The sequence below is a fragment of the Methanosarcina sp. DH2 genome, from assembly GCF_020804225.1.
GTDB lineage: Archaea > Halobacteriota > Methanosarcinia > Methanosarcinales > Methanosarcinaceae > Methanosarcina.
In genome coordinates this window covers 709146-766816 of sequence record NZ_WJBI01000001.1, presented here as the reverse complement: position 1 = coordinate 766816, position 57671 = coordinate 709146, and the positions used below count along the sequence as shown (strand labels likewise).

The 57671-nt window shown below is 40.4% G+C and carries 39 protein-coding genes, 1 tRNA gene and 1 pseudogene (1 of these 41 only partly in view); 17 read left to right on the top strand and 24 right to left on the bottom strand.

All coding sequences use genetic code 11. The annotated features are described in order from the left end of the window. The 4 genes from FXV91_RS03315 to FXV91_RS03300 form a co-directional block, all read right to left on the bottom strand. Positions 1–2277, bottom strand: partial view of a tetratricopeptide repeat protein gene (locus tag FXV91_RS03315; RefSeq protein WP_229388604.1) — the 5' portion only. It extends 966 nt beyond the left edge of the window; the window shows 2277 of its 3243 coding nt (coding positions 1–2277); it begins with the start codon at positions 2275–2277; its stop codon lies off the left edge, out of view. A 507-nt stretch (positions 2278–2784) separates the two neighbouring features. Next, positions 2785–2857, bottom strand: a tRNA-Gln gene (locus FXV91_RS03310). Positions 2858–3065: 208 nt separating this feature from the next. Then, complete coding sequence (locus FXV91_RS03305; RefSeq protein WP_229388289.1) at positions 3066–3467, bottom strand: hypothetical protein; 402 nt, start codon at positions 3465–3467, stop codon at positions 3066–3068. 37 nt (positions 3468–3504) lie between these two features. Then, on the bottom strand, positions 3505–3837 hold the full coding sequence (locus tag FXV91_RS03300; RefSeq protein ID WP_229388287.1) for a DUF2551 domain-containing protein: 333 nt from the start codon (positions 3835–3837) through the stop codon (positions 3505–3507). A 993-nt stretch (positions 3838–4830) separates the two neighbouring features. On the opposite strand from FXV91_RS03300, the gene FXV91_RS03295 reads away from it, so the two are divergent. Further along, the gene (locus FXV91_RS03295; protein WP_229388285.1) at positions 4831–5091 is read left to right on the top strand and encodes a hypothetical protein; all 261 of its coding nucleotides are present in this window, start codon (positions 4831–4833) and stop codon (positions 5089–5091) included. A 125-nt stretch (positions 5092–5216) separates the two neighbouring features. Beyond that, complete coding sequence (locus tag FXV91_RS03290; RefSeq protein ID WP_229388283.1) at positions 5217–6665, top strand: saccharopine dehydrogenase C-terminal domain-containing protein; 1449 nt, start codon at positions 5217–5219, stop codon at positions 6663–6665. An 849-nt stretch (positions 6666–7514) separates the two neighbouring features. Here FXV91_RS03290 and FXV91_RS03285 read toward each other — a convergent pair. Continuing rightward, positions 7515–8561, bottom strand: a complete 1047-nt coding sequence (locus tag FXV91_RS03285; protein ID WP_229388281.1) for a YncE family protein — start codon at positions 8559–8561, stop codon at positions 7515–7517. 415 nt (positions 8562–8976) lie between these two features. Between FXV91_RS03285 and FXV91_RS03280 the strand changes: the two genes are divergently transcribed. From FXV91_RS03280 to pap, 4 genes are all read left to right on the top strand, one after another. Next, complete coding sequence (locus tag FXV91_RS03280) at positions 8977–9291, top strand: CRISPR-associated endonuclease Cas1 (protein WP_229388602.1); 315 nt, start codon at positions 8977–8979, stop codon at positions 9289–9291. Positions 9292–9538: 247 nt separating this feature from the next. Continuing rightward, complete coding sequence (locus FXV91_RS03275) at positions 9539–12019, top strand: tetratricopeptide repeat protein (protein ID WP_229388279.1); 2481 nt, start codon at positions 9539–9541, stop codon at positions 12017–12019. Between the two features lie 507 nt (positions 12020–12526). Next, on the top strand, positions 12527–12991 hold the full coding sequence (locus tag FXV91_RS03270) for a hypothetical protein (RefSeq protein ID WP_229388277.1): 465 nt from the start codon (positions 12527–12529) through the stop codon (positions 12989–12991). Between the two features lie 2983 nt (positions 12992–15974). Beyond that, positions 15975–17486, top strand: coding sequence for a polyphosphate:AMP phosphotransferase (pap, locus tag FXV91_RS03265; protein ID WP_229388275.1), 1512 nt, complete (start codon positions 15975–15977; stop codon positions 17484–17486). 338 nt (positions 17487–17824) lie between these two features. Here pap and FXV91_RS03260 read toward each other — a convergent pair whose 3' ends face one another. The 4 genes from FXV91_RS03260 to FXV91_RS03245 form a co-directional block, all read right to left on the bottom strand. Continuing rightward, positions 17825–18331, bottom strand: a complete 507-nt coding sequence (locus FXV91_RS03260) for a response regulator (protein WP_229388273.1) — start codon at positions 18329–18331, stop codon at positions 17825–17827. Positions 18332–19312: 981 nt separating this feature from the next. Next, positions 19313–19741: a response regulator gene (locus FXV91_RS03255; RefSeq protein WP_229388271.1), complete on the bottom strand. Its 429-nt coding sequence runs from the start codon at positions 19739–19741 to the stop codon at positions 19313–19315. Between the two features lie 3 nt (positions 19742–19744). Beyond that, positions 19745–22366 (bottom strand): histidine kinase dimerization/phosphoacceptor domain -containing protein, encoded by a 2622-nt coding sequence (locus tag FXV91_RS03250; protein WP_229388269.1) that lies wholly within the window; start codon positions 22364–22366, stop codon positions 19745–19747. Between the two features lie 164 nt (positions 22367–22530). Beyond that, on the bottom strand, positions 22531–23316 hold the full coding sequence (locus FXV91_RS03245; protein WP_229388267.1) for a winged helix-turn-helix domain-containing protein: 786 nt from the start codon (positions 23314–23316) through the stop codon (positions 22531–22533). Between the two features lie 2467 nt (positions 23317–25783). On the opposite strand from FXV91_RS03245, the gene FXV91_RS03240 reads away from it, so the two are divergent. Beyond that, a complete protein-coding gene (locus FXV91_RS03240; RefSeq protein WP_229388265.1) occupies positions 25784–26776 on the top strand; it encodes a hypothetical protein in 993 nt (330 codons plus the stop codon). 211 nt (positions 26777–26987) lie between these two features. On the opposite strand, the gene FXV91_RS03235 is transcribed toward FXV91_RS03240, so the two are convergent. The 5 genes and pseudogenes from FXV91_RS03235 to FXV91_RS03215 form a co-directional block, all read right to left on the bottom strand. Beyond that, entirely contained in the window at positions 26988–29495 is a 2508-nt protein-coding gene (locus tag FXV91_RS03235) for a histidine kinase dimerization/phosphoacceptor domain -containing protein (protein WP_229388263.1), read from the bottom strand. 533 nt (positions 29496–30028) lie between these two features. Further along, positions 30029–31474 carry an APC family permease gene (locus FXV91_RS03230; protein ID WP_229388261.1) on the bottom strand — a complete coding sequence of 482 codons (1446 nt, stop codon included), beginning with the start codon at positions 31472–31474 and terminating at the stop codon, positions 30029–30031. 289 nt (positions 31475–31763) lie between these two features. Then, positions 31764–33167 (bottom strand): annotated as a pseudogene (mtbB, locus tag FXV91_RS03225) ([dimethylamine--corrinoid protein] Co-methyltransferase). 69 nt (positions 33168–33236) lie between these two features. Then, positions 33237–33881, bottom strand: coding sequence for a dimethylamine corrinoid protein MtbC (mtbC, locus tag FXV91_RS03220; RefSeq protein WP_229388259.1), 645 nt, complete (start codon positions 33879–33881; stop codon positions 33237–33239). A gap of 572 nt (positions 33882–34453) precedes the next feature. Beyond that, entirely contained in the window at positions 34454–34897 is a 444-nt protein-coding gene (locus FXV91_RS03215) for a DUF2769 domain-containing protein (protein WP_229388258.1), read from the bottom strand. Between the two features lie 125 nt (positions 34898–35022). Here FXV91_RS03215 and FXV91_RS03210 point away from each other — a divergent pair, with 125 nt between their 5' ends. After that, positions 35023–35904, top strand: a complete 882-nt coding sequence (locus tag FXV91_RS03210) for a PAS domain-containing protein (RefSeq protein ID WP_229388256.1) — start codon at positions 35023–35025, stop codon at positions 35902–35904. Positions 35905–36733: 829 nt separating this feature from the next. Further along, entirely contained in the window at positions 36734–37531 is a 798-nt protein-coding gene (locus FXV91_RS03205; protein WP_229388254.1) for a winged helix-turn-helix domain-containing protein, read from the top strand. 68 nt (positions 37532–37599) lie between these two features. Here the strand turns inward: FXV91_RS03205 and FXV91_RS03200 are convergent, their stop codons facing one another. After that, positions 37600–38511 carry a hypothetical protein gene (locus FXV91_RS03200; protein ID WP_229388251.1) on the bottom strand — a complete coding sequence of 304 codons (912 nt, stop codon included), beginning with the start codon at positions 38509–38511 and terminating at the stop codon, positions 37600–37602. A gap of 334 nt (positions 38512–38845) precedes the next feature. Between FXV91_RS03200 and FXV91_RS03195 the strand changes: the two genes are divergently transcribed. Then, positions 38846–39004, top strand: coding sequence for a hypothetical protein (locus FXV91_RS03195; RefSeq protein ID WP_229388249.1), 159 nt, complete (start codon positions 38846–38848; stop codon positions 39002–39004). A 240-nt stretch (positions 39005–39244) separates the two neighbouring features. Here FXV91_RS03195 and FXV91_RS03190 read toward each other — a convergent pair whose 3' ends face one another. The 3 genes from FXV91_RS03190 to FXV91_RS03180 form a co-directional block, all read right to left on the bottom strand. Then, positions 39245–40285, bottom strand: coding sequence for an AI-2E family transporter (locus FXV91_RS03190; RefSeq protein WP_229388247.1), 1041 nt, complete (start codon positions 40283–40285; stop codon positions 39245–39247). A gap of 144 nt (positions 40286–40429) precedes the next feature. Then, the gene (dinB, locus tag FXV91_RS03185) at positions 40430–41539 is read right to left on the bottom strand and encodes a DNA polymerase IV (RefSeq protein WP_229388245.1); all 1110 of its coding nucleotides are present in this window, start codon (positions 41537–41539) and stop codon (positions 40430–40432) included. Between the two features lie 131 nt (positions 41540–41670). Continuing rightward, entirely contained in the window at positions 41671–42306 is a 636-nt protein-coding gene (locus FXV91_RS03180; protein ID WP_229388243.1) for a hypothetical protein, read from the bottom strand. 790 nt (positions 42307–43096) lie between these two features. Here FXV91_RS03180 and FXV91_RS03175 point away from each other — a divergent pair. From FXV91_RS03175 to FXV91_RS03165, 3 genes are all read left to right on the top strand, one after another. Then, a complete protein-coding gene (locus tag FXV91_RS03175) occupies positions 43097–43597 on the top strand; it encodes a hypothetical protein (RefSeq protein WP_345945468.1) in 501 nt (166 codons plus the stop codon). Between the two features lie 86 nt (positions 43598–43683). Next, complete coding sequence (locus tag FXV91_RS03170; RefSeq protein ID WP_229388239.1) at positions 43684–44829, top strand: sorbosone dehydrogenase family protein; 1146 nt, start codon at positions 43684–43686, stop codon at positions 44827–44829. Positions 44830–44999: 170 nt separating this feature from the next. Beyond that, positions 45000–45284: a demethoxyubiquinone hydroxylase family protein gene (locus FXV91_RS03165; protein ID WP_229388238.1), complete on the top strand. Its 285-nt coding sequence runs from the start codon at positions 45000–45002 to the stop codon at positions 45282–45284. A gap of 396 nt (positions 45285–45680) precedes the next feature. Here the strand turns inward: FXV91_RS03165 and FXV91_RS03160 are convergent, their stop codons facing one another. Both FXV91_RS03160 and FXV91_RS03155 read right to left on the bottom strand, forming a co-directional pair. Next, complete coding sequence (locus FXV91_RS03160; protein WP_229388236.1) at positions 45681–46790, bottom strand: inositol-3-phosphate synthase; 1110 nt, start codon at positions 46788–46790, stop codon at positions 45681–45683. Between the two features lie 330 nt (positions 46791–47120). After that, positions 47121–47393 (bottom strand): DUF1294 domain-containing protein, encoded by a 273-nt coding sequence (locus FXV91_RS03155; RefSeq protein ID WP_229388234.1) that lies wholly within the window; start codon positions 47391–47393, stop codon positions 47121–47123. A 624-nt stretch (positions 47394–48017) separates the two neighbouring features. On the opposite strand from FXV91_RS03155, the gene FXV91_RS03150 reads away from it, so the two are divergent. From FXV91_RS03150 to FXV91_RS03140, 3 genes are all read left to right on the top strand, one after another. Next, entirely contained in the window at positions 48018–51077 is a 3060-nt protein-coding gene (locus FXV91_RS03150) for a PocR ligand-binding domain-containing protein (protein ID WP_229388599.1), read from the top strand. Positions 51078–52087: 1010 nt separating this feature from the next. After that, positions 52088–52480 carry a hypothetical protein gene (locus FXV91_RS03145; protein WP_229388232.1) on the top strand — a complete coding sequence of 131 codons (393 nt, stop codon included), beginning with the start codon at positions 52088–52090 and terminating at the stop codon, positions 52478–52480. Between the two features lie 144 nt (positions 52481–52624). Continuing rightward, a complete protein-coding gene (locus FXV91_RS03140) occupies positions 52625–52813 on the top strand; it encodes a hypothetical protein (protein WP_229388231.1) in 189 nt (62 codons plus the stop codon). A 99-nt stretch (positions 52814–52912) separates the two neighbouring features. On the opposite strand, the gene FXV91_RS03135 is transcribed toward FXV91_RS03140, so the two are convergent. From FXV91_RS03135 to FXV91_RS03120, 4 genes are all read right to left on the bottom strand, one after another. After that, on the bottom strand, positions 52913–53395 hold the full coding sequence (locus FXV91_RS03135; RefSeq protein ID WP_229388229.1) for a serine protease: 483 nt from the start codon (positions 53393–53395) through the stop codon (positions 52913–52915). A 107-nt stretch (positions 53396–53502) separates the two neighbouring features. Next, the gene (locus FXV91_RS03130) at positions 53503–54114 is read right to left on the bottom strand and encodes an isoprenylcysteine carboxylmethyltransferase family protein (protein WP_229388227.1); all 612 of its coding nucleotides are present in this window, start codon (positions 54112–54114) and stop codon (positions 53503–53505) included. A 208-nt stretch (positions 54115–54322) separates the two neighbouring features. Further along, complete coding sequence (locus FXV91_RS03125; protein ID WP_322221849.1) at positions 54323–54631, bottom strand: DUF3795 domain-containing protein; 309 nt, start codon at positions 54629–54631, stop codon at positions 54323–54325. 295 nt (positions 54632–54926) lie between these two features. Next, positions 54927–55433, bottom strand: coding sequence for a PKD domain-containing protein (locus tag FXV91_RS03120; RefSeq protein ID WP_229388225.1), 507 nt, complete (start codon positions 55431–55433; stop codon positions 54927–54929). A 615-nt stretch (positions 55434–56048) separates the two neighbouring features. Between FXV91_RS03120 and FXV91_RS03115 the strand changes: the two genes are divergently transcribed. Continuing rightward, positions 56049–57350 (top strand): phenylacetate--CoA ligase, encoded by a 1302-nt coding sequence (locus FXV91_RS03115; protein WP_229388223.1) that lies wholly within the window; start codon positions 56049–56051, stop codon positions 57348–57350. The last annotated feature ends 321 nt before the right edge of the window (positions 57351–57671 follow it).

Below are 57671 nucleotides of genomic sequence, written 5' to 3'. Positions count from 1 at the left end.
ACTGTCCGGCTCAATTTCAAGTACTTTATTTGCAATCTCTAATGTCTCTTTATACCTTCCTAATTGATAGAGCACAAAACTCTTTTTACACAGGGCTTTTACATATTCCGGGTTGAAATTACATAGCTCGCTAAAAGAAGATAACTGTCTTTTTGACGAAAGAGTGTTTATAAAGTCCGGAGTAAGGCGGATTACTTCATCAAGCGCATAAAATGCTTCTTCATATCTTTTATGTTTGATAAGAAATTCCGCTTTTAAACGCCAGCCATCTGGGTTGCCAGGTTCTGTTTCAATCAACTCATTAAGGGACTTTTCCTCTTCAAGAATTTTATTTTGTTTGTTTTTCCAGGTTTCAAGAAGGGATCTTGAGTCAGGATGTTCCGAATCAATTGAGAGAACATACTCTATCTGTTCTATTGCTTTCCCGAAATCTCCCGAATCCGCATATCGCAGAGCCAGCTTTTGCATCTCATTCACTGCATGATATGCAGAGATCTGGACAGCTATATCCCCCTGCGGTCCTCTTGTAGGCTGAAACACAACCTGAATTTGAGCTCCCCAGTATACATTCTTTAAATCAACGTTAGATATTGAACTGTCGATTATTGAACTGACATGAAAAAAATATGTTTTTCCATCCTGACCTGTTATAAACCCGTAACCCTGTGGTGCAATATACTTGAAAATCTGGCCCTGCCTGCGAGAAATTTTACTGCAGAAATCTTTCTCTAACTGCCTGGTTTCATCGTCGTGATCATCTTCGGAACGGAGATCCACCTCATCCGGGGCAGGTTTTAGCTTTTCAGGGATAAGAGAAGAGTTAGAGGGGCTTATAAAGGGAGGAGAGGAGTTAATAGATGAGGAGTTAGTGGAAGGGGAGTTAATAGATGAGGAGTTAGTGGAAGGGGAGTTATTAGATGAGGAGTTAGTGGAAGGGGAGTTAATAGATGAGGAGTTAGTGGAAGGGGAGTTAATAGATGAGGAGTTAGTGGAGGGGGAGTTAATAAAAAGAGAGCCGATAGATAAGGACTCGATAGAAGAATTGACAGATTTTTCTATCCTGGAGCCTTTATATTCCTTCAACACGCCCATGAGTTTTCCATAGCCTATAAGCTTTTCATATTCTACACATATTTGTCCGGAATAGTCTTTAAAAGCAGAATCAAACAGGGATATCACGTTTTCCAGGCGAGTACTTTCGTGCTCACTGTTTTTTTCTTGCAGGGCTGTTATAAGAGATTCAGCTGCTCTGTATTTTTTGTCCCTTTGCAGAATATAAATAGAGGATTTTAACAAAAGAGGGAGAACATCATCATTATACTTTTCATTCCCTTTCCCGGCAGTTTCCTCAACTCTGACATTTTTGCTCAGTAGTGAAAGAAGTACGTCCTTGAATATTGAGTACCTTCTCCCGTCTTCAGTCAGGACGCAGAATATGTACCAGGTATCAGGATCTTCTATCGGCAGTATCAGGTTAAAATATACTGACAGGTTGATATGGGCTTTTTCACAGTTATTTATTTTAAGGGCAGCATATGCCGCATTATGGATATATTCAGGCAGGGGTTCTCTATAGAATGCTTCTTCAAAATAGCCCAGAGCCTGTTCAAAAGCCTCAAGATGTGCCAGACAGCAGCCTGCATTATAATGGAAAACACCAATATCCGGGTATTTTTCAGCAAATTTCGATAATTCCGAAATCAGGGAAGATAGGGGAGAGTAATTTTTGTTTTTTATGCAGTTCTGGTACTGGCTGTTTATTTTGTCCCACTTCTTTTTGTCTTCTTGCAGATGGGTTGAATCAAGGCTGTTTAAGGGAAATGATAAATCCGGCCCATTAAGTGTCAGCTTTGCAGAGGCTACATTTACTTTAAAATCTCCGAGAACTTCTTCGATCTGACTCTCAATCAGATTATGATCTTCGTCTTCGTTTTCTGACGTTTCTTTTCCAGTTTCAGGATTTTGAGGCTGCCCTATTTTCTCGTTTGCAGATCCGGGATAAGCAGATTCCAGTGCAGGTTCTACACTCAGTTCTACAGGTTTAGAGCTCGGGTCCATATTACTTAAAGGTCCTTCCAAGCCCTGGTCTGAAATTGAGTCTAATAAGATTTCCCATGCCCCTATCATTTTATAATATACGCCGGCAGTCCCTCTTTTTGTCTTAATTATGGTGAAATCCTCACCAATACCTTCTATTTCTCCCTCAAACACACTTCCATTGATCAAAGTTAGATTGACTCTATTCCCGATTGATGCCTTTCTGGAAAATAAGCCCATCACTTTAAAACCCCTTTAAATCACTCTTTCTCTCTAATTATTTTATTTGACTTATATGTTATATACTTTGTTAATTTGTGGTCAAACACGTTTTTAAAAAGAGACCTAAAAAATGGTTTTAAAAAAGTTCAGAAATCTATCCAGTTGAAATTCGAAGGTTCAGAACCTGGCCGTTATCACCTTAAAGGTATTTCAGATCAAGCTGTAGACCTGTAAATCTCAGCAATCTGCCCTCATAAAAAATCTGAAACTCACTGAACGGGTCATTGTACAGCCGCATTTTTTGATAATACGAGGGGTGATATCGTGGAATGGTGTCGTTTTTGCTCCTGCAGTATGCAGGTCTATAAAAGCAGGTCTCAAATTATCAAATTACAGAAAAGGTTAAATATTAAATATCAAAAACAAAAATAATATTAAAGATCAAAAACAAGAATATTAAAGATCAAAAACAAGAATAAAACTTTCGCCTTTCAGTCAAAAGACTATAACTTTCAAAATATAGAGTAGCCCGGCACGGATTCGAACCGAGGTTGCAGGATCCAGAGTCCCGCATGATTGACCGCTACACTACCGGGCTTCGATGATTTTTCGCTGTGGGGCGTGATTCTTGCGCCCTGAAGCGTATCTTCTAAAGGAAGATTATATATATATAACTTTCGGCTGAGCGCTTTGAATTCTTTAAAGGTTCAGGAAGAAGCTCAATCTATAATGTATTATAATTTTAAATAGTCTAATTTGAGAAAAAAAAGTTATTCTGGCCAAAAGTTTCTATTATTGGTATCAAGTCAAAGGCTTTCTTCAGGCTGATTGAGGACAGCTGTCCACCACCAGCGGGCCATATCTATAAGGTCTTTCGTAAACTGGCCGGAAAGTCTGTATTCTCTGTTTTTAATAGAGATAAGCCCGGCCCCGAGAAGCTTATTGCGCATAGAATAAAAAGAGGCACGGCCTATCTGGAGCTCTTCCAGAATGGTCTTCCATTCATCGGTTCGGATCGCATTGCCTGCTGCCTGCCGCTCTTCAACCATTGACAGAAATTTTTGGCCTCTAACGGCAGTGGCATCTTCCTGGAAAATACGCCGCATAAGATTATAGTATGGGTCTCTTGAGTGACTTATACGGGTATTGGCATCCGATCGTACAACGATAGTAGTTGCTGTTCTGGGTGCGTTTTTCACAAGTGACATTGTCTATCAGGTAATTGGGCTTGAAGTTGTAAGCTTTTCAGACTGAGGAGTCAGTAGATGTTTTTGTGGGTGAAGAAACTATCTTCATAAGCAGGTCTATATACTCTTCCCTTAAAAGATAAACCATCGGGGTTTTGTAGGACTCCTTATGTGCCCTCAGAATTCCAAGTTTCGAATGAATATACCCTACCATGGATGCTACTGTATTCCTTGATACATTATATCTACTTGAAAGCATTTCATGCAGCTCATCAATAGTTGCTTTTTTTACCTTGATGAAGATACACAGTATTGCCCTTCGATATCCATTGGAATCAACTTCAAGAAATTTCTCTAGTCTGGATTTAATTTTAGCTCGGATGGATACCATAAATTACCACCTCTACTGATGTAGTAAACTATGTCAGTTATAGCTCTATATATAGGTTTGTAAATTTATTCGTCCTGATGGGAATGGATATTAAAGCTCCTGCTTTTCAGGCAATTTTACTTTGCTTCAAATTCAGCTTCGTGTATTGATATATCCTTTCTCCAATATATCGCTTTTTATTATCCATTTCCATTCTCTATACCTCTGTCATTATCCCGTATTTGTCCTGAACAGGTAATGATTTTTATATTTTTGTCTTTAACTATTTTTTTCTGATAATCCTTTGTACTCCTTGGGGGGCTGAAAAAACCTTAAAATTTCCTGCGAGAAATTGAACACTTAGATAATATATTTACTTGACAACATTATTATTTTCTTACTAACGGATATATTAAGTTTGTGTTCAATACTCAAAAACACGTTGAGTTTATTTGATTGGTATAACGAGACTCCGAATTTTCTGTTAGTTTATAATATTTTACGTATTATTTCAGGACCCTGTAAAATCCAGAGAAACCTTCGGATGCTATTGTTTTAAAAATTGATTCACTCTTAATGAATCAAATCATTTGATTCATTAAAGTAAATTGATTACATACACAAAACAGGTTTAAAAGTCTATCGTTGAAGAATATGTGACAATGTGTTAGTAGTCAAGGAAATTGAATAAGTAAAATAAGAAAATGGAATAAGTAAAATAGGGAAATGGAATAAGTAAAAGTAAGAAAAACCTGAACGGTCCTGAACTCGCAACTTCTTCATCAAAAAAGGAATTAATATTAATCGGGTATAGGTACTCTTTGTTTTGTATACCTGAACTGTTAGATTTCCACAGTATTTTATATTTTTAGTTCAATTCGTAACATTAGACTAATTTTAACACAAATTTTCTGAAGAGTAATACTAGAAACAATAACAAGAATCTAAAGGGACGTAATCAAAATAAGTTACTTAAAGTCTCAAGATTAGAAAACATCTTCTTCGGTTATTTTGGTGAAAGTGGTGGAATCAATATTTTTTTACTGTTGTAAAGAAAGAAAAAGTATTGAAAATGCCGGAAAAAGAAGGAAAAAGAAGGGAAAAGAAGGAAAAAGAAGGGACAAAAACAGGATGAGCACAAATGAAATGCCTGAACTGGAAGTAAGGAAATTAATGTTTACTGGAAGAATTGCCAGAATAAATGATAAAACAGTATTTAATTTTTTAAAGATTTGCAAAAATGATCTTAGAAAAATGAGAATTCTTAAAAAATAAATCTCTTTTTCCTTTTATTTTTCCTGATATCTTTTTATTATATACTTCCTATTATTATGTCTGGGGAATGTGCTTATCTTAAATGGATATGGTATTAAAACACTGTCGACAATGGAAGAAAACCTATGAAAAAAAAATTTTCCAATAAAATCCTCATTATCGGTTATGGCTCAGTTTCACAATGCACCCTACCCCTTTTAATGGACAAACTCGATGTTCCGCTAGAAAACATTACCTTAATTGATTTTGAAGACAAATCAAAAGCTCTGAAAAAATATACTGATCAAGGGTTAAGATATGTCTGTGAAAAAATTACCCCGGAAAATTTAGATCAAGTTTTGTCACAATATCTGGAAAATGAGGGCTTGCTCATTGATCTGGCGTGGAATATCGCTGCTAATGATATCATTAAGTGGTGCCATGATCACAAAGTATTGTACCTTAATACTTCGGTTGAAGTATGGGATCCTACGAAGGGATTTCTGACTCAAAGTCTATTAGAAAAATCGCTTTATTTACGGCAAATGGAATTGGTTGAACTTTCCCGTGATTGGAAAGATGCACCAACTGCTGTTATTGACCATGGCGCAAATCCTGGCTTGATATCTCACTTCGTAAAGCAAGCCCTGCTGGATATTGCCACGCGCACCTGTGCTGATAAGAAAGTCTCTCCTGAGGATGAAAAGGAAATTTGCCTCCTTGCGAAAAACAAGGATTTTGCCCGCCTGGCTAAGAAACTGGGAATTAAAGTGATCCATTGTAGCGAGCGAGATACTCAAATTTCTAACCGACCAAAGGAGGTTAATGAATTTGTAGGGACATGGAGCATTGAAGGATTGAGGGAAGAAGGAATAGCTCCGGTTGAAATAGGTTGGGGAACGCATGAGAGCAAATTGCCGCCCCTGGCGCATATGCCTCCTTGTGAACCGAAAAATATGATTTTCTTGCCCCAGATGGGCATTAATACATGGGTCAGATCGTGGATACCAGATGAAGAAATTGTAGGTATGGCGATCCGTCATGGCGAAGCATATGGCCTTTCACAACTGTTAACTATTTGGGAAGATGGCAAGGCGATCTATCGGCCTACCGTACATTATGCTTATATGCCCTGTAATGATACACTTTCCTCTCTTTGCGAATTGCGAGGCCGGAATTATGATCTTCAACCCAGACTCAGGATTATGACAGATGAAGTCACATCTGGAAAGGATATAATGGGAGCACTCTTGATGGGCCATTCTTATAATTCCTGGTGGACCGGGAGCTCATTGAGCATTGAGGAAGCCAGATCCCTCGCTCCCGGTCAAAATGCTACCACCCTTCAGGTAGCTGCAGGCATTGTTGCTGCTGTACTCTGGATGCTTGAAAATCCGCGAGAAGGTATTAAAACACCTGAGGACCTGCCTCATGATTTTATCCTGGATATTGCCAGACCGTATCTTGGAAAATTTATTTCCACACCATCGGACTGGACACCGCTTAAAAATCGCAAAATATTTTTCAAAGAAAATCCAGCCGTGGAACATAATTCCGATCCGTGGCAATTCGAAAATTTTCTTTTCGTAGATTAATCCTGAGAGGCTGTCTTAAAATTCAAACCATTTCTATATCTGGATAATGGGCAGCGTTAACTTTAAATTCAGACTGTAAATCTACTACATAGGACTCACTCAATTGAGACATAAAATCAAACACATTAAACATCATGGTTTGAATTTGCACTTTAGAGATTTACGGTTTAATGCTACTGTCTTTCAGTTCAAGCGTGTAAGCCCTATCCAGATTATAGAAATAAATTTAATTTTAAAACGCTCTCTATCGGAACCCTGTATTTATATGAAGCAAAATGCCAAAAGTGATAAGCATTTTAGCCTATTACCTTAACAGTCGTGTTTTAGAAAGGGTTAAAGCTTGGGAGAATTTGTTTTGAAGGGTCAGGTTAAGGTTTAAGAAAAGAACTCGAAGAGAACTTCTAAGGTTACTGGTTATTAAGGTTGCTGGTTATTAAGGTTACTAGTTATTATAGTAAACTTAATTCCCGAACTGATTTTTACTTACTCAAAAACTAGCTTATAGTAGAGAGAAAGAGCTTGACTTATATATTTTCCTGGCTCTGTAGAAATCATCTGTGATAAAGAGTCTTTATTAATTTGAACTTAACTGCTTGATCCGTTTTAATGAACAATTTTTCAACCCCTAAAAGCTTATTCAGGCAGGTTTTCTATAAAGCCGAAAATCGAATTGGAAAGCTTACGTACAGGAGAGTCAAAGAAATATCATTTGAATGTTTTGGAATATCTCTTCATTATTACGGCTATTAGAACGGATACAATTAATCCACTGATAATCTCACGAATATACGGGATAATAAGATTATTGATAAAATACCATGTAAGGCTAATATATTTATAGAGTAATCTCTAGGTGGAACTATTCTGTGGGGGCTCTGGAAGAGGACCTATGAACTGACCTAAGCCAGCAGGACCATATCCTTTTACATCTATGTTATTATTTATTACTTCGTTTGTTTTGGTATCAATTACACAGATATTGTTACTGCCTGAGTTCGTCACATATACCTTTTTTCCATCAGGTGTGACTGCAACTCCACAAGGATAGTTTCCTACATTCTCAACGGTATCTGTAACAGTATTTGTTATGGCATTTATCACAGAGATGCTGCCGCCAGGATTCTCGTGGTTTGCTACAAATGCTTTCGTTCCATCAGGCGTAAAGGCGACTCCGCGAGGATACTTTCCTACTACTATTGGTGAGCCTATAATAGTATCTGTTATCGTGTCAATTACATAAACAGTACTGGTGCTTAGACCTGTCACATATACCTGTGTTCCATCAGGTGTGACTGCAACTCCGTAAGGATCAGTTACTACGTCTATCTTCTTTATAGGAGCGTTTGTTGCTGTGTTAATTACAGAAACAGTTGCCTCGCCGGAGTTTGCCACATATACCTTTGACCCATCAGGTGTGATTGCAACTTCAATCGGATGGGCCCCTACAGATACATTGTTAACACTGTAATTTGAGGCATCAATTACGGAGACACTTTTGCTGTAGTAGTTTGCTACATATACCTTTTTTCCATCAGGTGTAATTGCAACCCCTAAAGGATACATTTGTACAGACACACTTGTAATATTACTATAGTTTGATGTATCAATTATAGAGATATTGTTACTTTCCTCGTTCGTTACATATACTTTTTTTCCATCAGGACTGACTGCAACTCCAGCAGGGTTAGCTCCTACAGATATATTTGCTATAAAGGTGTCAGTTGTTATATTAATTACAGAGACATCGTTACTTTTTTCATTCGGCACATATGCATACGCAGCAGATAAATTACTTTGTACATTGGGTGTTGACTCCGTAAATGAAAAAATAATTAAAAGTAAGAGAAAAGCTGTTGAAGCTAAAACGATTGGATATGCTTTGCCCCGCTTTTTCATTTGTGTCCCTATTAAACGCTATATTTTAAATTTAAAATGTTGTTATAAAATTAAACAGATTTATTTTTTTATCAGAATTTTTGAACATTTTAAAATTTATAATAATATCTACTATGTTAAATCAATAATATAATTGCCTATTATATAAAAACAAAAGAAAAAATTATTAGAAATTAGGCTACTAAATGACAGCTAATCTGAATTATACCTTGAAGGTGGTTTAGCATGGAAATACGGAATACGTTTTCCAAACTAATTCCTGAAAGGTATGAGTTCTGTTCAAGGATAGAGCAGTATAGAATGCCTATGGGTTCAGGAGATATGGTGCCATGCTGAATTATGGCTTGAGGCTGAGTGTTTGAGATTGATTAACACAGTAGGGTTTTAGATTCCTGAAGAGGTTTTTTTGCATGAAATGAGAAACGAAAAAAGAAGTTTAGCATATGACCTACAGGAGATTTTTAGAGGGGAGATAGATGTAATAGTCTATAGATTACTTTCAAAAGGTTATAGGGTTCCTAAAAGCGACTTTTTGAGAATGAGTAACTATGCTCTCAGATTAAGAGTAGGTGGAACCGATAAGCTAAGTAAGGCTTATGAAACCCGAATGAGTGAAAGAATAGAGTATGAAGGGAAACTTATCCCAAGAAGGAAAGTAATAGAAAGGAAAGGGTTTGAATTAGCGGAGTATGTAGAAGGAAGAAGAGAAGATATTGATTTCTTGTATTAAGGCGAGTGTAAAAATATGTATGTTTTTACTTGTAAATTGTAAATTTAGTAAATTTACAGTAAATTGTGTAAACTGTTAGTGGGCGAGCGTGTAAACATTTACAATAAAAAGTAAAACAGTATTGGGTAAATTTTACAGGTAAAATAGTAAAACCATGCAGGAATTTCTAGTAAATTTTAAAGTGTAAATAAAACTTAATACAAAATAAAAAAGTATATTAAGAACGGACTAAATAAAATCGTTATAAATGAAGCCTGATCCTGAAAATTTATCCACTCAGTTAAATAATATAATTCTTATTGCTGGAAGTATTCTCTCAGAAAAAGTCGATGAACAATATAAGCTTGACTTGTTGGCTGACCCCAAGAATGCAGCTCTTCACGCAAGCTATGGATACTTCCTTGAGGTTATGGGTCAGTTAGAAGAAGCAGGTGAAGAGCTTAAGAGTTCTTTAGATCTCGATCCCCGACGTGTAGCTACTCGCATAAATTACGGACGCCTTCTTTATAGATTAGGGCATCCAGAGGAAGCCGAAAAAGAATTTAAGATCGCTTTAGAAATTGACCCAAAAAATGCGGCTACTCACACAAATTATGGATTTTTACTTCAAAAAACGAATCGTCTAGAGGAGGCAGAAAGAGAGTACAAACTTGCTTTGTTAGCCAATTCTACTGACCTTACTGCTTATGTGAATTATGGAACTCTTCTCGATAAAATGAACCGACTAGAGGATGCTGAAGAGCAGTATAAGAAAGCCCTAGAAATTGATCCTCAAAATCCAGTGATCCACTCAAATTATGGAGTTATCCTTTACAAACTAGATAGAGTAAATGAGGCTGAAAAGCAACACAAGCTTGCTTTGATGTCTAACCCAAAATGTGCAGCTATTCATTACAATTATGGTATTCTCCTCGATGGTTTGGGTCGGTTGGAAGAGGCAGAAAAAGAATTTAAGATCGCTTTAGAAATTGACCCCGAAAATTCAAACTATAATTATCGTGGTTTACATTTTAAAGTTGATAATCATAGTAAATTCCAAAATGCGATTCATTATGATTATGGATTTATGCTAGATAAGATGAATCGTCCAAAGGAAGCTGAAAACGAATTTAAAACTGCTTTAGAAATTGATCCTCGAAGTTCAGATCTCCATTATTATTATGGACAATTCCTTTATGAAAATGACCGAAAAGAAGAGGCAGAGAGGGAGTACAAGCTTGCTTTGGTATTTGATTCCAAAAATTTAGCAGCCCACTCGAGTTATGCAATTCTTCTTGATAAAATGGGTATGCTCGAAGAAGCTGAAGAGCACTACAAGATTGCTTTAGAGATTGATCCTCAAAACTCAATAAACCACAACAATTATGGATATTTACTAGATAGAACGGGTCGAATAGACCAAGCAGAAGAACATTACAAAATTGCCTTAAATATTGATCCTCAAAATTTAACTACTCATGCAAATTATGTCAATCTTCTTAATACGAGGAATCGGTTTGAAGAGGCTGAAAAACACTACAAAATACTTTTAGCCAATGATTCGAAAAATAGAGAGCTAAATTACAATTACGCCCATATCCTTTATGATATGGATCGACTAAAAGAAGCCGCGAAACATTGTAAAAACTTCTTAAAATATGACCCTAATTATGCAGACATTCGTTTTTTATATAGTCTTACGATCTTGCATTTACCTAGGATTTCAGATAGAAAAGTTAAAAAAGAAATGGAAAAAGCCGCTCGCTTATTTGCAGAAAGTGGAAATAATTTTTATGAGCATATAACTCGAGCAATAATTTATGATGCACTGGCAAATAAATACTATCAGTTGGCACAAAAATATAATATTGAGGAAACTAATTCAAAATGTTGGAAATATACCGATATCTCAGGCGACGAATATATTGAAGCCGGCAAACAGTCAGGAGAGGGGTCAGAGGGGGAGTTACTAACTTTAGGATATATAAAGAAAGGAAAAGCTAGAGTTAGAAAAATTGTTCTTTATACAATTTATCCTAATAATAGTTCTGATAGTGAAAATTTTAAGAAAATTATAAATGGTATACAGGAGGCAGCAGAGTTCTACAAAAAGGCCGCTGAAGCATCCACAGAAGAAAACAAAATCTGTAATGCTTGTTTCGTTTCAATGTCGGTTTTTGCAGATATGCTTGATTGTATGAGAGCAATAATTGAAAAGAGAACTTTTACAGATCTAGATAATAAAGTGCCTATATGGAAAAACAAATTAAGTTACTCTCACGAAGTCTACATTGGAAATAATAAAGGAGAATTATTTGTTGATTCTTTATATAAGGCTATAGATTGTATGCAAAATCTTAAAAAATATAAAGAAGACGCTATGTTTTTAGACGAGAAGGCTGTTGAGGAATGTATTATGGAGCTAATAGAGGTTACTAATAATATTGAGGGTCCTCTTCAAAAAATATTATACAGTTCCGCTGAACAGATGGACATACATAGAGAACAAATAAAAACATGGGATGGAACTATTACTCCATGTTTTACACTTCCAGAGTCTGAGCCATCAGCTCTAAAAAAGTTTCTGATAAAAACAGTGAATATGCTCAAACTAATCATCAAATACATTAATACTTTGATATTAGTTATTCTTACAGCTGTTATTGGAGTAATCGTGACTGTATATAGTGAAAATATTATTAATTTGTTTAACGCATTTATCAGTCTTCTTTCCAACTATTTCAATTAAACTTACAATTTCTACATCTTACTGATTTTTTAATGCTCTTTTTTATGTGACTAGTTTAGAAAAGATATTCGTATTAAAAAAATACTATTTGAGGATTTTACCAAACGATCTAACAAAAAGATAGGATTTAAATTGATTAAAAAGCTAGTTACCTTGAAAATCTTGTGTAACTTTTTTGATTACTGCCTTTGAAGAAATAGCAATTAAAAATATCGGAGAAAAAATTTAGATTCGATTCAAAATTTAGAAAGGATTGAAAATTTAAAGTGACTTATTTTTATTACAACTGTTAGATAAAATTATATTTTTAGTGTTACGAATTTAGAGAAAAGGATGCTTTTTATTTTACTGGTCGAATAAATGTCACCAAAATGAAGAGTATCTATATCCGATTATTATTAATAGGGTTATTACCTTAAACAGAAATCAAAGAGGAAATTAAATACCAGTCCGGAAAAAGAAAAATTCACTTTCAGGGACTTCAGGCCTCATTCAGGAGCGGATAATATGGAATATAGGTACGACCTTAATGAAAAAACTCTTTATATCGAAGAAAACCGAATACCTGCGTATAGCCTGGAAAAAAACGAGATTGGGAACTGCACTGTTTGCGACTCCATGATAATGAGCCTCAGCTACCATTCTGCAGGGGAGAATATAGCAGTCATAACAAAATGTATTACATGCGGTGCCTTCTACGCAAACATTTATGATTCCGACTGGAACTGGGTAGATGAGGCTCAGGTAACTCTCCTTCCCATCCCCATACCTATAAGCAATCCCGTAATTGAAAGCTGGGAAGAGCTTGAAGCCGTACCCATAAAAAAACTTGAGGCAGTTTTCTCAAAAGGGGAAATTGAAGCCCTTTTTGCCCGGGCAAAAGACAGGACTCCGGTTCGCCAGTATCTGTACAGGGCACGCAAAAAATATGAGCTTTTTGAAGAAATTTTTGATTTAAAGCTGGAATTATAATTTCGTTACATGAGAACATCTATTTTTTTAGTAGGATCTGGACCGAGATATTCTTAAAATTAATTTAAATGTGATAAATAATATAAAGTTACGTGAAATTAAAAATATCCAGATCGCTAAAAAAGAACAATAACGTAAAAATCCATTTCAGAATAAATATGTAACTATTTTTTGAATCAGAACATCTGGGATAAAAATTAAGAAACAAGGCTCTGGATTAAATAATGAAAAGCTTGAATAAGAATACAAATGTAATAATGTTAAATATAACAATGTACTAAATGTGATGTATTAGTAGGATCAGTTTGATGAGAAATAAAGTGAGAATATTATCCCAAAATGCTTATTGATAAAGTAATCATTTAATGATTTGCCGGATCATGCCAGAATATGGCATAGTAAAAAGTTCTTTAGGACAAAAAAATATAATAAGTCGGATGTTCTAAACAAAAGTTATTTATTCTAAATAAAGGTACTTTATCAGAATATTTCGTATCGTTTCCTTATTTTTTACCTATGTGTTTTTACCTATTTTTAAATTGAATAGTGTAGAGGATCGGGTCGAAATAGTAATATATAAAAATAGGTTAATAAAATACCATTATTGTAGTAAATATATATTTATTCAGTTATAAAATAGAGTATTTTGAAAGAATTAATAGAAAAATAAAATAGTTAAGTAGAAAAAGACTTATTTCAGAAAATGTTTTATTTTCTTCCAGAGGCTAGAATTATGGAGTTTCTCGGTAAACAAAAAACTGTAATTATTTCTCAAAACATCTAAGTGGCGTTTTTACTGAACAATAATGCTCTTTTATAATATATCTTCGCATTAATTATTATTTATTTGCATAGGGATTATTTTTGATTTCAGGCATCCCTTTTTAATCCATACCTTCGACCCGGTGAAACGCTTCGGATGAATTATTCCTATAATATATAGGAATCAATTTTGCTTTGGGTGAATTTTCCTGATCAACCCCTTATTTTGTTAAGTCAATTATTTCAGATACTATAGGAATAGAGTACTTTCTGCCGATCACCGCAATAGTAAATATGAAACAATATTGAGGTAAAATAATTCTGAGAATCTCTATAACCATACATATAGTATCTATGTACAGAACGTTCTATTAATTCCATTCTTCTAAACAATTATTCTTAAAAAATATACATAGCTTTCCATTAATAAAGACTCCGCTGGATAAATCGATTTCTATGCCTGTTTTTTACCTATGTGTTTCTGATGAAATTTTAACTGAATAGTCTACCATATTCACTCAAAAAACCATATTATAAATACAGATTAATAAAATGTAGCTACATGAATAATTTCTATAAATATTAAGAAATCTTAGAAATCCATTGACTGTAAATAGATTATAACTTCAAAAATAATCTATGCGCTCTAAGACATGGATTTATTTGTTGAGTATCTTTTTAAATGAAGTGAAGAATTATCTATAATTAAGATTATATTAAAAATTCATCAAAAAAATAATCGACTTAAAGTTAAATGCTTATTTTAGATTATAATAGAATATATTTATTAAAATAGGCAATGAATTAATAAGTCATTATTTAAATGAACTCCCCAGAATAGTGTTTTACCCATAACACATTATTAAATGCATTCATTATTTTAGAATCCACTCAATGATTATGCTATATTTGTGAATATATCATGATGAATGGTTTATAAAAGAATATATACAGGTAACCAGACAATAACATCCTATCAAATACATATATTTTGACGCTACAATTACCGTAGTATATTAAATTTTGAAACGCATCCAATAAGATATATGCATTAAAGTTAATATGTGTAAAATTAACATTGTTATTTGAAACGCGCTTAAACATATAGGTAATTGAATATCGTGCGATAATTATCTTATAATATATATGTATTTTAGCCTGGTCAACTGTTGTAATTTACATAATACCTAGTAAAAAGCATATTACTATATATGCCTAAATTAATATATTCATTGTATAACCCACATTGCCTGAAAATTGCATGTGAATGATTCATTTATTATATCTTAAGTCACATATGATATTTAATATATAATATTTGACAAAGAACTAATTTATGCCCCATTGTATTTAATTATGTATATATCTTCATGAATAATCTCCTGAAAAAACGACAGTTAGCCTAAAAAAGATAGCGATTAGCCTCAAACCTATTCAGCATATTATTAGACTATATTTATAAAACTACTTTTGCTTCCCTCCGTGTACTATTCAAATTGAATTATGCATAAAAAACACATTCATAAGATTATAGCAAATATTGAATATATTTAATCAATTTTTAAAATATATGTCCAAAATTAATCTATAAAAGCAGGTTATACACGACAGTTAATAACTTAAAATAATGCATGTAAAATGGAAAATACTATTATTTTTTACTTACCTATTTCTATCATTGCTTACCTTTACTTCTTACTTGCCTTTACTTCTTACTTGCCTTTACTTCTTACTTGCCTTTACTTCTTACTTGCCTTTACTTCTTACTTGCCTTTACTTCTTACTTGCCTTTACTTCTTACTTGCCTTTACTTCTTACTTGTCTTTTACTTATTACTTCTTTATATCCGCATACTTTCGATTTATCTCAAAAATTTAAATAGTGAATTAGCCTATAATAACCTATAATATTGTTAGACATACTTACTAACGCCATTAGAAATATCTGAAATAGATGTTTATAAACCTCACAGGCATATCTGGAATCCTTATAATATGAGCCGATCCCAAACTCAAAATTGCTTCTCTGAATCCGGTATCTCAAATAATAGATCGAGTTTATGATCAGGGAAAATAGTTCTGAAATATTTATGATTTGAGAATAAAATTGTTTTTGGATGAGTTCTATGTCTTAAATTAAGGCAAAAATTATACCTGCATATTAATATTACTCTAAACATACCATAAGAAATCAGGTTTCAAAGATAATACAGGACTCAAACATGCTTGAAAACGTTGATCTTTCCCAGGCGATAACAAACGAAGAATATAAAAAGGTAATGAAGGCACTTGAGGTTAAACTCGGTGAACTTCAACGACGAGCATGGGAGCTGAAAATACCCATTATACTTGTTTTTGAAGGCTGGCACGCATCAGGAATGGGGGAGGATATTAACCGTTTTATCCTGCCTCTGGACCCTAGGGGATTTGATTTCCATACAATGACCAGGCCATGTTATGAAGACCGTCTTAAGCCTTTCCTGCTGCGTTTCTGGGCGCGGACTCCTGTAAAAGGAAGGATTGGAATCTTTGATCGGAGCTGGTACAGCAGAGCAATAATCGAGCTCTTCGGAAAAGAAAAAGACGAAAAGGCCCTGGAAAAAATCCTGGAGGAAGTAACTTATTTTGAACGCCAGCTTGCGGACGATGGGTACCTGATACTCAAATTTTTCCTTCACATCAGTGAAAAAGAGCAGAAAGAGCGGTTCAAGGAGATTAAAAAAAGGGACATTCCCCTTATTATCGATGAATATGAAGGGAAAAACGGAAGAGAGCTGGATTTTATCGATCAATATGATGAATACCTGCCTGTCATAGAAAAAATACTTGAGAGAACAGATGTTCCCTATGCCCCCTGGACAATAGTTGAGGCAAACGACAGGAATTATGCAGTCCTGAAAATCATGGTAACAGTAACTCATGCAATCGAGACATATATTGAAAAGGTAACAGGGATTCCGGGGCAACAGATAATAAAATACCTTGACATGGCAACTATTAACCTTCCTGTACTTAACGGTTCAGCCCTGGAAAAGACTGACCTCTCAAAAAACATTTCCGTGGAAGAATACAGGGAGTCCAAAAAGCTTTACCAGCACAGGCTCGAAGCCCTCCAGTATGAACTTTTTAGACAAAAACGCTCAGTTGTAATAATTTTTGAAGGCTGGGATGCTGCAGGAAAAGGAGGGAACATTCGCCGCCTTGTGGAAGAGCTGAACCCCAGGCTTTACAGGGTTGTGCCTGTAGGCTCCCCAAATGATACTGAAAAAGCCCACCAGTACCTCTGGCGCTTCTGTGATTCAGTCCCTATGGCTGGACATATAACTGTTTTTGACAGGAGCTGGTACGGGCGTGTTCTCGTAGAAAGAGTAGAAGGTTTCTGTACGGAAGAAGAATGGAGAAGAGCCTACAGGGAGATCAACGAGTTTGAGAAAATCCTTGCTGATGCTGGAACAATCATCCTCAAATTCTGGCTCCATATAGATAGAGAAACCCAGCTAGAGCGTTTCGAAAGCCGGCTGAATGAACCGGAAAAACGATGGAAAATCACAGAAGACGACTGGCGGAACCGGAAAAGATGGGACGACTATAAAGTTGCAGCCGATGAGATGCTTCAGAAAACGAGCACTACAGGTGCCCCATGGATTGTTATTGAATCCAGGGACAAGCGCTTTTCAAGAGTAAAGGTTCTGAAAACTGTAGTTGAAACCATCGAAAAAGAATTAAGTGTATAACCAAATATTAGGCGGCCCGTAGTTAGTCGGTTGATATTACTAAAGGGCAGCCTTAATGGCATCTTTCAACCTTTCTTTCAACCTTTCTTTCAACCTTTCTTTATAAACGTCGCGCGCGGCCTGACCGACTGGCTTCGATCAAATTAAGGATCAATCTTCAACCGCGCTGGAAAAATAAAGTGTCAAAATATCAACTGCTTGACAGTGGACGATCAAAAAGTAATAAAAATCAAAATTGAATATAATCAAAATTGAATATAATCAAGGTTGAGAATGATCAAAGTCGAATATGTAATCAAAATCCCTATAAATATTAGTTCGGGAGATTATTTTTAATTCTAAAGACTTTCAGTGCACTCAACAGATCCAGGAAGTTTTCGAGGATCTTTTTCGCATTTTTCGATGGATTCCTCAGATTTTTCGAAATATTTTTCAGCATAATTAAAGCCGTTTTCAAGCTCATGTTTTTCTACCCTGTGCCTGCATAGAGCTACGTCAATACCTTTTTGCAGGTCCTTCTCATCAAAAGGTTTTACAATATACCCCAGAGGTTCTGTCTTCCAGGCACGCTCCACTATTTTGCTTTCTGAACAGGCGGTCAGGTAAACCACAGGCACATCAAAGCGGGTTTTTATCTCTTTTGCAGCTTCTATCCCGTTCATATCCCCTTTTAGCATTATGTCCATAAGCACGAGGTCGGGAAAGGTACTTTCCGTTTTGTTTATGGCATCCTCTCCGGATGAAGCGACGCCTACCAGTGTATATCCCAAACTCTTTAACATCCGTTTTATTCCCATCGCAACAATATGTTCGTCTTCGACAATAAGAATTCGCCCTTCTGGCATTCATTACACCTTCGTTTTGCACTTCAGCACCTGAACTGTTTTTATTCCCCTGTTTACCCTGCTGAAGTTGTTGGTTTGACTACTGATATCTTTATCAATCTTTCTATCAACTGGATTCAAATCTTATCTTCCTCCCTTAAGAAAAGGCATTTTGAAGCCATTTGAAACTGGCATTTTAATAATGACATACAGAGTATCTGCGGCATCCACTCCGAAAAATACTATTAACACAAGCTTCAAACTTACATTCCTTTCTGTCCCCTAAAGATAAGAGGCATCAATAGTGTTCTTGAATAACTATTCTAAATGATTTGCAAATTTGCAAATCCTCCGTGTGACCTCCGGCTTACCATCATTTTATCTGTCCAGCGGATCTACAACCGTAGAAAACTATATGGTCAAAGAGAGCCTCAAACCGGGAGTTCTTCTTATATGGAGTTTATATCTAAATGATGCTATATAGCCTCCACTATACGGTATTGACAAAAGAGAATAGATAATTTCAAGTCTTTGTCCTGTGCAGAAATGAAAGGTTATTGCAAGGGATACGCGATATTTTGATGCCGTCCAAAATTTTAACTACAAGAATTGCCCTTTCCAAGGAATTTGTTATTTTTTTCCCCTTTTACGAGATCTTATAACAGTATAACCCGGAAAACCAGAAAAGATGCACTCAAATTCAGAAGGAATCAGTCAAATATAGGAAGGTACCGGCAGGAAAAAAATCTCACAAAAACTCTACAAACAAATCCAACAAACAAACCCCATAAAAACAAATCCAACAAACAAACCCCATAAAAACAAACTCCATGAAAACAAATTCCATAAAAACAAATCTTGTAAAACAGGTAATAAAAGCCGACATATAATGGAGCTGAATCAGAGTTGAAGATCTGAGCTTAAGAATGAGCACGCTGAAAAGTTTATAATGACTTAACAGATTATAATGACTTATCCTTCTAAAGACCGATCTTCCAATGGCTATTTTTCAGCCTGTTTTTCCTCTTCATTTCCTTCTTCGGGATTTTCTTTTTCTTTCCTGTACCTGTGCAGGGCTATTTCTATGTTGCTGTGCAGGTCTTTTTCATCAAAAGGTTTTACAATATAGCCAAACGGACCGGTAATTTTAACCCGTTCAAGAATACTGCTGTCGGAATAAGCAGTTAGATAGACCACAGGCACATCAAATCGTTCTCTAATTTCTTTTGCAGCTTCCACACCGTCAAGTTCCCCTTTTAGCATTATGTCCATAAGCACAAGGTCGGGAAAGGTACTTTCCGTTTTGTTTATAGCGTCCTCTCCGGATGAAGCAACACCCGTAACCGTATATCCCAGGCCCTTCAACATGCGCTTTATTCCCATCGCAACGATATGTTCATCTTCTACTATCAGAATTCGTCCTTCTGCCATTACTTACACCCCTGGTTTGTACTTCAGCTCCTGAAAAATAATTTTAAACTCGGTTCCCCTGCTGGTATCAAGTTCTATACTCCCGTTAATCTGATCAACAAGTGCGGTCACCAGCTGGAGCCCGAGAGAATCTGTATTTCTGAAATCAAGGCATTTTGGGAACCCTTTGCCATCGTCCCTGACAATCAGGGTCAGCCTGTCCTCTAACATATTTTTTCCCTGTATGCTGCTGTTAATTCCATTACAATCGATTTTCTCGCACTTAGCAACTTGACCTTCTGCATTTTTATAATTTTCTCTTTTTGAGCGAGAACCTCTTCTGTTCCTGTGCAGCTGGATGCAGATTTCTCCGTCCTCTCCTCTGGAAAAGGCATGTTTAAGGGCATTTGAAACAAGTTCATTGATTATAATACCCAGAGGGACAGCAGTATCCATCCCAAGGAAAATGTTATCAACATCGAGTCTCAGGCTGATTTTTCCATTTCCTACTGAATAGGACTGGAAGAGATAGCTGGAAAGGTCCTGAATATAGTCTGCGAAATCTACGCTTACCATATCTTCAGACTGGTAGAGTTTTTCGTGAACAAGAGCCATGGACTTGACCCTGTGCTGGCTCTCTTTGAAAGCTTCCATTACTTTTGTGTCTGAGAAGCTCCCGGACTCGAGGTATAGCAGAGTTGAGATTACCTGAAGGTTATTTTTGATCCTGTGATGAATTTCTTTTTTGCGGATTTCTTCGATCTGCAACAGAACTTCTTCAGCTTTCTTGTTTTCAGTTATATCAAGGATAATGCCCTGCAAATGGATCTCGTTTTTCTCGTCTCTCTGTATGAAAGTCCTTTCATCCATCCAGCGGACTTCCCCGGACCTTGTGAAGATCCGGTATTCCGAGGTATAGACCTCACAGCCTGATTCCACATTTCTTGCAAGTTCTTCGTGCATCTTTTCGATGTCTTCCGGGTGGACGATATCCTCGTAGAAAACCTTCTTTGAGGTAAAATCCTTTACTTCATACCCCAGCCGTGTAATATTTTCCGAAACAAATTCTGCAGGCCAGCCGGGTTCGTATTTCCATAAAAAAACGATCACAGGACTGTTATTAATCACTCGTTCCATTTCTTCTTTAAGCTTGTTGGAACGTTCCAGCTCCATTGCGTAGTCCAGCAGGGCTTTTTCTGCTTCCCTGCGCTGGGTTGTAACAAGATCAAGAGCCCTGCGTGTCTCTTCAATCCCGTCCGTAAGAAGTTTAAAATCCCCATGCCCGTGAACAAGGATCTCTCGCTTGAAATCATTGTTCTGGAAAGCAGTCAAAACAGCATTAGAATCATCAATAATCCTGTTGAGGGTTTCGGAAAATTTGTCCAGAGTATCCCCAAGCTCCCTGAATTCTCCCTGCACATCCACATTTACCCTTTCCTTCAATTCACCTTTTGCAAGGGCGTTGGTTACTCTTATGGTTTCCCGGATAGGCACGATCACGGCTCTAAGAATTTCGTTCAGGCCGTTTGGAATTTCCCTGAAATCGATTTCCACGTCGGTATTTGCCCTTACATCCAGTTTGCCTTTGACAGCCTCCTGTGCAATGTTCTTGAAGTCATCAACAATATCATCTATTGGTTTTGTGATGGATCTGGCGATCATATAGGCCAGAGCGGCCATGAACAGAATTGAGATTGCAGAAATTATAAGAAGCCGATCTCTAAGGTCAGTTACCCCGGCAAGCATTTCTTCCTTAGGGACGACCAGCACGAAAGCAAAGTCTCCGGTCTCAACAGGTTCGTAAAACATAATGACGGTTTTGCCTGTAGTCGGGTCCTTGACTTCAATGTGCCCTCCGACCCCCTGCCTGATATCAGCTGCGGCATTTTTGATTTCTTTAACATTGAAATCCGAGAGACTTTTCTTTCCGATCCAGCCTTTCTGCGCAGGATGAGAGAGAAAAACGCCGGTATTGCTTACCATAAAAGCATATCCCGTATCAAAAGTTCGAATGCTGCTTGCTACCTCGTCTACATACTCAAGCGGGACATCCACACCGGCAATTCCTGCAAATTCCCCCTCTTTAAAAATAGGAGAGTCATAGCTCACCATGAATATCCCTTCATAAAAGTAGGGTTCGGTCAGGATGTCTCTCCCAGTAGTTTTTGGCAACTGGTAATAGTCAGAAGAATCATAATGGACAAGAGGCTCAACTGCTACAGGACCTTCAATCTTGTTGCAGTAAGGGACAAACCTGCCTGTTGAATCATGCCCTGAGGCATTAACATAGTCCCTATCCCTGCCGTCAAAGGCATTCGGTTCATAACCCAGATAAACCCCGATTAAAGTGGGATTATTTTTAAGGATGTTTTCAAGAATACCTATTGCCTCTTCCCTGTCTGCGACCCTGTATTCAGCCATGGTAAACGCAAGTGTTCTTGCAACAGCCTGGTTTGCCTTCATCTGAGCATCAAACTGGTTTGCATAGTTACCTGCCATCTCAATGGATTTTTCATATGCAAGCTTCTCTTCCTGAGAGGTCACAGTCCCGATTATAACTGCTGTAGATACGGCAAGAATGAGAAAAACTCCGACAACAATAAAAATAACCAGCTTTGGTTTCAGGGGGACGTTTTTTAACCTCATAGTACTGGACTCCCGCAAATCAGGTTTTTTGGGGAAAGACTGAGCATGGGTCGGCGGCTATCGTGTTGAAAAACCGATGATATTGAACAGGAAATATTAAGCAGGAAATATTAAACAGGAAATATTAAACAGGAAATATTAAGCAGGAAATATTAAACAGAACATTAAATCTCCGTTACTTTCCTGGCAGATTTTCTATAATGCATAAAAAGCTCCCTGCCCCAGCGAAGTGCACTTGCATCGAAGCTCATCACCTTTCTGTGGTCATATCTTCCCTGCCTGTCAAAAAGGCAGAGGTACATGAAACGGTCCGTGACAGCAATTGTAGGAATATTAAGGCTTTCTTCGCAGACCACTACAATCGTATTTTCAGAATCCAGAAGGGACCTGAGATCGTCAGGGGAGTCATTTTTCAGCCTCTCAAATACAGGTTCCGTCAGTACAAGTTCTACTTCAGCTTCACTCTTTGCAAGCTTCGAATAAAGAGAAGGGTAAAGAGGGTGATAATAGGAAAGGGAACTCAGGATGCACCTGGATTTTGTAAGGTTTTCCGTAAACTCTCTGGGAAGATCAAAGAGATGGTTCAGGTCAGGCTCAATTACCATGCATTCTCCAAGTTCACCGAGGCGCATGAACAGATCATGGGGTATGACACTGGTATCCCGGCTTGCCCAGTATTCTTTGTTTTCCTCGATGACCTCAAGTGTATTCAAAAGAGGGAGCATGTTCCCTACAACCAGTTTCCCGATTTCCGAAAGCTCGTAGGTCTCACCTTTCTGGAGAACCAGTTCCTGCTTTTTCAGGATCTTAACCTGAGGCATCATCGCTTTAGAATTCACATTGAGTGAGGTCTTTATTTGCTCGATGTCCCTTGGTCCTTCCATAAGCAAAAGGAGGAGATTTTTTCTTTTTTCAGAAAGCCAGATAGTATCGCATAAAGAGGAGCTCATTGCTACTCCCTTATATAAATAATCTTTTATTAATATGTTATGTTTTTGTGGCCTCTGATTAATCGGTTTATGCCTTCCACACTACATGGAAAAAATACTTACGGTTTTCAATCTACCAGACAGGCTATATGGTCCACTATCAAGGAAAAGCAATTAAAGGACCGTCCACTTAACTTGAAAAATATACTTTTTTGAGCCAGGATCATTTTAAGCCTTTTAAAAAATTTAACGGCGCCAAAAAATCCAGTGCCAGATGAATCTACCTCTCACTCTATCTTTTACCTGAAAGTTTTGATAAAGCATTGAGGGTTGGGCTAAATATTATTGAAACTATAAAGTAATCAGGCACAGGGAAAGTAAAACCTGTTCAGTGCAGTCAAATTGTCTGGAGAATATACCCGGCACATTTCAAAGAGGAATAAATCGGTATAAACCAGTTAGCAGTTTGAAAACGGCACTAAAACAGTAAAATAATAATCTAAACAAAAAATGGCAAAACCAGAAATATTGTTGCATCCTCAAAAAAATAAAAACCTCCCCGGATAGATATAAATCCAGTTTATAAATCCAATCCGGAAAATTCTAAGTGCCTGAAAACAAAAAAGGAGCATAACGATAGCTGAATATCTAATGGCGATCAGCCTTTTAGTCTACTGCTCCTTATCCTGCAATTGCATTACGAGACATCCAGAGGGGAATAGCAAGTGGGAATGTTATGCTCCTCAGGGCTCTCGAACAGATATTCTTTTTCAAGATCTTTTTTCAAGATATTTTTTCAAGATCTTTTTTCAAGATCTTTTTTCAAGATCTTTTTTCAAGATTTGTATCTGGAGTTTCATAATTTACGTATATTTACGTTTATTATTTCGAATTTACATCTGTTTTTTCTGAATTTAGATTTTCTATTTCATAATTTATTTCAGTCGAATACCCCGCTAGCTTGCTGCGGGGATAGAAAACTTCCCAGGTAACCGTTAATGATAATAAGATTTATCAATTCCATTTTTTGTTTATTGACTTCTGCTCGAACTAAACCTTATTAGGTTTATTTCTTCTTTTACGGACTTTCGAGCGGTGGCGCGAATATATCCCGTTGATTGCAGCGGGATGCGCCAGCGCAACTTTGATTTCAGAATCTATATCTGCAATCTCAAGCCTGAGAAAATTTTAAAGCCGTTGAAAAAACTCATGAAAAAGGTAATGTCCATAATCTCCTTCTCCAGCCATAGCTAGCAGAAGAAACTTCATAGGTTGGGCTATATATTATCAGATATATAAAAGAGAGGTGTCAGGAAAAGGAGATTCAACCTGACATGATTTGAGGCTAAAAAGAAGGGAGGCTTTATTCCTGCACATAAAGCCGATGCTTCAAAGAAAGAAGACATGTAAACTTATAACATGTCAAAAAGGATCTCAAAATATACAATGAGTGTACTGGATATGAGTTTGGGAACTCACTGAAATAAGCGGTGCACAAATCTGTGAATTGATTAAATCTGTTTGGAAGCATATTAAAAATGTTTTCGATAAAAAAACATGTGGGTTTGGGATTTATCAAGACAATTCGTCAGGAAACGGATTAAGAGAGAAAGTCAGTTGAAAGCAGAAAAAGCCAGTTGTATTCCTACAAATATCTTCGTTTGGAGAGAAATTAATTGGGCAAACTGCCGGTCAGACAGAGGTCAGGGTTTCAAGTAAGGATTATGATAACAATGGTCCTAATGGCGACTTGAGATATGGCAAACCTGAACTCATGTCGTGACCGAGAGAATTAAAATAATCAGGTTCAGAGATTTACCTTAATCTGATTCAAGGCAGCTAGCCTTTTCGTTCTCCCATCTGGATAAAACAAATAGAAAAAGAAATGCTGGTTTAAATACTGAAATATATTCTTTCCCTTATTTTCCTGACGGATTCTACTTTTCATAAAAGCTTTTTACCAGACGGATTTTTCTCTTTCTTTTGTATTTGGTCATCCCTAATTATTGGTTGATCTTGCCTGAACTATGAAGAAATATCTCAATTTTCTCTGAATCACATGAGCCTCGTGTTATGGAAATCTAATTATTGATCACCTAATAAGCTACGAATCTCTTTATATCGATAACAAACTATCAAAATATTATGTTCAATAATTAAATTGTCGCGACACTAGCCATTATCCGTGGCCTATTTTTTAATCTGGATAGTTGTGTTCCAGCTGTTTTCTCCGTCTAATGCCTATAATATTGATAGTTATCTCAAATATTGTACCATCAGGCTTTTTTCTCAAAAACATTATGATGAAGGTTTTAAGAGGAATTAGCTCATTATTATAATAGTATCATTATAAAGTAGTTGGAGTGGGGGTATCACGGCTAGTAATGCCGATAATTTTAAGAGTTTTTCGGATTATGCTCGTTAAGAAAGAGCAATAGCTGTGATCATTCTCCAAAGTTGAAAAGAGACTTTAGAAAGGAGGAATATCATGAGCGCTCAGGCTCAAGAAGAAGGAGAAACTCGTAAACCTGAAGATCAGGCCAAGGAAGCTGCAAAGCAGGCGCAACAGGCTGCAGAGCAGGCACAGCAGGCCAGACAGCAGGCACAGCAGGCTGCAGAGCAGGCACAGCAGGCCAGACAGCAGGCACAGCAGGCTGCAGAACAAGCCAGACAGCAGGCACAACAGATTGGAGAACAGGCCAAGGAAACTGCAGGAAAAACTGGAGAACAGATACAGGAGACAGCAGGGCAAGCTGAGGAGCAGGCAAAGGAGACTGCTGGGGAAGCTGGAGAACAGGTACAGGAGACTGCCGGGAAGGCTGGAGAACAGGTACAGGAGACTGCTGAGAAGGCTGGAGAGCAGGTACAGGAGACTGCAGGACAGGTCACAGATACGGCAGGACAGGCTGTACCGCAGGGACAGCAGCCACAACAGGGACAACAGCCACAACAGGGAGGGGGGCCTTTAGGAGGCCTGGGAGAGACTGTAGGTGGTCTCACAGGAGGTCTCGGGCAGGCTGGACAGCCACAACAGGGACAACCACAGCAGGGAGGAGGGCCTTTAGGAGGCCTGGGAGAGACTGTAGGTGGTCTCACAGGAGGTCTCGGGCAGGCTGGACAGCAGCCAAAGGAGGAGAAACCAAAGGAGGAAGAGCCCGAGGAGGAAGAGCCTGAGGAGGAAGAGCCTAAAGAGACCGAAAAGCAGCCACAGCCGCAACCGCAGCAGGCACAGCAGCCGCAGGAGACTGGCGGAGGTGGAGGGCCTTTAGGAGGTATAGGAGGTCTCACTGATACTGTAAGCGAAACTCTCAAGTCGGTCACGGACACCACAAAGGGTATCGGAGGTGGTCTGCTCCCTGATATATCAGTCCTTTCACCGACTGCTGAAGCAGGAGCTGAGGCTAAATCTGATCAGGAGGGTGAAAAGAAAAAAGCCGGGGGAGGACGAGGGCAGAAAAAGACACAGCAACCACAGCAGTGAAGCCTATGATGATCTGGAAAGATAAAAGAGCCGCATATTGTGCGGCTGTACCCAGGCATCTAATACCCGAGATATCTCAACCTGAGATATCTCAAACCCGGGTAGTCAATTCGATAGATCTCTTGAGAGTTTGACGTTTAATCTTTTCAGGACATTTTTCTAGCTTCTGTATTGTCTATAGGATTTTTGCATTTTTCCGTTTATGGATAATTTATATTTTCTGCCTGTATTTCAATTCCCTGAATCTTATCCTGAATTCGGTTCCCTCACCCGTATTAAGTTCAATGCTTCCTTCAATCTGGTCCACAAGAGTGATCACAAGCTGCAAGCCCAGGGAATCAGTTTCTCTGAAATCGATTTCTTCAGGGAAGCCTCTGCCATTATCCCTGACAATGAGAGAAAAACAATTTCCTTTCTCTTCTTTTTTGAGGCAGACACAAATCTCACCGCTCTCCCCCTCTGAGAAAGCATGCTTAAGGGCGTTTGAGACAAGTTCATTGATAATAATGCCCAGGGGAACAGCCGTATCCATGCCAAGGAAAACATTATCAACATCAAGTCTCAGGCTGATATTTCTATCACCTACGGAATATGCCCCGAAAAGATAATTTGCAAGGTTCTGGATGTAGTCTGCAAAGTCCACGCTTATCATATCTTCAGACTGGTAGAGCTTTTCGTGGACCAGAGCCATGGACTTGACCCTGTGCTGGCTGTCCTTGAAAGCCTCGATTACTTTTTCATCATTGAAATTTCCGGACTCGAGGTATAGCAGGGTTGAGATTACCTGAAGATTATTCTTTATCCTGTGGTGAATCTCTTTTTTGCGGATTTCTTCCATCTGCAAAAGAGCCTCTTCAGCCTTTTTGTGCTCGGTTATGTCAAGGATAATACCCTGCAGATGGACCTCACCTTTTTCGTCCCTCTGTATGAAAGTCCTTTCATCCACCCAGCGGAATTCTCCTGACCTGGTAAGGATACGATATTCGGAACTATAATCTTCACAGCCTGATCCCACATTTCTTGCAAGTTCGACCTCAACTTTTTCCATGTCTTCCGGATGGACTATGTCCCCGTAAAGGATTTTCCTTGAGGTAAAGTCCTCTACTTCATACCCGAGCCTTGTAACGTTTTCCGAGACAAACTCTATTGGCCAGCCTTCCTCGTATTTCCACAAAAAAACGATAACAGGGCTGTTATTAATTATGAGCTCCATCTCTTCTTTTAACCTGTTTGAGTGCTCAAGCTTCCTCGCATACTCAATTAAGGCTTTTTCTGCTTCTCTGCGCTGGGTTGTGACCCTGTCAAGAACAAGGCGGGTCTCTTCAATCCCATCCGTGAGAAGTTTAAAATCTCCCTGTCCCTGCACCCGGATAGGCCTCTTGAAGTTATTATGCTGAAAAGCCGTAAGGACAGTATTTGAGTCATCAATAATCATATTGAGGGTCTCGGAAAACTTATCAAGGGTATCTTCAAGTTCCCTGAATTCTCCATATACATCCACATTGACCCTTTCCTTCAATTCCCCTTTTGCAAGGGCATTGGTCACCCTCATGGTTTCCCGGATAGGGATCACCACAGCATTCAGGATTTCATTTAAGCCCTTAGGGATTTCCCGGAAATCGACTTCCACATCCGTATCAGCCCTTACTCCGAGTTCTCCTTTAACCGCGTCTTCGGCAATGCTCTTGAAGTCATCAACAATTCTGTTAATTGGCTTTGTTACGGATCTTGCAATCATATAAGCAAGGGCAGCCATGAACAGGATTGAAATTGCAGAAATTATAAGAAGCCGGTCTCTAAGGTCAGTTACCCCGGCAAGCATTTCTTCCTTAGGGACAACCAGCACGAAAGAAAAGTCTCCGGTCTCAACAGGTTCGTAAAACATAATGACGGTTTTACCTGTGGCTGGATCCCTGGTTTCAAGGCGCCCGCTAATTCCGTTTTTTATATCAAGGGCGGCTTTTTTGATTTCTTGCCCTTCAAAATCATAAAGGTGCTTTTTCCCTATCCAGTCCTTATGGGTCGGATGGGAAAGAAGAATTCCAGTATTGCTTACCATAAAAGCGTATCCGGTATCAAAAGTCCGAATGCTGCTTGCTACCTCGTCCACGTAGTCAAGGGAAACATCAACCCCTCCAATCCCTGCAAAATTTCCGTCCTTAATGATTGGAGAAACATAGCTCACTATGAATATTCCTTCATAAAAATAGGGTTCAGTGAGCACATCCCCTTTCGTAGCCTTTGGGAGCTGGTAGTAATCCGAAGTATTATAATGAAGAAGAGGGGAAACTGAAGCAGTCCCGTTTATTTTATTCCAGTAAGGAACAAACCTGCCAGTTTTATCATGAGCAGGCGCATTTATGTATTCTGAGTCTTTTCCGTCAAAAGAATTGGGTTCAAAAGCCACATAGGTCCCGAGGAGGTGAGGGTTGTCACGGAGCAGATTTTCCAGAATAAGGAGGGCTTCATCCCGGTCTGCAGTCTCATAACTTTCCATCGTAGTGGAGATTGTCCTTGCAATGACAAGGTTGGCTTTCATGTCCGTATCGAACTGATTTGCATAGTTGGAAGCCATCTCAACTGACTGCTGGTAAGCCAGCTTTTCTTCCTGCGTTGTAACCGTGGAAATGATCACAGCTGTGGAAGCTGTAAGGATTAGAAAAACCCCGAGCACGGTATAAACGATCATTTTTGTTCTTAACGGGGTGTTGCTAAACATTTATTAATCCTCATTTTCTATTTATCTCGTTTTAGCTACCAGCAGGGAAAAAGAGAGTAATTTTTCCACGCCATGGATTATGGGAAAAACCAGTTATTAACTATATAATTATACAGGATATCTCTATAATTATGCAGAAGAATCCGTGCAGGGAAACTTTTAATTTCCGCATGTTTATCCTCTGCATGCTTATTCTGGAACGCTCTTTTTAATCAGAAGAATTTACTAATCTGAGAAAAAAGTCAGGCGCTATCAGGTTTTTAAGAATTAAATTTTATGGGCACTTAAAATATTTAAATACTCCTAAAAAACGCCCACAAGAAACCTCAAAAATGGAACTCAAAATTCCAGTAGAGAAGTCTTGTTTTACATTTATTTAACACGTTGCCTGTTTTCAGATTAACTGTTTTGAGGTAGTTTTGTTTAAGATAGTATCAATTAAAGCAAGTCTGGTAAAAAGTCGGATACGATAAAAATAACTGGATACGGTAAAAAGGAAGAGTGCAGGGCATATCTCTGCACCCCATTAAAACTTATGTTACAGTTTCGCCCGTTACAGAGTTTTCTTTTCCAACCCTGGTCGGGTTCTCATTCTGGGAATAGAACCAGAGCGGGATGTAAAGGGAAAGCATTACGAAACCGACTATTGTGGAAGTCCAGCCCACCTCAAGGCTATTGAGATAAATAATCCCTATTAGACACAAAGGCAGGTTAAAGATCCCGAAGAGAGCGGCAACATACTGCCAGCCTCCCGGAGCCTTGAAGGGCCTTTCAAGTGTCGAGAAACGGGGGTCGAACTTTGCTTTTACGTATGCGAAAAGACTGATCCCATTGGCACAGACATATCCGATTGCAGATGCTGCCAGGATAGCAGCAGGCGTCCCCAGGAAGATGAAACCCATGTTAAAGAGGGCAATAACAATCATTGCATTAACCGGGGTTCCGTGCAGGTTCATCTTTCCGAAGAACTTCGGCAGATTTCCTTCTTCAGCCATGGAGTACATAGCCCTTGAAGCTCCCAGGAAAGCAGTCTGGATAATAAGAACCATTGCCGCAATCAACATGAGGATGGTAAGGGACGCACCTATGGGACCCAGAGTCATCTGAGCCAGCGGAAGCATTGGCGAGAAGGGCTCATCCAGGATTCCTTCGATGCCCAGGGTTCCGGTACAGGCTGCCTGGACAAGGATAAAGGTCACAAGGCAGATTGCCCCGCAGATAAAGAGGGCTTTGGGCACGTCAGACTTCGGCTTCTTATACTCAGGTCCGTAGATAGCTGCGGTTTCCCAGGCACAGGCGCTCCACTGGGCCATTGCCATAAGCCCGAACAGGATAAGGATGTGCTCCATATCCCAGGTCCAGTCCGTCGGAAGCCAGGCGCCAGTGATATTGCTCAGCTCAAAGTGCCCTGTTGCGAAGGGTGCAAGAGAGATAATTATAAGCGGGGCAAGCGAAAGCACTGCAAGGATATACCCGAGCGTTGCTCCGCCTGAAAGACCGCGGTAATTTACAAGGATCAGGAACAAAAATACAACCGCGCCGGACGCAAGGTATAGAGCCAGGTCAGGCACTCCGGCAAATGCAGGGACAAGCCCTTTGAGGTAGCTTCCTATAAGGATTGAAAAGATAGCAAGCACAGGGTTCCAGGCAAACCAGTAGCTCCAGGCGCTGAAACCTCCAAGCAATTTACTCTTTTCATAACGTTTATTTCCGTCTCCTGCCCTGAAAACGCTCTGGGCATATCCGGGCAGTCCGGAAGCTTTCGGGAACATTGTTGCAAGCTCACCATAAGCAAAGTTCTGCATGAAGCCCTGGAAGACAGAAAATGCCCATATAATGATTGCAAAAGCCCAGACATAGCTTGCAAAGTAACCGATAGATGGAAGGATCAGCACGGGAACACCAAGGGCGATTGCAAGCCCCTGTTTCCAGTCAATTGTCCGCTGAAGCCCCCCGGATTCACTTTTTTCATCACTCATTTCAACACACACTCCATTACTGTTTGTTGACATAGCCTGACGATTCGCACAGCTCTTGCAGCATAAATAAGCCTGCAAGACCTGCAAGCAGAAGAAACGGAAAGATATTCAGGAACCAGAAAGGGAAGATGCTCAGGGTTTTTTTCAGCCTGCTACAGCTTCCCTAAAAAGTTTCGCCCTTTTTCCTGAAGGACTCTAGAGGAGATAAGATCCCTTTTATGGTTCTTGATACCTTTTCTTAGCTATTATGGCAATTTCTTTGTGCAAATCCGATTGCGATTCAGTTTGTTTATCTGGTCTGTCTTCTGAAAAGATTACAGGAGTTTATCTTGACATCGAGAACYTTCTCGATATTCATTTTTGCAGCAATGCCCTTTGCGGCACCCGGGACTGAGGTGATCACGCCAATATCGAGCTCTTCACGGAGTTCGCGCATAAYGTGCTCATCTGAGAGATCCATTGTGTCAACACTGAGCTTCTTTGCCACATACTCTTTTGCTTCTTTTATCCTCATGTTCTTTGAGAATTCCATCCTTGCTACAAGGTCTCCGGCTGCTCTCATACCTGTCATACCTGAAGCCATTATGTGGGAGATCGGCATACCCAGAGGGTCGCCGACCCCGACCTATATGCCGTCTACGCCGGCAATCTCGACCATTGCCTTGCTTGCCCTTGTAACGGCATCGATTGGGGGAGTCTCAAGCATCGGAATTCCGCCCACACCCATACCCATATCAACGTGACAGGGGATAGTGGACGCTTCAACCGCTGCCTTCATGAAAGTTACTGCCCGTGCCAGGTTCCAYGGAGAAGTCTTGCTKGTGTTTGTGTTGCATACAGGTCCGAAGACATTTGCTCCTGCCTTTGCAACAAGTGGAGCCTGCTGGTGWGGCCAGAGTCCTGCAAGAGTCACGCCGTCATACTGCAGGTTCCCGTGCATCCCAAGCACCATTTCTCCAGCCATACCGGCTTCGATGTACATGTCAGGGAATTCCTTCCTGAGGGCTTCGATTGCGTGCAGGGTTCCGTACATGTCAGCGTCGCCTGCTGCAGCYGTTGTGTCAAAGTTAAYACCATCCGCACCCGAGGCAAAGAGCTTCTGCATAACCCAGACAGTGTCCCTTGTAAGGTGCTCGGCTGCATGTTCCATGGAGTCCCAGGCTTCCTGAATTTTGAAAGCCTTCATCAAGTCACCRGGGTTYTCGAAAGGYCCGTCAGGAGTGTAGTAGAGTCCCATGTTAGGCATTGCACCGTAGAAGAGMGGGATAACCATGTTCTGCTGGCAGACTTCCATTGCCTGGCATTCRTTTGAGACCACAGGTTTTACAGGTTTGTAGCTGTAGTCAATATGCCCGAGTTCCATGGTGTCGGCACCAAAAGCCCTTTCGTGCATCATGCAGCCGACAAGCCGGCTTGARGGAATACCTACACCRCTGTTACCCTGGTCACCGTCAAGCCTGAGAGTCCCGATATCGTGAGTTACRGGCACTTCCATGCCGTGTTCCACACTGACTGCCTTTCCGGGCATCATAAGGATTTCTGCAAGCTTGTCGACTTCATCGGCACTCAGACCGGAGATCTCACCGAGGTCGGCGGCATTTGCCACACCTGCCTCAAGTTCCTCCATGATCTTTTCTTTCGTAAGGAAGATACGTTTCCCGTCTCCCATTCTCAAAGCATATTCAGTTGCCATTTTTAATCCTCCATTAATAAATGAGAGTAACTAAAGTTAGAGTGAGATGGTTTTACTGAAATTTAGGGTTCAGAGGAGCAGTTCTTTTGCCTTTGCAACGGCTTCACTTGCGTTTTCAGCGTAGCAGTCCGCTCCTATTTTGTCAGCCCAGGCCTGGGTTGCAGGAGCACCGCCTACCATTACTTTGATTCGGCTGCGCAGCCCTTCCTCTTTCAGGAGCTCAATAACCTGTCTCTGTCCGGGAAGCGTTGTAGTCATAAGAGCAGAAAGCCCTATCATGTTAGCATTGACTTCTTTTGCCTTATCAACAAAGTTCTTTATAGGAACATCCCTGCCTATGTCATGGACTTCAAAACCAGCGGACTGGAGCATGGTTGACACAATCGATTTGCCAATATCATGTACATCCCCTTCAACAGTCCCGTTTACAATTACTCCGAGCTTTTTGCTCTCGGTACCCGCAGGTAGATCAGCTTCAAGGACTTTTACTCCTGCTGTCATTGCATCAGCTGCCATCATTACATGGGGCAGGAAAAGTTTCCCTCTCTCAAAAAGAATTCCTACCTGGTTCATGCCGGCAGCAAGCCCTTTATCAATAATCTCTGCGGGCTCCATAACCTGTTTTGCTTTTTCAACCGCAGCGAGTACTGCATCTTTTTTACAGGAGATTACCGCGTCCGAAAGCTCCTGGATAAGTTCTTCTTTAGTTGCCATTTTTTAACCTCCAATTTTCGTCAGAGCCTTTCCTCAGTATCTGAAATATCGCTACTGAAGCTTAATTTCTGATTGTATGTATTATATATGTAGAATTATATAGCCCAGCCTGTGCTGTTTTTTCTTAACGGTGTGGATCTGGAACTTCCAGAAAGCACTACGAAGACCGAAGGGTAAAGGACAGGTTATCTGGTCAGGGAATAAAGGATGAGCTTTTTTAATAGCATTAAAATTTTCAATCTTGATTAAAACAGGGACAAAAAACCAGGGACAAAAAACCAGGGATAAGACAGGGATGAGGCAAGGATAAGGCAAGGATGAGGCAAGGATGAGGCAAGGATGAGGTAAGGATTGAGATAAGGATGAGGCAAAGATGAGGCAAAGATGAGGCAAAGATGAGGTAAGAAGAGACAGTGGTGAGATAGGATAACTTCAGAAATTGGAAAGGGGCTCGATTCAAGATCATTTCTTTAAGAATCTGTCCTTTAAGGACTCGTCTTTAATGGACCTGTCCTTTAAGAACCTGTTTTTAATTGACCTTTACTTATTCGTTTACTTAATAGTCATTCTGGTTATTTCTGGTTATCCAGTACGCAGACCCTGATTGTTCCGGCACTCGTCCGGAAGTCCGTGCAGATATTCGGAGGAGTTCGGTTTATTTCAAAAACTTCCATTTTTTCTTTAGGCCGGCAGAAGTAATCACCCTCAAGGCGGAACTTTTTATAAAGCTCACATGCCTCACATAGGCAATCTTTTCCTTTTCTATCTCCATCAGCTGTGCCTCCCCTGGCGCAGAACATCCCTTTACCCCCTGGATAAGATGGGCAGGTCTTGCAGATACAGGCTTTAAGGTGATGGTATGAGCTGCAGATCCCAAAATACCTTCCATATGTTTCCCTGCCTCTCAGGATAATGTCGCGCATCTCCGAGAACTCCTCTGCTTCTGCCACCTCGGTACTTTCTCTGTCTTCCGCTGAGGTCTCAGAATCCGTGTCCAGAATATTCCCCCTGTACAAAAAAAGACACTAATTTATAAGATGTCAAAATATATTGTATATTGCTTGAGGGTTTTATAAATACATTTTCACCTGTAGCCAGAGGGCTCCGGGATCTAAAAAGGCTTTGGAGGACAAGGGATATTATGGGATTTAATCAGGCAACTGAAAGCGACGAGTTGATTCTTGATGAAGCACTTGAAAGGCAACGAATTCTGGAAACCGTGATCAATAACAGCCCAGTAATGGCTTTTCTCTGGACCCCGGAAGAGGACTGGCCTGCAAAGTATGTCTCGGAAAACGTGACACAGCTTGGGTACACTGCAGAGGATTTCCTTACAGGCAGAATAATGTATGCGAATATAGTTCATTCCGAGGATATAGACAGGGTAAGAAAAGAACTTACAAGATGCTGTGAAATCGGAAAAGACGATTTTATCAATAGATACAGGGTTCTTACAGGCGGGGGAGAGGTACGCTGGGTGGAAGAAAAAACCTTTATCCAGCGTGATGAGAGAGGAAACGTCGTGAATTTTCAAGGTATAGTCAGGGACGTTACTTCCGAGATAAAAAATGAAAGAGCATTGCGTGATGCCCTTGAGAGCCAAAAAGCACTTATGGAAAAACAAAAAGCCCTCCTTGAGCGTCAGAGAGCCCTCGAGACAGTGATCAACAACAGTTCTGTGGTAGTTTTTCTCTGGAAAGCAGAAAAATACTGGCCCACACTTTATGCATCGGACAATGTCCGTCAGTTCGGGTATGCTCCTGAAGACTTTATCTCAGGAAGGATCCTTTATGGAAAAATCATCCATCCTGAAGACCTTCTCCTTGTGGAGCTCGAACTTGAGGAGAACTGTGAAGAAGGCGGAAAAGAGTTCAACCGACAGTACCGCATACTGACGAAGACCGGAGAGGTACGCTGGGTGGAAGAAAAAACCTTTATTCAGCGCAATCAGGAAGGGCAGGTAACCAATTTCCAGGGAATCATTGAAGACGTAACCGGAAGGATCAAAAAAGCTGAAAAATAATCAATATCCAGGAGATCACCTCAAAGTCTATTATCTCAAGGTCTACTATCTCAAGGTCTATTATCTCAAGGTCTATTATCTCAAGGTCTATTATCTCAAGGTCTATTATCTCAAGGTCTATTATCTCAAAGTTTATTTATCTCTGTGAACTCGCAGTCAGTTAGTTTTACTGGCATGCATTTTCTCGCCAGAACCGGAAACTGGCTCGACCGGGAGGACCGAGATTCCCTCCTTAAAAAACTATGTCCCTTTTTGAGTTTTTGTCCCTTTGAAATTTAAGAGCTTTTTAAGTTTAAGAACTTTTTAAGTTAAGAGCTTTTTAAGTTTAAGGGCTTTTTTAAGATTAGGGCCTTTTTAGATTCTATAAGAAGAACCTTTCTTCCTGTGACTTAAGAACAAATCAGCTTTTATTTTATAGTCCCATTCTCTTTACTATTGTTACTATTAAAATTGGAAACTGTCCTGAAAAACAATAGTAAAGAGTTCTCTGTCTAATTTCGAAAAATTTACCTGAAGAAAAACCAATTATAAGAAAAAAGGTGCTTATACGAACGATATGTATAAGATGAAAGAAAATATATTTATAATTAATAAAAAAGATGATATAAAATATACGAATGTATACTATATGCCTATAAAAATGCGTACTGTTTGCTTATAGTAGAATAGATTTGGGTATAATACTATAGACTTTGTGATTGGCTATTGTGATCGGCTATTGTGATCGGCTAGAGACCTGACGATCATAATTTAAGTCGTCATATTTTAAGTTGAAATACACTGCAAAAGTACAGGCCAAAAACTGTTGCGTCCAGTTCAGGTGCATAACATGGAAGACTCTCTACTCGACCTGATTTTCTTATCCGAAAAAAGAAAGAATGTACTTCTCCTTTTGCTTGAGGGACCAAAAGACATCAATACAATTAAGAAAACCCTTAAAGCAAGTGCAACATCAGTCCAGCCCCAGATAAAAATGCTGAAGGAAAAACACCTTGTAGTCCAGGATAAAGATGCCTACAGGCTTAGCGAGATAGGAAAAATTATAGCCGAGAAAATGAAACCCCTGCTGGATACTCTTGCTGTGCTGGAAGAGAATACAGACTACTGGGCTGACAGGGATATAAGTAAAATTCCGCCTTTTCTCCTCCGCCGTATAGGTGAACTTGGGCACTGTATCATAGTCGAGCCCCAGATAGAACATATGTTCGAAATGATTCCCGAATATGTTAAAAATGCTGAGAAAGCGAAAAGGTTTGAGGCATTAATTTCTTATTTCCACCCTCTCTTTCCTTCCTTTTATCTCGGGCTTGCACAAAAAGGTACATCGGTGTCACTCATTCTTCCCGAATCAATTCTTAAAAGATGGGTTGAGGATGATTACAGGGAACAAACCAGGCAGTTTCTTAAAATGGAAAACACCAGGCTTCTGATCTGCAAAGACTGTGAAAAGACCCCCAATATTGTGGCGGCAGACAATTTTATGGGAATATCTCTTTTCCCAAAGGATGCTGCTTTTGACAGAAAATACTTGATAAGCTTTGAGCCTGGCGCTCTTGCCTGGGGCAAAGAACTCCATGACTATTACGAGCAGAATTCGGAGCAGATTAAAGATATTGACAGTTTATAAGTACAGCGCAAAAATAACTTATACAGCTTAAATATTTTTCATAGATCCATAGAATATTCTTACTGAGTCTATAAAAAATATTCTTCAAGGTCTGTCTCACCCCTTGCATAGCTTTCATGCCATTCCCGGGGCACGGGCAATTTTTCATAGAGGATTTTCCTCCTCGCCTCAAGCAGTTCTGGCTCTTTTCCCATGAACTCTGCAGCGCACAGGACTGTATTTTCAACCTTTCCTGCCACCTCTTTTAACCACCTGTAGCCTTCAAAAGACCTGAGTAGGTGGTGGTCCAGGATAAGAGTGTCAACATTCCTGGCAAGAAGAAGAGCATTTTCAAACGCCTCTTTTGAAGCTTCAGGGACATGGTGGGAGAGATAAAGCGGAGGACCTGAGGCAAAAACAATTGCAGGCTTCCAGGAAATTATCTCCAGTACAGTTTCTCTGTCCAGTAGCTGGATATCCGAACTATGGACAAACACATCATCTCCTTCGGAGATCCGGGTCATCATTACCGTGCCAAAACCCTTATCTTTTGTCCCATGCGGAACAGGAGACGAAAAGGTTATGCCGTCGGAACCACTGCCTTCGGAAGCGGGCAGAGGGAAGCCAAGAAAATGGGAGAGTTCTTTTCTCCGGCGTGCAGACAACCCTGAAATTTTTTCAGGACCTTTGCACCAGAACCTGACCCCTTCCACAGAAGGGAGGGCCTCTACTGGCAATTGATAAGGATCTTCGGCTTTCATGGGCATGTGGTCCCCATGATAGTGACTGATTACTATGTCTGTTGTACCCTCAAATTCAGCAAGAATTCTCTTCCTTATCCTGAGGGCAGCTGCAACCTCCACAGGATGGGGAAGCAGCCCGTAACGCAGGCGAGCCAGAGCAACTCCAGGGTCGATAAGAATTTTTCTCTCCCCGGTTTTTACAGCGCAGGCAAGAGACCTCGCTCCGAAGGACTCGCACCCCAGTATGTCAATCTGCATATGTTTTTATTTGTTTACAGGGATAAAAGCTCTTTTCAAATAAAAATTTTTGAAGAACTGCCCTACACTAGTTGAGAGATATATCTCTTGAGCCCGGAAATCGTATCTTAATCTACAGATAAATATAAGCGCCTCCGCCAGCCAAGCGCCTCCGCCAGCCAAGCGCCTCCGCCAGCCAAGCGCCTCCGCCAGCCAAGCGCCTCCGCCAGCCTATCTGGTGGCTCTTCAAAAAAGAAGAACGATTTGATAAACGAATAATGTTTTATGGGTCAGAGATATTGCAATTCAGTCCTCCTGATTAAAGCACACTGTTAAAACCTATAAGTTAGTCCTCTTGAGCGAAACAAAGTGGAGCGAAAAGGACCGCGTACTCCCGAGGCGCAATTCGGGCGAGGCGCAATTCGGGCGAGGTGCAATTCGAGAGAGGTGCAATTCGGGGCGAAAAGGACCTCGTGCTGTTGAACCTGCAGTGCAACTCCCAGGAAATCTCTGATTTCCTGTGATCCCGAAGCGAAATTAGAGAGTAAAATCTGTTATTTTTATAAATTAGTCTGCTTGAACGAGCGAAGCGAGTGAAACAGACCTCGTGCTCCCGAAGCGAAACTCGGGAAGCGAAACGCGGGAGGCGAAACGCGGGCGAGCCAGCCATTATTTTCTTTTAACTTAGAAACGTCACTATGCAGTGGGGTAGCTGACCTTCCAACAGATTTGATTTAGAAGTCAAAAGTATCTTTTACTCCTTATCCGAAAGATATTCTTCTGAAAACATTTTTACAGTGAGGTAAAAGTAAGCCAGCAGAAGGGGACCGATAATAATTCCTACAAGTCCGAAGAGTGAGACTCCTATAACGATCCCGAGCAAAGATTGGAAAGGATGAATTTTTCCTACTTTTTTCTGGATAACAGGCCTGAGAAAACTGTTATCTGCTATATTCAGGAGAACTCCTGTCACAAGGATGCCTATTGCTGCAGTATAATCCTGCTGGAGCAACTGAATAATTATTACAGGGATCCAGATCAAAGGCGCTCCGACTACGGGCAGGAAAGACAGGACTGCTGCGATAGACCCCCAGAGGAAAGCTCCCTGGATTCCAAAAATAATAAAGGAAGCAATAAGAATTCCGCCTTCGATGATGGCAATAGCACCGCTGGCAATTAGGGTCGTACGGACAGTATTCCTGAACTCATCGAGGAGGATAATTGTGTTCTTTGTATTGAAAGGAATTGCCATAAAGACGTTTTGCATAAAATCCGAGTCCTCTCCTGTTAAAAGATAATAGAGCAGGAAATACATCAGGAGAAAACCAATAATTCGCTGGCTTATGTTTTGAATCGAGCCCAGAACAAGCAAACTGAGGTAATTGACGGCTTGAGTAGCCAGGTCCATCACCCTCTCTTCAAGGCTTGCCTGTAAGGTACCGTTAATACCAAGTCTTGAGAATAATCTGCTAAAAAGCTGGCTTCCGGACTGAACAGATGCCATTATAGATTCCTGGTTCAGTAAAATCTGCTGAATCTCGCTGATAACCATGCTCAGGAGAAAATAAAGGGGAATCAGTATAAGAAACATAGAAATTATTATTACCAGAGCTGCCGAAATTTGCCTGTTAAGACGGGCTCTTTTGAGGAGAAAGTAGTACAGAGGTTTGAAGATTACAGAAAGAATAAAGGCTCCAAAAAAATAGTCTATGTATGGAAGAACTGCATAGACAATAATTGCACTCAGAACAATGATAAGAAGAAGAGCCAGTGCTGTTCTAACATACTTTTCCATCAGATATAATCTGATTTTGTATTATAAAATTATATAAGCATAAGAGTTCCTTCCTGTCAAGCCTGGACCCGGAGCCCGAATATGATATTGCAAAAGCCGTGTCTGCAGTGTGATCTGCTACCTGGGGTTAAAGGTAAAGTTCAATTAAGGAAAATCCGTAATCATAGTCTGCCTCTCATCTCTTTCTCTCAATCTCGTAACCCCTACACCTACAAGCCTGAACTTCCGCCTACCCATGAATTCCGATAAAAGCTGAATGGCTGTCCTTTTGATCACGAAGATGTCGGAAGTCCAGATCGGAAGAGTTCTCGATCGCGTATAGGTGGAAAAGTCCTCAAAGCGCACTATGAGAGTTACGGTTTTGAAAAGGAAACGGTGTTTCAGGAGAGATCCGTGCACACTCTCTATAAGAAGGTCCAGGGACCCGGATATTTTCACAGGGTCATTCGTATCCTCTGCAAAAGTTCCGTGCCTGCTTATTGATTTTACGCCTTCCCTTTCCACGACCTCTTCAAAGTCGAGCCCGTTTGCCATCTGCTTCATCCTGAGTCCGAGTTTTCCAAACCTTTCCGAAAGTAGCTGGATATCGCAGTTTGCAAGCTCTTCTACCCTGCTTATCCCTATCCTTTTAAGGGTTTCCACTGTCTTTTCGCCCACTCCGGGAATTTTAGAAACCGGCAGCGGAAAGAGAAACTCCCTGACATCTTCAGGCCTGACAACAGTAAGCCCGTCAGGTTTCTGAAAACCCGAAGCAATTTTTGAAATAAGCTTATTTGGCCCAACTCCCACAGAACAGGTAATCCCCTGTTGCTTCTGTACTTCGTCCTTGATACTGAGAGCATAGATTGCAGCCTCTTCAAAACTCCTGACCTCAGGCCCTGGTATAAGGTAGGCTTCGTCAACACTGACCTGCTGGAACTTTTCTGCAAACCCACGCAAAAGTTCCATTACCCCTGCCGAAACCCCTGCATATAGCTTCATGTCCACAGGCAAAAATACGGCACCCGGACAGAGCCTGTAAGCCTGAGAAATCGGCATTGCCGAATGGATACCATACTTTCTTGCCTCATAAGAGCAGGTACTTACAACTCCCCTTCCTGACCCTCCTTTTGGGTCTGAACCCACAACTACGGGCAGCCCTTCCAGTTCTGGCTTTTCCCTGACCTCTACAGACGCAAAGAAACTGTCCATATCTACATGGAAGGTAATTCTCCTTTCGGAGATGTTCTTTTCAGGGTTGGAAGAAGGCATCATGTAAGATAGAATAAAACATGTAAAAAAGGATTGAGGAAGTCGGGTGAAAGTATTAATTCGCTTGGTCTAAAAATAACAGTATAACCTTAAAATGAGACATCAGGTAATTTGAATGGCGTGACGGATCATATTCATGATTCCTGCAGGTCATCGTCCCCTCTGTACATTGCCGTTTTTGATACAAAGCATACCCCTATAGCCGGCATGCAAATAGTCCAGTAAAAAGCCAGAGGCAACAACACCGTCTCAATACTCGACCATTTTGAAATCTCTCTGAATGCAAGAAGAAGGAAAAATATAGAAAAGATACTTGCTGCGGATGAAATCACAATGTATACATTTTTCGAACTATCGTGTCCATATGAGGATAAGAAAAATAATACCGAGCATGGGGATAGCAATGCCAGCACAGCTATCCAGAGTACTTCTACTGTGCTTATGGGGTCGCTAAGAAATGGTTTTCCACTAGAATAAGCCAGAAAATTCGTTATAACGAATACAGACAGGGAAATACACAGAGGAATTGCCAGATACCATCGGGATAACATTTTTCTGGCTTCCAGTACGAAAAGTACGGAGCCAAAAAGGGAGATTACGCTCAGTACTTTGATGATGGCGATGAAAAGTAAATCAGATGCTAGCAAATCGGACGCGATAAAGTTAGGGCTTATAACAGACATCGAGCGGAATATAACGGATACGAAGCTTGTAACCCAGGTCATCATAAAGATAACCGATGTCAACGCCAGCGCAATGTTTATCCTCATTAAATCATCACCGTAAAATGGAAGTCATGTGAGTATGAAACGGGCTGTCATAATATAATAATGAAACACTGACAGCCGATTCTTGCTGGCTCCAATGTGACAGACCCTTCATACAGGGTGCTGCAGCTCCCTTTCCATCGCATGAAATGAACACCCTAACCTTAGATCGAATATTAAATATAGCTTACTATACTAACGTCTGTCCTGTAGACATCTATATACCCCGGATTTACATAATACAGGCAAAAACAGCTCTTTGTGACGCGTAAAGGATTCATGGGAGTTCTTACAACTAATTTCCAAATTAAAGTCAGCCTGATAACTGATCAGAATAATTTTAAAAGATTAATGAATTTTAAAGTATTTTCAGCACATGAAAAATGCCCAGCTGGCAGCTGCCCGAACATTTAAGCCAGCTCAGATCCGTCCATATATTTAAGCCAGCTCAGATCCGTCCATATTTTTCTTTCTGTTGAATAGTTTAGCGTTCCGTAATTGCTCGTTTGATATGTTCCGGGACATCCGAAAATCGAATCTTTCATTTTTCTCTTCTGCGCTGCATAAGACTTGATCCGGCTACCAGCCCGCGAGAAAAAATAGCAGTGAATTCATGCCGGTATTAGGAGAAACTAATACAGAAATGCCTTTCTGGCCCGATAAATAAATCTCAGTTTTCGAACTCTACGGCTTGACCGCAGCTTGACCGCAGCTTGAAAAAACATTTCTATAAAGCCGAGAAATATAATCTTAATATTTTCGATATTTATTAGTTTAAAACAGGGGGGATTTCATTAGAGTAGAGCAGGAAGGTTCAAAAATTGAAAAGAAAATAATCGGACAACCTTTTCCTGAAATTACATCAAAATCACTTACAGGTAGGGTTGTGACCCTTCCGAAAGCTGTGAAAGGAAAGGTGGCACTCATCTGTATTGCTTTTGTGCGAAGTGCACAGGGTATGATCGATTCCTGGGCTCTCCCTTTTGAGCAGGAATTCGGAAAAAACAGCAGGTTTGTGGTCTACGAAGTCCCGATGATAAACGCAGGCTGGAAGGTTCTCTCCTGGATGATTGATTCCGGTATGAGAAGTGGGATATCGGTGGAGAAACATGATAAAGTGGTTACCTTTTATGGGGATTACTCCGGCTACCAGGAAGCTCTTGGGATGGGAAACACGAACTTTGCCTATGTTTTCTTACTGGATCCGGCAGGCATTGTCCGCTGGAAAGGACAGGGATACGCCAGCCCTGAAACCGAAAAAGAACTTTTCAATAATGCAATAACTCTTAAATGACTCTCAAATGACTTCAAGTGACTCTTAAATGATAGTAAATTTCAAGTAAAAATTTCAAGTAAAATAGAGGGGAAATGGAGGGGAAAATGAAAGGAACAAAGATAATACTTGGTTTTTTCGCTCTTGCTGTCCTTATTTTTTCGGCTTATGCTGTCCTGAGAACAGTGCCCGTTAATAACTGCGGGGAAAACGAGACAGGGCTTGCCTGTATTGAGCTTCCGCCCGGCTTTTCGATTGACTATTACATTGAGGATGTTGAAGGTGCAAGGTCTATAGCTCTCAGTCCGAATGGGACGCTTTTTGTCGGAAGTCGGAGTGAAGGAAAGGTCTATGCCATTCTTGACCGGAATGCGGATAATAAAGCTGATGATGTAATCGTACTTGCCGAAGGCCTTGATATGCCAAATGGGGTGGCATTCATGAACGAATCCCTGTATGTAGCCGAAATTTCAAGAGTGATTCGCTACGATGATATCGAAGCAAGGCTTGAAAACCCGCCTGAGCCGGTTGTGGTCAACGCAGACTTCCCTTCCGACAGCTCACACGGCTGGAAATACATAAAGTTCGGTCCCGATGGAAAGCTGTATGTGCCTGTGGGGATGCCCTGTAATGTCTGCAACCTCGAAGAGGAAGATGAACGCTATGGAACGATCATGCGGATGGAGCCTGACGGGAGCCAGCTCGAGATCTTTGCAAGAGGAATAAGGAATACTGTAGGTTTTGCCTGGCATCCCGAAACCGAAGAGTTATGGTTTACGGATAATGGCAGGGATTGGCTTGGAGACGATTTGCCTCCGGATGAACTTAACAGGGCACCTGAACCCGGTATGCACTTTGGGTTTCCTTATTGTCACGCAGGCGATATCCCTGACCCGGAATTTGGAAAACTTCGGAACTGCTCCGAATTCACAGCGCCTGAGATTAAACTGGGTCCGCATGTTGCTGCCCTTGGGATGATCTTTTACACAGGCACAATGTTCCCTGAAGAATACAGGAATCAGGTCTTTATTGCCGAGCACGGTTCATGGAATAGGAAAACTCCCATAGGCTACCGGGTAACTCTGGTCAGGTTGGAGAACGGAACCCCTGTAAGCTATGAACCTTTTGCTGACGGCTGGCTCCAGGGGTTTGCAGACTGGGGAAGGCCTGTGGATGTCCTTGTAATGCCTGACGGAGCTTTGCTTGTATCGGACGATAAGAATAATGCGGTCTACAGGATCAGTTACAGCTGACCAGGATACTTTACAAACCAAAATCTAAAAGCTGACATCTTAAAACTGATACCTTACAAGCATGTTAAAGGAGCCAGAATAATTAAAAACTTCTCGGATTCGGTAAATCTCGGATTCGGTAAAAATACTTATGATTATATCTTCATATACGATAAGCAGGGGGTGAATAATTGTTATCTAAAATTCCTATAGACCTTAAGAAAGTATCTGAAGAGGATATTGATAAGGAAATTCTCAGAGCCGGAATTGTTGCCGAGATCGATGCTGTAAACCTTTACGAGCAGATGGCTGCCCTTACTAAAAATGAGAATATAAGAGAAGTCCTCATGGACGTGGCAAAAGAAGAAAAAACACACATAGGGGAGTTCCAGGCGCTTTTACTTCGGTTCGATGCCCAGCAAAAACAGGAACTTGAAGCCGGAGCCAGGGAGGCTGAGGAGGAACTGTCAAAATAAACAGATCGGATAAGCCTTCTGACTTCCAGGTTTCGAATTTCTCCGGATGGTTTCAGATTCCAGGGAAAAATCCTTGCTTAAATTTTTTAACTTTTATTTTATAGATCGTTTTGTTTTTTATTTTTTTATTTGTGTATCGCATTCATCTCTATTTATTTTTTATTTTTATATTTATTTTTTATTTTTATATTTACTTCTTATTTTTATATTTACTTCTTATTTTTATATTTACTTTTTATATTTATATTTATTTTTATATTTATATTTATTATTATATTTAGTTTTATATCGTATTTATTTTTGAATTTATTTCTGGATTGTATTTGCCTCTGTATTAATTTTCTTAGATACAGATTTCTTAAAAATATTTCTTAAAAGTAATCTTTAAAATATTTCTTAATATTGATTTCCTGCAATAAATTCTTCAAGCATACGATACGCCTCATCATCCGAATACTGTATGGGAGGGTGCTTCATAAAATATGCAGACGGCTGATAAAGGATTCCTCCTCTCCCCCTGTCAAGTGCCAGTTTGCAGCACCTGATGGCATCGATTACAACACCTGCAGAGTTAGGGGAGTCTTCTACCGACAGCCGGAGTTCAAGATTCATTGGCACATCCCCGAAGAGTTTTCCTTCCATCCTCAGGAAGCAGACTTTGTTATCTTTTTGCCAGGGAACATAGTCACTCGGACCAACATGAATATTTCCGTTATCAAGCCTTTCCGCAAGCACGGACTGGACAGCTTCTGTCTTAGAGGTTTTTTTGGATGCAAGCCGGTCCCGGTTTAGCATGTTAAGGAAATCCGTATTCCCACCTGTATTTAGCTGATAGGTCTTTTCCACTTTTACACCGCGCTTCTTAAAAAGGTCGGCAAGAGTCCTGTGAACGATAGTCGCCCCTAGCTGGGATTTGATGTCATCACCTATGATAGGAAGCTTCTTTTCTTCAAAGCGCTTCGCCCATCCAGGATCGCTCGCAATGAAAACAGGCATGCTGTTGATAAAAGCACAGCCGGCTTCAAGAGCACATTCGGCATAAAAACGGGCAGCCTCTTCGGAACCTACAGGCATGTAATTTACAAGAATCTCGGCTCCTGAATTCTGCAAGACATTTACAATATCCTCTTTTACCGCACCCTCTCCTTCCACAGGCAGAAACCTGCAGTCCTCAGGATAATTGATAAGATGTTCGGAACAGCCGTCCAGAATCCTTCCCATTTTCACCTCAACGCCTGTTTTCGGCACATCAGGACAGAAAGCAGCTGTGCAATTCGGAAGGGAAAATATTGCTTCTGATACGTCCTTTCCAATTTTCCTTCTATCAATATCAAAGGCTGCTGCCACTTCAATATCGGATGGTAAATATCCCCCAAGGTCCCGATGCATCAGACCAATTGTATCTGCGTTTTCTTTTTTTCTGTAATACTCAATCCCCTGCAGAAGTGAACTCGCACAGTTCCCAACTCCTGCAATGGCAATTCTTATACCGTCTTTACCTGCCATTGGAGTCCCCCAAATAAGCTCAAAATAATATGAGATATATTTAATTTCCCGGTTCTCATTTATCTGCAGTTCCCAAAGCCAATCTCCAGAGATACCCCCATCCAGGATAAGGAATGAAAACTGTAATGCTTCTTATCTTATGAAGAAAATACTATAAAAAACGTTTTACAAAAAAAAGAGTTAATGTGACACTGTAGATCCAGCTTTTCTGTGTGGTTTAGGCTATTTTATGCTGTTATCCGGCTCTTATACCTTTTACAATCAATTTACTCTCTTAACGGGAAACTTTAACAGAATCCAGATTAAGGGGCATTTAAGATTGATATGACCTTACATGTTTATCCAGAGTACCAGAAGAAGGTGAACTCCAACAAAAACCGGCACAAGGTACTTGAACATGGGTTTATGAGTTTTGTGCCTGAACTGCATCATTCCTAGCCATGCGCCAATCGGGCCGAAAAGGGAAAGGATTAGCAGGGTTTTTTCCGATATTCGCCACATTTCCTTTCTTGCTTTATATTTGTCCAGCCCGTAAAGGGCAAAAGAAGCTGCGTTGAGGGCGGCATAAATGAGAGGGAAAAGAAAGTAAATAACTTCTGTCATGGGAAAGGATTCTCCTTAATAATAATTAAAGCATTCTAAATTATCTTGAACTCATTATTTTAGGTTAATTAATTTGGTTTGATTAATTTACTTGAAAAGATAGCTCAAAAAATATGTAACCAACATAAGTAGTCGATGAAGTTATCGATTGGCTTCAAAAAAATGTTTGGACTTGAGATTGCCTGTAGAGATGCCCATGGTCCATAATTTCAATATCAGAGTGGCGCCTTCGAGTACTCTGAAGCCTGTGCTATTTCCAGGATAAAAGAGTTAAGAGCTGTTTTGTATTGAGTGTAGAGGCTTCTTGTGAGTTAAAAATAGTATCCAGATGGCTTCTTAGTATGTAAAACAAAATTATAGAGCAATTTTATAAATAATAGGTAAAGAATTAACTTGTTGTAAGATATTATTAGAGATCTGCTTGAGACCACATTTATGTCAAATTCTATTAAATAAAAGGACCAGACGAAAGAACGTCTAATAAACGCTAACTTTCTGCTTTAAAAGAGGGATCGGGGAATTATGGGGGCTTCTAACCTTCCAGAGAAAGATGAACTAGAGATCCAAATGCAAAAACGGATTACTGAATTGGAAAAGGCTAATCAAGACTTGCGTGCCGAGAATATGGCACTGAACCGGGATATCACCAAGCACAAAAAGGCTGAGGAAGAATCGGGCCAGAATGAGCAACATTTTGGACTGAAGCTGGAGAATAACCTCTCAACTTCCAGGAAGGCAGAAAACCTTGAGCTGGCAGAGATAATTGATATTCAGGCAGTTCAGTCCATCATGGATGACTTTTATAAATTTGCTCACATCACCATGGCCTTACTTGATCTCAAAGGCAATGTTCTGATAGGTATTGGATGGCAGGATATCTGCACCAGGTTCCACAGGGTTCACCCCGAAACCTGCAAGCACTGTGCGGAAAGTGATACAAAGCTGTCCGCAGGCGTTCCTCCTGGAGAGTTTAAGCTGTACAGGTGCAAAAATAACATGTGGGACATAGTAACTCCTATCATTGTTGCCGGCCAGCATGTTGGCAACATCTTCTCAGGTCAGTTCTTTTTTGACGACGAGCCTGTGGACTACGAACTTTTCCGAACCCAGGCTAGAAAATATGGATTTAATGAAGAGGAATACATAGCAGCTCTAGAAAAAGTTCCACGGCTGAGCAGAGAAACTGTTGAAAATAGCATGTCCTTCTTCATGAAACTTGCAAATATGCTCTCACAGCTAAGCCACAGTAACATCAAGTTATCCCAGTCGCTAGAGGAACGCAATACTCTGGTTGATGATTTAGACCGTGCCCAGGCCGTGGGAAATGTAGGAAGCTGGCGTCTGGATGTGCGTAAAAACGAATTAACCTGGTCCAATGAAAACCATCGTATATTCGGCATTCCAAAGGGTACTCCTTTGACCTATGAGACTTTTCTTTCAACAGTTCATCCGGATGATAGGGAATATGTTGATAATGAGTCGAAGGCAGGGATGGCTGGAAAACCATATGACATCGAACACCGCATTATCGTAGACGGTAAGATCAAGTGGGTACGTGAAAAAGCATATCTTGAGTTTGACAAAGATGGAGCTGTCGTAAGCGGTTTTGGTATAACCCAGGATATAACCGAGCGCAGGCAGGCGGAGCACCAGCTCAGCAACGAACTGGCACGAGCGACCGGCTTATACGAGCTCTATACCCGATCATCGAACCTATCAGACCGCGAACTCTACAATTTCGTACTCAATCAAGCTGTCAAGATAACCGATAGCACGATCGGCTTCTTCCACCTAGTCTCCGAGGGCGAGAAAGAGATCATCCTCACCACCTGGAACCAGGAAGCATTGAAGTCATGCACGGCAGGGAACGAAGGGCACTACCGTATTGAAAAGGCAGGTAACTGGGTCGATTGCGTCCGGCTAAAGCGGCCGGTGGTCTACAACGACTTTCCTTCCTCACCGAACCAAAAAGGGCTGCCTGCAGGACACGCTACAGTGAAGCGATTCATGAGCGTGCCGGTCACCGAGAACGGCAAAGTGAGGATCATCTTCGGTGTGGGCAACAAGGTGGATGAGTACGATGACCGCGATGTCATGCAGCTCCAATTGGTGGCTAATGAGCTTAATAAGATTATGAAGCTGCGTCGCATCGAGAATGAGGTCCGGGAGAGCGAGGCCTTCCTCCGAGACATCATGGAGAACGTCTCAGACGCCATCTTCGTCAAGGATAGAGAAGCCCAGATGATCCTGGCAAATCCGGCTTACTATAGGCTTATGGGCGAATCCCCCGAAGAGGTCCTTAATAAGACCGTTGCCGATTTTCACCTTCCTGAGATAGCCAGGAAGCTAGCGGAGGATGACAAACGAGTCATGGAGACAGGAAAAGGGACAACCTTAGAGGAGAGAATATTTACATCACATGGATGGCGCATCCTCCAGACCGTAAAAGCACCGTACTATGATGGACAGGGCAACATCATAGGATTGATAGGAGTGGCGCGGGACATCACCGAGCACAGACAGGCAGAAGAAGCTCTAAAAAAAGCACATGATAGTTTAGAAAAACTAGTCGAAAAGCGTACAGCAGAACTTGAGAAATCATACAACTCATTGAAGGAAAGTGAAAGAAGTCTTGCTGAAGCTCAAAAGATAGCTCATCTTGGAAGTTGGGATTGGAATCTTGTAACTGGTGAATCATACTGGTCTGATGAAATGTATCTTATTTACGGGCGCAATCCTCAAGAACCAAGTGCAACTTACAAGGAACTTTTACAATATATCCATCCCGAAGATAGAGACTACGTGAGTAATGCTATCAAAAAAGCTTTACAAGGACGGCCCCATAGAATTGATTATAGGATTATCCTGCCTGATGGGGAAGAACGCACAGTCCATTCACAATCAGAAATTATTTTTGATGAAAAAAATATCCCTATTAGAATGAAGGGGACAACTCAGGACATTACGGAGCGTAAGAAGGCTGAAGAAGCTCTTAGAAACCTTGAAATAATTCGTAAAAAGGAAATCCATCACAGGATTAAAAATAACCTGCAGGTTATCTCTTCTCTCTTAGACCTTCAGGCTGAAAAGTTCAATAACAGAGAATATGTAAAGGATTCGGAAATTATTGAAGCTTTCAGGGAAAGTCAGGATAGAGTAATATCAATCGCCTTGATTCACGAGGAACTACACGAAGAGGAAGGAACAACCGATACCCTGAATTTTTCTCTATACCTGCAGAGACTCGTTGAGAGTCTATTTCAGACATACAAATTTGGAAATACTGATATCAGCCTAAATCTAGATCTTGAAGAGAATATTTTCTTTGACATGGATACTTCAGTTCCATTAGGGATGATTGTTAATGAGCTTGTTTCCAATTCCCTAAAATATGCATTTCCAGATAAAAGAACAGGAGAAATCCAGATTGAACTCTTTAGTGAAGAAGCTACCAGTGAGCTGGATACCAGAGGGGAGCTTTTCGAGAAAGGTAAAAGGTATAGCTTAATTATTTCAGATAATGGGATTGGTATTCCCAAACAAATAAACTTAGAGAATACGGAGACTCTTGGTCTGCAGCTTGTAAATATTCTGGTAGAACAGTTAGACGGTCAGGTCGAGCTTAAAAGAGATAATGGGACTGAATTTGTAATTAGCTTCGGCGCAGAAGAAAAAGAGAATTAAAACATAAGTTCTCTATTGCTTTCGTAGGGTATACTTGCACTATTTCATAATAAAAGAAGTTAAGGAAGCTGCTTTTAACCAGGTGTAGAGGCTCTTTGTGAGTTGAAGATTGTGTCCGAAGGGCTGGGCTTCTTCTTCAATCGGATACCCCAAAGCCTCCAGGGATTGAACCTCGCAGAACAGTAGGACAATTAAATATGTCGATATCGCTGAACTTATTGCTTAATTTCTTCTTTTAAATGTTTAGCTTCAGGATCATGATTCAAAGAAATTACATATATCTAAGTTAAGAGGATTAAAAATGGATATAAACAAACGGGAAGGTTTACAAAATCTGGAAAATAAAAGCAATAATTATTGGAGCCTTTTATAGGAAGAAGCGTAAAACCCATGAAACCTTTAGCTTCGCTGGATATAAGCGTCAACTTCCATACATTTTTCAATTGTTGATTCTGCTAAACTATTTTTCGTATTAAGTTACTTTAATAGTAGATACTGTCACCACAACCCAAAATGCGAAAACCAAGCTGAGGGAGTTGGATAACAGGGTATCGTATACCTGAAGGGATCGGGAACATTAAGCCGGAGAAAACCGGAAGCTCTAAGCATCTCAAGTAATCTCACGATCATATATTYYATTTCACCTGTGGTACGCGGGGTAGAGCCTGTATGACTTGTCTTCAGTAGAGGGAAGGATGACTCAGGAAGCCGGTAAATCTTTAGTTTAGCGGTAGTTCACCGTCTCAACCTCTGATCCTGAAAGCCGGACGTCACCTTCTAACCCTTGTTTTCCTGGGACTCGCGGTTCATCTGATTCTTCCCCAGATTACTTCTTTGAAGAGTCCCTTCAGGTAATCAGTACAATGGCTTTATGGGCTGTACTGCTAGCTGGACTTGCATAGATTATAGGTTATATCGGATACGGTTATCGTATTAATTCGGTTCTGGCAATAGCAAACCAGCATATTTCAATATTAAAAGGAGTTGCCATCACTCTTGTTGCATCGAGTATGGGAATGCTGGCAGGCGACACTTTAGGGAATGCTGCAGCTACCTACCGATGGGTAAGGAAAGCTGGCGTAAACGCAGAAGGCTCAGGACTTGCAGGTACACTGCCCACAATATTCAATAATGCAATTCTAACGGTACTCGCAGCAGTTGGAATAGTCCACATGCTTCTCGTTCATGAACTTTCTTTCGTGCAATTCTATGCCTTCCTCCTGAGCCCCATTCTGCTGAGCCTGGGTGTTTTGGCAGTAAGCTGGGGAAAAAGGCACAGGACTAGCTTTTACGCCGGAGCCGGGAAAATATCAGCTTTCTTTGCTAGAATCCTGAACAGACCCTATAATCCAGCTCCAACAGAGAACTCTTTAGTCGGCTCTTTGAAGCACTTGACATGCTGAATAACGGAGGCTGGCAGCGTCCAGCTCTGAGAGCGCCTTTTCCATAAGTTTTGATATGTTGGACTCTTTACTTCTTCTTTACAGCTGCAGGACATCCAGTAAGACCTTCAGTCCTGTTTGTGGGATACGGGCTCCCCCTCCCTCTTGGGGAGAATAGCCTTTCTCCTTCTCGGAGGAGTAGGTATTGTAGAGAGCACGGTGGTTGCCCTTTACACAGGCATAGAGTTGCCTGGCTCAATTGCAATTATTGTCGTACTCAGTTACAGGATGTTTTCTTTCTGGATTCCAACACTGATAGGATTCCCAATAGCGTTTTATCTGCATAGAATATGAAGTTCGTGAAAATTTCTGTGAAAATTTCTGCTATTTGATTCGAATTTTAGATAATTGTAAATCTGACTGTTATCAACCTGGTTAAAAATGAGTTTTTCGTTATATTTCCAGACTGCGGAGAACATTGGATGAAACCGCCATTCCCATGCAGGTGTCCAGTGTTGTTGAGGACATTATCCCTATTACCTTCCCTCCCTGCACAATAGGAGAGCCGCTATCCTCCGGCTCCGGCATATCATGGCACTGGAAGCCCAGGAAAAGCAATGAAGCTCCGGAATTAACCACCCTGCAATAATGGATAGTACGGATGTCATTGATAAGCACAGCCAGCTCCAGTTCTGCCGGGCTGCCAAACTCCGTGATTTCAACCTCGCTGCCAGCAGGAAGCTCTATCAGGGCTAAACCATGGTCTTTCAAAATTCTCGTAACAGCGAGTCTCTTTCCATCAACTGTCAGGCGGTCTCCTTCCCCCTGGAATATATGGGAAACCGTGACCATGTAAAGCACTCCTTTGAGCGAGATTACAGCGCCAATAGTACCGCGTTTTCCATTGTGAAAAAAAGAATTGCCTGATTTTATCATAAGCTTTCGCCAACCTGCCGGTTTCGCCCGGGCATGGTTTATGGTATTTCCGAGGTTTACGTTAAATTGGGTTTTAATTATATTTAACGTTATATATTAACTGGGGATTAATCAGATTCTTTAATGCTTCCCCTTAATCCGGGTATTATTCTGTGAACCCGTTTCCGGTACTCCAGATATTCGTCACCGAACTGCGCCACCAGCCTTGTCTCCCAGTGCAGGGACCCAAGAAACAGATAGATGGTAGTCAAAAGGTATATGACAAGCAGATTGACGGTCATAAAGGGAGTGAGCAACATCGTGACCAACCCCGAGAGCAGAAAGGGGTCCCTTATCCACCGGTAAATGCCCCGGATCTTCAGGGAACCTGCTTCGGAAGCCTGCGGGCCTGATAGCTGCGAGCGTATTTTGAACCGGTGCTGGGCATCCCGAAAAGCTATGGGGGCAAGCATTCCGGCAATCAACTGTCCCCCTACCATGAGCCAGCGCCAGGGCGAAGGTATTTTGTAAAGAACCCGTCCCGGATTTTTGTAGAGCTGATAGACAAGCGGCAAGATAGTCAGCACCGCAGTAAGGCTGTATGCCGGCAGATAGAGCTTTTCTGCTCCGGGACCAGCGACTCTCATGACAAGGCGTTTGAAGGGCAGGCTCGCAGTCAGGCTGTGAATAACTGCAAATGCAACCAGAGAAAAAACAGCAGTAATTTTGGAAGAAACCAATTCCAGCAGTCCCCCTTATTTTATTTATAGTATATATCGCCACACCAGTATGAAAAGTTTACTTATAATGCCTTAAAAATATTAGAAGTACAGAAAATTGCAGGAAATTGCAGGAAATTGATATGGACAAGAATTGATATGGACATAATATTTGATAAATTAGAGTTTGTCAAACCTCCAGAGACAAATTAAAGATAAAATTTTCAATTCAAATTTTTCTCCCACAATCATAACAACAACCTTTATGAACACAGATTGTACCACCACATTCGGTGCATGTCCATCTTATTTGTTCATTTCTTAGAAATTCCCCTATCCCACATTTTTTAATGTTTTCAAGATTTTCAATCATACTCATACTGTATCTTATACGATACCTTTTGTCCAGATTTTTTAAATTCTTGCAGGGAAAATTTTCACATTCAAAACAAAATGTTAATTTGTTTTCTGTTAAAGTTTCACATGTTTTTATTTTGCATACGACTCGAGTTTTTACTGTAAACGAATGGTAAAAAATAAGATTATCAGCTCAAGAATGTTTACTTATTTTACATTAGAAAAAATAGTGTACATCGTGATATATATTTTGGGAAAATTTTCAGATTCTATGCAGTCTTCGGTGTTAGACTCCTCAAAAGATTGGTGTGTAAAGTTAGGGGTTAAAAGTGAGGAATTTTTTGGAGGATATTTGCTGGGGGTAATAATTACGGAGATTATATACAAACACTACGGAGATTACATACAAACACGATGTACAAAAATTGGAATGGTAAGTAAGTTTCTGAATTTTTAAAATTTATTTAACAATAGTCTTACGCTTTAATAATAAGTGTCTTATGAACCCACAACAACCCATTATAACCAGTGCACCTGATAGTCAGACCACTAATATAATAACCGGTTTTTGGATATTTGTGTACTGGATTTTTTAGTTGTGGAGTAATTTTTGTTCCTGAGAGAGAGGTCCCATCTCCAAAGTCCCATCGGATATATGTCTCTGTACCTTTTGATAGGTCCTTGAACTGTACCATTCGCGGATCAGTACTCGAAGCGGCTACTGCTGTATAATCAATGGAATTACCTCCACCGGTTAGACGTTGTGTTGCTGGAGGAGTTCCCGCACCAAGGGGGGTTTTGTATATGGTAAGTGATGCAGAGGCTGCTGAAGACAATAAAGTCAACATCATCAATATGGTGAAAATAGATAGGGTTATTTTCCACATAAACTTTCTATTATTTTTCATTTTATTTCCTCCTGTTTTTTTCCTTTGTTTTATCAGGGAACATCTGTAAACAAAAATAACAGGGTAAATTAACATATAAACATACTTATTTTCAGGGAATTAAATAAAAATCGAGACGCGAGTTTAAAGCTTTATAATGCTTTATTTTTTTGCATAAAACATTATAACATTATAAATTCATTCAATACTGTTCTCAATTGTTACAATCTAAAAAACAAGGATTATGAGTAAGTTATATCATACTAGATCTTAAGAAAGTTCTTTATTATTACGAGAGTGTGGAGGGTACGAATGCCCCGCCCTTTACAGACCGTCCAACAATTCAATTTCAGGACGAAAATAGGTATAAAATAAGCCATATAAAGCCTTTAAATAGAAAAAAAAGGAATTAAATTATTATTACTATTATTATTATTATTATCAGCGATTGTCGGACAGCCTGTAAGTCAATTCACATCCATTGCTTCTCCTTCACAAGCAAAATATTAAGATTTCTCAACCTTCCCAACCAAACACCTCACCTCAACAATGTTTATATTTAGAAAGGATTACTGTACAGGTTGAGTTTTCCGAACATTTTATATTACTCATAGGATTATTTAATATAGCATGGCATGTAGAGACATGGCATCCATGCATTAAAATTTATGACCTGAGAACGGTTTTACAAATTAAAAGAAGGTCCTTTTAATGAAATACTGGCAGCCGAAATATGAAACAATGAATCCCGAAGAACTGAAGAGACTTCAACTAAAACGCCTGCAACACAGCACAAAGCTGGTTTATGACAATGTTCCTTTCTACAGGCAGAAGTTCACGGAGGCAGGGGTCACTCCCGATGACATCAAAACCCTTGAAGATGTCCATAAACTGCCTTTCACACGCAAAACAGACCTTCGGGACAACTATCCTTTCGGCCTTTTTGCTGCAAAAAAAGAAGATATAGTGCGAATCCATGCCTCCTCAGGAACCAGCGGGAAACCTACGGTTGTCGGATATACTGCAAAAGATATAGAGACCTGGTCTGATCTGATCGCCCGCAGCCTTACAATGATAGGCCTTTCAAAAGGCGACACTATTCAGAACTCCATGAATTACGGGCTGTTTACAGGCGGGCTCGGCTTCCACTACGGCGTTGAAAGAATGGGAGCAATGATAGTGCCAGCAGCAACAGGAAATACTGCCAGGCAGCTTGAGATGATGATCGATTTCGGGGTAACAGCAGTCCACTGCACCCCTTCCTACGCCTTCTACCTCGCAGAAACTGCAGAAGAACTCGACCTCATAGACAAGCTCTCCTTAAAAGCAGCCATCTTCGGCGGCGAACCCTGGTCGGAAAATACACGGAAGCAGCTTGAAAAGCGCCTTAACCTTAAAGCCTATGACTGCTATGGCCTCTCAGAAATGTTCGGGCCCGGAGTCGGTTTCGAATGCCAGGAACAGGACGGTCTGCACATCTGGAGCGACAATTTCCTCGTAGAAGTCCTTGACGAAAACGGAGAGCAGGTCTCAGAAGGCGAAAAAGGCGAACTAGTTCTAACCTCCCTTAGCAAAGAAGGCTTCTGCAACATAAGATACCGCACAGGCGACATGACAAAGCTCCTCGAATGCGAGTGCGACTGCGGCAGGACGACCACAAAAATTTCCCGCCTGCTCGGCAGAGCCGATGATATGATGATCGTCAGAGGCATCAACGTCTTCCCTTCCCAGATCCAGGACGTTATCTCAAGAATCCCGCAGGTTGGCGAACACTTCCAGCTTATCCTTGACCGCAATAAACACATGCTCGATGAACTCACAATCGAGGTCGAACTTGAAGAAAACGCCTTTACCGGCGATCTCAAAGACCTCAAAGCCGTCCAGAACCATGTCCAGCACGAACTCAAAGCTGTCCTGAATATCCGCACAAACGTCGAACTCCTTGAAAAAGGTAGCATCGAGCGGACCGCAGGAAAGGCAAAGAGGGTTATTGACAGGCGGCCGGAGATCTGAGCGCCGCACAGTCTTTTAGAAAAATTACTGTTTAGTAGCTTAAAATCTTCAGGGAATTTTTATTCTCTGATTTTCTTTAACTTTTTTGTGTCCATTAAACCAGTTTCAATTCCTTTTTTCAAACAGCAGCCGATTTGAAGTGTTATTTTTTAGGGCCCCAGGCAACTCCACGCTCGACGAAGGAGAGTGACCTTTCCGTAAAAGCTGCAAAAAAGATGGATTTCCTGAACTATTAGAAGAGCCCTAAAAAACAGCTAAAGCCTGAAAATTATTCTTTTTGACAGGTCTAAATACCAAAAATGTATAATAAATATGGCTCTG

Bases quoted from the DNA above. Each gene is read 5' to 3' on its own strand.
- FXV91_RS03305 (WP_229388289.1), bottom strand. From the start codon at position 3,467: ATGTCACTTGTGAAAAACGCACCCAGAACAGCAACTACTATCGTTGTA.
- FXV91_RS03300 (WP_229388287.1), bottom strand. From the start codon at position 3,837: ATGGTATCCATCCGAGCTAAAATTAAATCCAGACTAGAGAAATTTCTT.
- FXV91_RS03290 (WP_229388283.1), top strand. From the start codon at position 5,217: ATGAAAAAAAAATTTTCCAATAAAATCCTCATTATCGGTTATGGCTCA.
- FXV91_RS03285 (WP_229388281.1), bottom strand. From the start codon at position 8,561: ATGAAAAAGCGGGGCAAAGCATATCCAATCGTTTTAGCTTCAACAGCT.
- FXV91_RS03280 (WP_229388602.1), top strand. From the start codon at position 8,977: ATGAGAAACGAAAAAAGAAGTTTAGCATATGACCTACAGGAGATTTTT.
- FXV91_RS03275 (WP_229388279.1), top strand. From the start codon at position 9,539: ATGAAGCCTGATCCTGAAAATTTATCCACTCAGTTAAATAATATAATT.
- FXV91_RS03270 (WP_229388277.1), top strand. From the start codon at position 12,527: ATGGAATATAGGTACGACCTTAATGAAAAAACTCTTTATATCGAAGAA.
- pap (WP_229388275.1), top strand. From the start codon at position 15,975: ATGCTTGAAAACGTTGATCTTTCCCAGGCGATAACAAACGAAGAATAT.
- FXV91_RS03260 (WP_229388273.1), bottom strand. From the start codon at position 18,331: ATGCCAGAAGGGCGAATTCTTATTGTCGAAGACGAACATATTGTTGCG.
- FXV91_RS03255 (WP_229388271.1), bottom strand. From the start codon at position 19,741: ATGGCAGAAGGACGAATTCTGATAGTAGAAGATGAACATATCGTTGCG.
- FXV91_RS03250 (WP_229388269.1), bottom strand. From the start codon at position 22,366: ATGAGGTTAAAAAACGTCCCCCTGAAACCAAAGCTGGTTATTTTTATT.
- FXV91_RS03245 (WP_229388267.1), bottom strand. From the start codon at position 23,316: ATGAGCTCCTCTTTATGCGATACTATCTGGCTTTCTGAAAAAAGAAAA.
- FXV91_RS03240 (WP_229388265.1), top strand. From the start codon at position 25,784: ATGAGCGCTCAGGCTCAAGAAGAAGGAGAAACTCGTAAACCTGAAGAT.
- FXV91_RS03235 (WP_229388263.1), bottom strand. From the start codon at position 29,495: ATGTTTAGCAACACCCCGTTAAGAACAAAAATGATCGTTTATACCGTG.
- FXV91_RS03230 (WP_229388261.1), bottom strand. From the start codon at position 31,474: ATGAGTGATGAAAAAAGTGAATCCGGGGGGCTTCAGCGGACAATTGAC.
- mtbC (WP_229388259.1), bottom strand. From the start codon at position 33,881: ATGGCAACTAAAGAAGAACTTATCCAGGAGCTTTCGGACGCGGTAATC.
- FXV91_RS03210 (WP_229388256.1), top strand. From the start codon at position 35,023: ATGGGATTTAATCAGGCAACTGAAAGCGACGAGTTGATTCTTGATGAA.
- FXV91_RS03205 (WP_229388254.1), top strand. From the start codon at position 36,734: ATGGAAGACTCTCTACTCGACCTGATTTTCTTATCCGAAAAAAGAAAG.
- FXV91_RS03200 (WP_229388251.1), bottom strand. From the start codon at position 38,511: ATGCAGATTGACATACTGGGGTGCGAGTCCTTCGGAGCGAGGTCTCTT.
- FXV91_RS03190 (WP_229388247.1), bottom strand. From the start codon at position 40,285: ATGGAAAAGTATGTTAGAACAGCACTGGCTCTTCTTCTTATCATTGTT.
- dinB (WP_229388245.1), bottom strand. From the start codon at position 41,539: ATGATGCCTTCTTCCAACCCTGAAAAGAACATCTCCGAAAGGAGAATT.
- FXV91_RS03180 (WP_229388243.1), bottom strand. From the start codon at position 42,306: ATGAGGATAAACATTGCGCTGGCGTTGACATCGGTTATCTTTATGATG.
- FXV91_RS03170 (WP_229388239.1), top strand. From the start codon at position 43,684: ATGAAAGGAACAAAGATAATACTTGGTTTTTTCGCTCTTGCTGTCCTT.
- FXV91_RS03160 (WP_229388236.1), bottom strand. From the start codon at position 46,790: ATGGCAGGTAAAGACGGTATAAGAATTGCCATTGCAGGAGTTGGGAAC.
- FXV91_RS03155 (WP_229388234.1), bottom strand. From the start codon at position 47,393: ATGACAGAAGTTATTTACTTTCTTTTCCCTCTCATTTATGCCGCCCTC.
- FXV91_RS03150 (WP_229388599.1), top strand. From the start codon at position 48,018: ATGGCACTGAACCGGGATATCACCAAGCACAAAAAGGCTGAGGAAGAA.
- FXV91_RS03145 (WP_229388232.1), top strand. From the start codon at position 52,088: ATGGGAATGCTGGCAGGCGACACTTTAGGGAATGCTGCAGCTACCTAC.
- FXV91_RS03135 (WP_229388229.1), bottom strand. From the start codon at position 53,395: ATGATAAAATCAGGCAATTCTTTTTTTCACAATGGAAAACGCGGTACT.
- FXV91_RS03120 (WP_229388225.1), bottom strand. From the start codon at position 55,433: ATGTTAATTTACCCTGTTATTTTTGTTTACAGATGTTCCCTGATAAAA.
- FXV91_RS03115 (WP_229388223.1), top strand. From the start codon at position 56,049: ATGAAATACTGGCAGCCGAAATATGAAACAATGAATCCCGAAGAACTG.